Below are 40,577 nucleotides of genomic sequence, written 5' to 3'. Positions count from 1 at the left end.
CGAGCCGATGGCTCGCAAGCAGCGCCCGCTCACCCCGCCAGCGGGAGAGGGGCTTCAAAAGCAATTGCGTTCAGTCGTGGCTTTCGTCGATGAACTCGTCGTCGTCGCCCGCATCGCCCGGCCCAGCCAACACCGTGCGCAACTCGCGGTACAACTCGCGAAACGCATGCGGCGGCTTGTTGCGCTTGCGTTCTTCCAGCGTGTTGCGCACCAGTTGGCGCAGGCGTTGCCGGTCGGCGCCCGGGTATTCGTCGAGCAGTTCGGCCAGCGCCGCGTCGCCGTTGTCGAGCAGGCGTTCGCGCCAGGTCTCGATGCGGTGCATCGCGGCGATCTCGCGCCGCGCGGTCTCGCCGTTTTCGTCGAGCGCATCGCGCAGCGCGTCCATCGCCGCATCGTCCTCGCGGCGCATCTGCTTGGCCAGGAACGCCAGCTGGCGCTTGTGGGCGACATGCGCGGTGATGCGCTTGCAGTCGCGGATATGCGGCAGCAGCGCCTCGGGCACCGGCAGCTTGGCCAGCTGGGCCTCGGTCAGGGACACCAGTTTTTCGCCCAGGGCCAATGTTTCCAGCGCCTCGCGCCGGTTCTGGCTCCGGCTGGGGCTCAGGAATTCGCCGGTTTCCTCATCTCTGCCGCGCATCGCAAAACACCTCGTGTACCGTCAAACTGAACAATATCGCGTCGCAACGACGCCGCTTGCGTTTCCAGCGGCGCCTGCGCGCCACCGCCAACTCGGCGGCGCCCACGCGCCGCGGCACCAAGGATAAGCCATTGAACGTGTTAGCCCCCAGCTCCGGCATCGCGGCCGCCCCGGCCCACACCTTCGCCGACCCCGAAGCGCGCCTGGACGTGCTCGTGGATCTGTCACAGCGGCTGCTCGCCGCGGCGCGCGCGCGCGGCGCCACCCAGGCCGAAGTGTCGTGCTCGGAAGAGGCCGGCCTCAACGTCAACGTGCGCATGGGCGAGGTCGAAACGGTCGAATCCACCCGCGACCGCGGCATCGCCATGACCGTCTACTTCGGCCAGCGCAAAGGCAGCGCCAGCACCGCCGATCTGCGCGAGGAGAGCCTGGAGGCCACGGTCGAACAGGCCTGCGCGCTGGCTCGCTACACCGAGGACGACGAAGCCGCCGGCTTGGCCGACGCGGCCTTGATGGCGACTGATCTGCGCGATTTCGACACCTGGCATCCCTGGAACATCGACGCCGACCGCGCGATCGAACTGGCGCTGGCCTGCGAAAGCGCTGGCCGCGATTTCGACAAGCGCATCGAGAACAGCGATGGCGCCTCGGTCGGCACCGGCGCGAGCCTGGGCGTCTACGCCAATTCGCATGGTTTCGTCGGCCGCGAGCGCAGCACCCAGCACAGCCTCGGCGTCGCCTTGATCGGCGGCCGCGGCGACAATATGCAGCGCGATGGCTGGTACACCTCGGCGATGGCCGCCGACGAGTTGGAATCGGCCGCCAGCGTCGGCCGCAAGGCCGCCGAGCGCACGGTCGCGCGATTGGCTCCGCGGCAGATCGCGACCGGCGAATACCCGGTGCTGTACGCGGCCGAAAGCGCGCGTTCGCTGATCGGCCATCTGCTCGGCGGCATCAGCGGCGGCGCGCTGTACCGGCGCGCGAGCTTCCTGGTCGACAGCGCCGGCACCCAGTTGTTTCCGTCGTGGTTCCGCATCGACGAACAACCGTTCCTGCATCGCGGCTACCGTTCGACCTCGTACGACGCCGAAGGCGTGGCCACCCACGAATCGGCCTTGATCGACGCCGGCGTGTTGCAGCATTACGTGCTCAGCAGTTATTCGGCGCGCAAGCTGGGCCTGCAGACCACCGGCAACGCCGGCGGCGTGCACAACCTGCAGGTCGCGGCCAATGCCGGCGACTACACCTCAATGCTCAAGCAGATGGGGCGCGGCCTGGTGGTGACCGAGCTGATGGGGCAGGGCGTCAACGCGGTGACCGGCGATTACTCGCGCGGCGCGGCCGGTTTCTGGGTCGAGAACGGCGAGCTGCAGTATCCGGTCGACGGCATCACCATCGCCGGCAATCTGCGTTCGATGTTCTCGGCGATCGAAGCGGTCGGCACCGACGTCGACGAGCGCTCGCATGTGCGCACCGGTTCGATATTGATCGGGCGGATGACGGTGGCGGGCGAAAGCGCCGAGGATTGAGCCGCGGCGCGATGCGGCGGCTGATCGTTTGATTGCGCGGTCGCGTCGTCGGATTTGCGGCGCGGCGATCGCTATCGGGTCTGCTGCGGCAGGCCCGTTTGGTCCGACTCAATCCGATCGCCGCAACGCATCGACGTGGCGATCGGACGACCGGGCAACGCCGCGGAACCCGCGCGAGCGTGATCGCGGCCATGCCCGTGCACCATTCCTTGACCGCAGTTGCGAATCCGCGCATCGCCTACTGAATAGGCTCCGCGGCCTGTCAACCCGAGGCGTGGCCACCCGTTCTCTGGCGTAGTTCCCGCCCGGAGAGCCGGATGAGCGCAAGCAAGGCCACGGCCGCCAATCGTTTCGGACTCGGCGCACGCCCCGGCGAGCTCGACCGCGCCGGCGACGGCCGCCAGATTCTGCTCGTGCAATTGCGCGAGCCGCCGTCGCTGGCGGAATTCCGCGACCTGCCGGGCAGCGCCGCGACCTTGCAGCGCGAATACGAACAACAGCGCGCGAATCGCGCGAGCCGGAACGCTGAAGCGCCGGCGAAGTCGCCGCAGCCGATGATGGCTCCATCGTCCGAATCCGCATCGGAATCGACGATGACCGCGCCCGGCATGAACGCCGCATCCGCGCACCGCCGCCGCACTGTCGCCGACCGCAACAGTCCCACACCGAACGAATCCGCCGAACGCGAACCCGCCACTCCCGCCGAAGCCCTGCGCCGCGAACTGCGTCGCCAGCAACTGGCCGAGTTCGCCGCGCGCTATCGCCATGCCGCTTCCACCGAGGCGCCGTTCGTCGAACGCCTGACCCAGTTCTGGTCGAACCATTTCGCCGTTTCCATCGACAAGGGCAACGCGCGCCTGTACGCCGGATCGATGGAGCGCGAAGCGATCCGGCCGCACGTGCTCGGCCGCTTCGAGGATCTGCTGCTCGCGGTGGAAAGCCATCCGGCGATGCTGCGTTATCTCGACAACGCGGTATCGATCGGCGACGACTCGCGCGCGGCGCGGCGCGCGCAACGCATGAGCGGCGATGGCGACAAACCGCGGCGCGGGCTCAACGAAAACCTCGCGCGCGAGATCCTCGAACTGCACACCCTCGGTGTCGACGGCGGCTACCGCCAGGACGACGTGATCGAACTCGCGCGCGCGATCACCGGCTGGAGCACGCCGGGCCCGCGCGATGCGCAGGCGCTCGACGCCTCGTTCGTGTTCCGCGCCAATGCGCACGAACCCGGCGCGCGCCGCGTGCTCGGCCGCGACTACGCCGAAGGCGGGGTCGAACAGGGCCGCGCGGTGCTGGCCGATCTGGCCCGACATCCAGCCACCGCGCGCCATCTGAGTTTCAAGCTCGCGCGCCATTTCGTCGCCGACGAGCCGCCGCCGGCGTTGGTCGAACGCATGGCCCAGGCCTATCTGCATAGCGACGGCGACCTGCGGGCGCTGTACCGCAGCCTGATCGAAAGCGACGAGGCGTGGTCGCCGGCCGCGCGCAAGTTCAAGACCCCCAACGATTTCGTGATCTCGGCCTTGCGCGCGGGCGAATTGCCGGTAGGCAACGAAGCGCGCGCGCTGATCGGATTACTGGCCAGCCTCGGCCAACCGGTGTTCACGCCGCGCTCGCCGGCCGGGTTTCCCGACACCGCCGCCGACTGGAGCAATCCCGACGGCCTGTTCAAGCGCATCCAGGCCGCGCAGTTGTTCGCCGCGCGCGTCGATGCGCAGGCGTCCACGCCGTATCAGCGCGCGCTGTCGGTGCTCGGCAGCGACGCGGTCAACGGCGATTTCGCGATCGGCCTGCGCCGCGCCGGTTCGGCCAGCGAAGGCTACGCGCTGCTGTTCGCCAGCCCCGCGTTTCAGTGGAGAAGCTGAGATGGACGCGCAACGACGAGGCCTGCTCGCCGCATTCGGCGCCAGCGCGCTGCTGACCCTGTTTCCCGGCGCGACCCGCGCCGCGACCGGGCACGACACGCGTTTCCTGCTGGTGTTGCTGCGCGGCGGCCTGGACGGCTTGCATCTGTTGCCGCCGTACGCCGATCCGGCCTACGCGCGTTTGCGCGGCGAGGGCGCGGTGGACGATCCGATCCGCATCGACGCGGGCTTCGGCCTGCATTCGGCGATGCAGCACGCGGCGACGATGTACCGCGCACGCGAGCTGATGCCGATCGTGGCGATCGCGCCGCCGTATCGCGAGCGCTCGCATTTCGACGCGCAGGATTGCCTGGAAAACGGCACCGCGTCGCCGACCGGCGCGCGCGACGGCTGGCTCGGCCGCTGCGTGCAGGCGATGCCGGGCGGCGCGGGTTTCGCGGTCGCCGCGGTGATGCCGCTGGCCTTGCGCGGCAGCGAGCGCGCCAGCAACTGGTGGCCGCCGTTGCCGAAGGACGTCGATCCGCAGCTGTTGCAGCGCTTGCAGCCGCTGTATGCGGCCGATCCGCGCCTGAGCGAGACCTTCGAGCGTTCCACCCACGCCGCGACGATGACGCGCGATGGCAAGGGCGCGTTCGCGCTGCCCGAAGCGATGCGCATCGCCGCGCAGCGTATGAGCGCCCCCGATGGCCCGCGCATCGGCTTCGTCGAGGACAGCGGTTGGGACACGCACCGCAATCAGGCGCAGGTGTTGCAGCGCAAGCTGGCCGAACTCGATCAGGGCCTGGCCGCGGCGCGCGCGGGCTTCGGCGCGGCGTGGCCGCGCACGGTGATCGCGGTGGTCACCGAGTTCGGACGCACCGCGGCGATCAACGGCACCGGCGGCACCGATCACGGCACCGGCGGCATGGCCCTGCTGTGCGGCGGCGCGGTGCGCGGCGGACGCATCGGCGGCGACTGGCCGGGCCTGGCCCCGGCGCAGCTCAACCAGGGCCGCGATCTGCGCGCGACCAGCGATCTGCGCGGTCTGTTCAAGAGCGTGCTGAGCGAACACCTCGGGCTGGCCGAATCGGCGGTCGAGTCGCGGGTGTTTCCGGCCAGTCGCGCGGTCGCGCCGATGACGGGCTGGCGGGCGGCCTAGGCGGCTCCGGTTCCGGCCTCAGGGTGACGTGAATCATGTGGTTCGATGACCCGATCCCGGTGGTTCGCGCCACGACCAGGCGGGCAGTCGCGGCGTGGCCGCCGGCACCGATTTCGCGCGTTCGATCATTTTGAGCGACGGCGACCGTGACAGCCTGATTGCAACGGCATGCTCGGGCCGGCGGTCAAGGCCGTCCGAGCATGCCGGACACAGATAAAGTGCGGCAGCCATACCCTATTTACCTTGACAGCATGGACGCTCACGGCCGACAGTGACGCGGTTGGGCAGCCCGGAGCTGGCCCATCGGACTCACATCACGAACAGGAAAGGGGAACAAGGAATGAACGATTTGAACGAACAAGCGTCCGGCAGCAGCGAGGACCGCACCCTGGCGATGATCACCCACCTCTCGGCGATCGTCTTCGGCTTCATCGTCCCGTTGATCATCTGGTTGATCAACAAGGACAAGCCGGAGAAGGAATTCCTGACCGATCAGTCCAAGGAAGCGCTGAATTTCACCATCTCGCTGTTCATCGTGTACATCGTGCTGATGGTGCTGTCGTTCGTGACCTTCGGTCTGGCCGGCCTGCTGTCGCCGGTGATCTGGATCGTGTCGGTGGTGTTCTTCATCATCGCCGGCCTCAAGGCGAAGGACGGCGTGCGCTATCGCTATCCGCTGACCCTGCGCCTGATCGCCTGAGTCGGGAATAGGGATTTGAACTTGGGGCTGGCCGTTCGCGGCCGGTCAGGGGAAAACGAAAAGGGCAGACTTCGGTCTGCCCTTTTTCGTGTTCGCATCCAAGGTGTTGGTTCGAAATGCGCGTGACGCGGATACGGTCGCGATGGGTCGTCGTCGCGCTAGCGCCATGCAGTGAATGCGGGAGCGGAGCGAAAAGCGGCGGGGCTGAGCTCACCCGTAGGAACTTCGTTGAGCAGGCGGCGACGAAGATGCGGGCAATGCGGCGCCCGCGGCCAAGCCGTCGCGTCCGGTCAGCAGCCGTCCCGGTGCGCGCAAACGCTGTGCAGTGGATATCTGATCCGAGCGAACAGCGCTGGGGCCAGGGGCCCTCTCACAAGACTTCGCGGCGCCGCGAGCGGCGATGAAGGCCAGAGCGGCGACGCTCGCGCTCAACGATCGCGTTCGATCGCCAGCCGTCCCAGCGCGCGCAGCGCGTCGGCGCCGTGGCCGAACGGTTCCAGCGCGGCATCCATCGCGCGCGCCAGTTGGTCCAGGCGCGCGCGCGAGGCGTCCAGGCCGATCAGCGCGGGGAAGGTCGATTTGTCCTGGGCTGCGTCCTTGCCGGCGGTCTTGCCGAGGGTCTGGCTGTCGCCTTCGACATCGAGGATGTCGTCGCGGACCTGGAAGGCCAGTCCCAGCGCCTGCGCGTAGCGGTCCAGGGCGTCGAGCGCGGCGCCGTCGGCGTGGCCGCACAGCGCGCCCATGCGCACGCTGGCGCGGATCAGCGCGCCGGTCTTGAGCGAATGCAGATGCTCCAGCGCGGCCACGTCGAGCTGGACGCCGGTGCCGGTGGCGTCGATGTCGAGCGCCTGGCCGCCGCACATGCCGGCCACGCCCGCGGCCTGGGCCAGGGTACGCAGCAGGGCGACGCGGGTGGCATCGTCTGTATCGGTGTCGGCCAATACCGCGAACGCCAGCGATTGCAGCGCGTCGCCGGCGAGGATGGCAGTGGCCTCGTCGAAGGCCACGTGCACGGTCGGCTGGCCGCGGCGCAGGGCGTCGTCGTCCATGGCCGGCAGGTCGTCGTGGACCAGCGAATAGGCGTGGATCAGTTCGACCGCGGTGGCCGGCGCATCGAGCACCGTCGGCGCGACCTCGAACAGCGCGCCGGCGGCATGGACCAGCAGCGGGCGCATGCGCTTGCCGCCGAGCAGCACCGCATGGCGCATCGCCTGGTGCAGGCGCTGCGGCGCGGCGTCGGAGGCGGGCAGTGCGTGGGTAAGCGCGCGATCGGCACGCTCACGCCATTGACTCAGCAGGTCGTCCAGCCCGGCCGCATCACGCATCGACTTCGCTGCCCGGAGGGCCGGCATTGCCGAACGGCTCGGCGCTGGCCGGGTCCTGCGGATCGGTAAGCAGGCGCACGCGCAATTCGGCCTGTTCCAGCGCGGACTGGCAGCGGCGGTAGAGACCGACGCCGCGCTCATAGGCGGCGAGCGAATCTTCCAGGCTCATCTCGCCGTGTTCCATCTTCTCGACCAGTTGCTCCAGGGCATCGAGCGACTGCTCGAAATCGGCGACCGGCGAGGCTTCGGTGGGGGTTTTACGAGGCATACGGGAAGTGTGCGGCGGGGGCGGGGCGGGGTCAATGCGGCGTGGGGACGCAGAGGGTGTGGGCGATGGGGTTGGTGCATCTCACCAGAACGTCATTCCCGCGAAGGCGGGAATCCAGAGACTTCAGCGGCATCCCTTCAGATCGTCATTCCCGCGAACGCGGGATTTGCTTTACTGCGGCATAGCCGAATATCCAGAGACTTCAGCGCCATCCTTCCAGGCCGTCATTCCCGCGAAAGCGGGCTCTGCTTTACTTCGGCGTAGCCCAATGTCCAGAGACTTCAGCGTCATCTTTCCAGGACGTCATTCCCGCGAACGCGGGCTCTGCTTTACTTCGGCGTAGCCGAACATCCAGTGACTTTGACCTTGCAAGACTTCAAGCGGTCTCGCACGAAAGGCCCTGGATGTTCGGCTACGCCGAAGTAAAGCAGAGCCCGCCTTCGCGGGAATGACGGTCTTGGAGGATGATGACGAAACGAGAGGGCTCGGTGCCCGCAGGAATAAATAAGCGCGATACACGCAGCAGTAACGGCATCCCGATGCCCGCAGGAACAGCGGCGCGCGAAAGTGCAGAAACAACGGATGCCGGCGCACGAAGCAGGCCAAGAACACAGCGGACCACGAATACAGCGAGCCAGGAACACAGCGAGCCAAGAACACAGAGAGCCAAGAACACAGCGAACAATCCCGCCCAGCGTGGTGGATTTAACCCGCCACCAAGGTCAACCGCCCCCCACACTCCCGCAACCACGCATCCATCCGCGCCGACACCGCCACATCGCCCACCGCCAGCAGCTCGCCCTGCGCCGTGCTGAGCAGCGGCATGCGGCGCCGCTCCCACGGCGGCACGCCGAGGTCCTGCAGCACCTTGCGCAGCATGTGGCCGTGCGTGCGTCCCGGCAGCACGATGCGTTCGCCGCCGCGCCGCGCATGCGCCACGCCCGGCGTGTCGAAGGCCTCGGCGCCTTCGAGCCGCCACTCGCCGCCGTCGGGCAGGGCCAACGGCGCGCGTCCGTCCCACGGCGCCTGCCAGTCTTCGGCCAAGGCCGGCCTGTGCATCTGCGCGTGCAGCAGGTCGCGCCAGGCATGTATAACCGCGCCCTGCCAGGCGAACTCGGCTTCGGCGTCGGCGCGCGCGTCGAGCAATTGCGATTCGATCTGGAGCACGCCCTGGGTCGGCAGTGGCGGCAGACCCAGGCCGGCGATCCAGCGCCGCAGCACCCGCGCGCGCCGCGCGACCGGCAAGGTCCGCAAGGCCGCGCGCGACAGCGCCTGCGGATCGAGACTGCGCACGGCGGCAAGCGCCAGCGCGTCTTCCTCGTCGAGCAGGCGTTCGGACTCGCCGGCCAAGCGTGCGGACAGGGCGAAACTCGCATCCGCCTGCGGCCAACGCTCGCGCAGCAGCGGCATGACCCGGTTGCGCAGGAAATTGCGGTCGTAGCGATCGTCGTCGTTGCTGGGGTCGTCGATCCAGCGCAGGCCATGAGCCTGCGCGTAAGCAAGCAACGCAGCGCGCGGTACCGACAACAGCGGCCGCCACAATCGGCCTTCGCCGCAGGCGCGCCACGGCGTCATCGACGCCAGCCCGGTCGAACCGGAGCCGCGCAGCAGCCTCAGCAGCAGGGTTTCGGCCTGATCGTCACGGTGATGCGCGAGGACCAGGGCTTCGCCGATACCCAGACCGGCCTCGAACGCGGCATGACGCGCACGCCGAGCCGCCGCTTCCGGACCGTCGCCCGCGTCGCGCGCAACCGACACCCGCGAAACGGTCAATTCCAGCTCGTTCGAGCGGCAGATTTCCTGGCAATGCCGCGCCCAATCGTCGGCCTGCGCATGCAAGCCATGATGCACATGCCACGCCCGCAGGCCCTGTTGCCGCGCCCGCGGCAACGCCGCCAAGGCATGCAGCAGCACGCTCGAATCCAGCCCGCCGCTATAGCCCACGCACAGCGGCGTGGCCGGCAGTTCGCGCAGCGCGGCGGCGATCGCATCGAAGTTTGATACCAACATGCCGGCATGGTGCCACGACCGCGGGACGCAGCAACCCATGGATGATGCTGCGCACGCGCTGGGCCGCCATTACCTTGAGTTCTCCTTGGTAATGCAGAGATCGCGTCGTGTCCCGGCTTTTCGCTCCGCTGTCGCAACGCTCCTTGACCTTGCGCAACCGCCTGGTGGTTTCGCCAATGTGCCAGTACTCGGCGGTGGACGGCGTGCCGAACAACTGGCATCTGGTCCATCTGGGCAGCCGCGCGGTCGGCGGCGCCGGCCTGGTCATGACCGAGGCCTGCGCGGTCTCGCCGCAGGGGCGTATTTCCCCGGCCGACACCGGCCTGTGGAACGCCGCGCAGGCCGAGGCCTGGCATCGCATCAGCTGCTTCCTGCGTTCGCGCGAAGCCGCGGTCGGCGTGCAGCTGGCGCACGCCGGGCGCAAGGCCAGCGTCGAAGCGCCGTGGCTCGGCGGCAAGGGCGTGGCGGCCGATGCCGGCGGCTGGACCCCGGTAGCGCCGTCGGCGCTCGCGTTCCGGGAGGATTCGCCGCAACCGCGCGCGCTGGAACCGATCGACATCCGTAATGTGATCGACGATTTCGCCGCGGCCGCGCAGCGCGCGCTCGATGCGTGTTTCCAGTTGGTCGAGATCCACGCCGCGCACGGTTATCTGCTGCATCAGTTTCTGTCGCCATTGTCGAACCAACGCGACGACCGCTACGGTGGCAGCTTCGAAAACCGCACCCGCCTGCTGCGCGAAGTGCTGGTCGCGGTGCGCGAGGTGTGGCCCGAACGTCTGCCGTTGTGGCTGCGCATTTCCGCGACCGACTGGGCCGACGGCGGCTGGGATATCGAACAGAGCGTCGAACTGGCGCGGATCGTCAAGGACCTCGGCGTCGATCTGATCGACGTGTCCAGCGGTGGCCTGGTGCCGCATGTGCGCATTCCGGTCGAGCCGGGTTATCAGGTGCCGTTCTCGGCGCGCATCCGTCGCGAGGCGGGCATCGCCACCGGCGCGGTCGGCTTGATCACGCGCGCCGCGCAGGCTGAGAAGATCGTCGCCGACGGCGAGGCCGACGTGGTGCTGCTCGCGCGCGAGTTGCTGCGCGATCCGTATTTTCCGCTGCGCGCCGCGCACGAGTTGGGCGCGAACGTGCATGTGCCGGAGCAGTATCAGCGGGCTTGGTGAGCCGCGGCCGCGATGCTCGCTCAATACTTTCTTGTGCAGGCCGGACGCTTCATTCGCGTCAGGTCGGCGTCGGGGTCGCGCAGGTTGAAGGTGTAGTCGGTCTTGAGCATCAGGCGCACGTAGGCCCGACGGAAATCGTCGGGCTTGCAGGCGGGGTCGTAGTACGAGGCGCTCATCGAGATCACGAGCAGAGCGGCGGTTTCCGATGGAGTCAGCTGCGCCGCGGGCCGATCGAAGTAGAACCGCGCGGCGTGCTCCAGGCCTTTGGCTTGAAGCCCCAGACTTGCGGAGTCGAGAATCGAGTCGACGATGCGTTCGGCCGGCCATTCCTGGCTCAGACGGCTGGCGATCGACATTTCCATGAACCACCAACGATTCGAATAGCGTCTGAGCGCTTCCGCATTGCCAACGCCGTCTTTGGCGATACGGCTCGGTTCGGCGGCAGCAATCAGCGAAAACGAGATATCGCTTGCGGCAACCTTCAGCACCCGAGCATCCGGCGGATCCATGCAGGCTGCGTCATGGCCGGTATCGGCGTTGCTCATCTTCCATACAAGCAGACACCGCAAACCGTGGCCGAGGCCCGCGAGCGGCATGCCGATGCTGCTCAATCGCCTGATCCGGATCTCGCCCTGGCCACCGTGCTGCGCCCACAGCAACGCACGCGCATGGCCTGGATATTCCTGGCGCGGCCCCGGCAATGATTTGGGCAAATCGTACGCGCCGTACCAATAAGCGCCCTGAAGCAGCAGAAAGAACAGGGCGACGACGCCCGCCAGCACCGCGGCGATTCGCTTGAACAGGACATCCATGTCCGCGATTGCCCGTAAGAATCAGGCGGCTTCGTACGCGCCGTAACCGCGCAAGCGCTCATAGCGACGCTGCAGCAGTTCCTCGACCGGCACGTTCTCCAGCGCGTCGATCTCGTTGATCAACACCGCCTTCAACCGCGTCGCCATCTGCTTCGGGTTGCGATGCGCGCCGCCGATCGGCTCGCGCACGATCTTGTCGATCAGGCCCAACTCGTGCAAGCGCTTGGCGGTCAGGCCGAGCTGTTCGGCCGCGTCCTTGGCCTTTTCGGCGGTCTTCCACAGGATCGAGGCGCAGCCCTCGGGGGTGATCACCGAGTAGGTGCTGTATTCGAGCATCAAGGTGCGATCGCCGACGCCGATCGCCAGCGCGCCGCCGGAGCCGCCTTCACCGATCACGGTGCAGATCACCGGGATCTTCAGCTCGGCCATTTCCAGCAGATTGCGCGCGATCGCCTCGGACTGGCCGCGTTCCTCGGCGTCGATGCCGGGCCAGGCGCCGGCGGTGTCGATGAAGGTGATCAGCGGCAGGCCGAAGCGCTCGGCCAGCTTCATCAGGCGCAGCGCCTTGCGGTAGCCCTCCGGACGCGGCATGCCGAAGTTGCGCTTGATCTTGCTCTTGGTGTCGCGGCCCTTCTGGTGGCCGACGATGACCACGCTGCGCCCGGCGATGCGGCCCAGGCCGCCGACGATGGCCTTGTCGTCGGCGAAGGCGCGGTCGCCGGCCAGTTCCTGGAACTCGTCGCACATCACCCGGATGTAATCCAGGGTGTAGGGGCGTGCCGGATGGCGCGCCAACTGCGAAATCTGCCAGGACGAGAGGTCACGGAAAATCTGCGCGGTGCGCAGGCGCAGCTTGTCCTGCAGGGCATGGATTTCGGCGTCGATGTCGACGGCCGGGCCGCTGCTGGCGTGGCGCAGCTCCTGGATCTTGGCTTCCAGGTCGGCGATGGGCTGCTCGAAGTCGAGGTAATTCGGATTCATTCGGGGGCCGTGGGCCTTGGTCGATGGACAGTCTAGCCCAGAGGGGGGGACCGTACCGAGGGGGATGGCAGAGTCTGGAGGAGAAGCGGGTCAAGCTCCTTCTCGCGCTTGCGGGGTGAGCGGCCGCGTTTGCGAGCCATGGCTCGCGCGGCCGCGAACGCCCGAACGCATGCGTTCGGGCCGGGGAATGCACCTGGACTGTGACTACTGTTGAGTAAAAACGGAATTCCGCTGGTGATTGCCCTCACCCCCGCGCCGGGCTTGCCCTCACCCCGGCCCTCTCCCGCAGGCGGGAGAGGGAGCGAAGCAGGGCGCGCGGTGCGCCGGTGGATTCGGGTTGATCGACTCCTTCTCCCGCTTGCGGGAGAAGGTTGGGATGAGGGCGCTTTTGCTGGGTTGATGTTGAAGTCTGTCGCGGCGGGCTTGCCCTCATCCCGGCCCTCTCCCGCGCGCGGGAGAGGGAGCAAGAAGTCTCGCGGCCTCAATTCGCCCAGGGCTTGCCCAAGGTCAAGCGCACCGCCTTCACCCCAGGCTGCGAGCGCAGCAGCCCGACCAGATCCGCATCCACGCGCACCGACTGCGGACCGTTGAGGTCGAGCATGCCGGCCGCGCCTTGGCGCAGCAGGTCCAGGCGGATCGGAGTCGGGCCGGGGCGCTGTTTGGCCAGCAGCGCGTCCACGCGCTGCCAGGTGCCCGGCACCCGCAGGTCCAGGCGCAACGCCAGCCGCTGCGCGTGCTTGGCGCAGATCTGCGCGTAGTCCCAGCAGCGCGCCGCGCGCAGGGCGAAGCCGCCGCTGAAGGCGTCCTCGCGCAGGCCGCCCTGGATCACCAGCAGCCGGTCGCGCGCCAGCATCGAGGCGAATTCGCTGTAGGTCTCGGAGAAGAACGCGCACTCCAGGCGGCCGCGGCCGTCCTCGATCTGCACGAACATCTGGCTGTCGCCCTTCTTGCGGAAGCCGACGACCTGCCCGGCGACGATGATGTCCAGCTCCGGACGCCAGCCGCTGCGCGCGCTCTCCGGACGTTTTTCCCAGATCGTTTCCAGCTCGCCCAGATCGATGCCGACCAGCCCGCGCAGCTCGTCGCGATACGGATCGAAGGGATGGCCGCTGAGGTAGTGGCCCAGGGTCTCGCGTTCGCCGTGCAGGATCTGGCTCAGCGGCCACTCGTTGGCCTGCGGCAGGTCCAGGTGCAGCGCCGGCGCGGCGGTTTCGAAACCACCGAACAGCGAGACCTGGCCGGCGGCGCGCTCCTTGGCCAACTGGTCGGTGACCTTGAGCACTTCCGGCAACTGCAGCATCAAGCTGGCGCGGTTGGGGCCCAGGCCGTCGAGCGCGCCAGCGTGGGTCAGCGCTTCCATCGCCCGGCGATTGAGCTTGCCGGTGTCCACGCGCTTGCAGAAATCCAGCAGGTCCACGAACGGACCGGCGCGGCGCGCGTCGACGATCGCCTCGCACACGCCGCGGCCGACGCCCTTCACCGCGCCGATGCCGTAGCGGATCGTGTTGGCGTCGATCGCCTCGAACATGTATTCGGATTCGTTGACGTGCGGCGGCAGCACGGTGATACCCATGACCCGCGCTTCGTCGAGGAAGTTGACCACCTTGTCGGTGTTGTCCATGTCCGACGAACACGTCGCGGCCATGAACTCGGCGCCGTAATGGCGCTTGAGCCAGCCGGTCTGATACGCGACCAGCGCGTACGCGGCCGAGTGCGACTTGTTGAAGCCGTACTCGGCGAACTTCTCCATCAAGTCGAAGATCGGGCTGGCCTGCTTGGCCGGGATGTTGCGCTCGGCGCAGCCGGCCTCGAACTTGGCCCGCTCCTTGGCCATTTCCTCGGGCTTTTTCTTGCCCATCGCGCGGCGCAGCATGTCCGCGCCGCCGAGCGAATAGCCGGCCAGGACCTGGGCGATCTGCATCACCTGTTCCTGGTACACGATCACGCCGTAGGTCGGCCCCAGCACCGGCTCGAGCGAGTCGTGCGGATAGGTGACCTCGGCATTGCCGTGCTTGCGATCGACCCAGTCCTTATCCATCCCCGAGCCCAGCGGGCCGGGACGGAACAACGCGGCGAGCGCGATGATGTCTTCGAAGGTGTCGGGCTTGGCGCGCTTGAGCAGTTCGCGCATGCCGCGCGATTCGAACTGGAACACCGCGACCGTATCGCCGCGCGCGAACAGTTCGTAGGTGGGCTTGTCGGTCAGTTCCAGCGCGGTGATGTCGAGCGGTTCGTGACCTTCCTTGGCGCGGCGCTTGTTGATCGCGCGCACCGCCCAATCGATGATCGTGAGCGTGCGCAGGCCGAGGAAGTCGAACTTGACCAGGCCGACGGCTTCGACGTCGTCCTTGTCGAACTGGGTGACCGGGCTCTTGCCGCGGCCTTCGCCGTCGTGTTCGGCGAACAGCGGGCAGAAGTCCGACAGCGGGCTCGGCGCGATCACCACGCCGCCGGCGTGCTTGCCGGCGTTGCGGGTCAGGTCTTCGAGTTCGCGCGCCAGATCGAGCAGGTCGCGTACGTCGTCTTCGCTGCGATAGCGCGCGATCAGTTCGCTGGAGGCGAGTTCCGGGTTCTTGGCCGCCGCTTCGGATTCGCCCAGCGCGTCGTCGAGCGAGATGCCCAGGGTCAACGGGATCAGCTTGGCGATGCCGTCTACGAAACCGTAGGGATGGCCGAGCACGCGGCCGGCGTCGCGCACCACCGCCTTCGCCGCCATGGTGCCGTAGGTGATGATCTGCGAGACGCGGTCGCGGCCGTACTTGCGCGCGACGTAATCGATGACTTCGTCGCGGCGGTCCATGCAGAAGTCGATGTCGAAGTCGGGCATCGACACGCGTTCGGGATTGAGGAATCGCTCGAACAGCAGGTCGTACGGCAACGGATCGAGATCGGTAATGCCCAGCGCCCAGGCCACCAGCGAACCGGCGCCCGAACCGCGACCGGGACCGACCGGGATCTCGTGGTCCTTGGCCCAATTGATGAAGTCCGCGACGATCAGGAAGTAACCGGGGAACCCCATCTTGATGATGACGTCGAGTTCGGTTTCCAGGCGTTCGTCGTAGATCTGCCGGGTCTTGCCCGGCGCGATCGGATTTTTCTCCAGCCGCTTGATCAGGCCCTCGCGCGATTGCGCGCGCAGCCACGACTCGATGGTGTGCTCGGCGGGCACCGGGAAATCCGGCAGCGCGTATTCGCCGAGCTTGAGCTCGACATTGCAGCGCGTCGCCAGCGCCAGCGCGTTGTCGATCGCGTCGGGCACGTCGGCGAACAGCGCGCGCATTTCCTCGCTGGACTTGAGGTATTGCTCGGCGCTGTAGTCGCGCGGGCGCTTGGGATCGTCGAGCACGCGGCCCGAGGCGATGCACACGCGCGCCTCGTGCGCCTCGAAGCCTTCGGCGTCGAGGAAGCGCGCGTCGTTGCTGGCGATCAGCGGCAGGCCGCGCTTGCCCGCGGCCTGGATGGCGAAGGCGTTGAACAGTTCCTCGCCGTCGCGCTGGGTGCGGGTGATTTCCAGATGCAGGCGGTCGCCGAACACGCCCTGCCAGTCGACCAGCCAGGCATGGGCGAGTTCGTGGCGATTGGTCGCGGCCAGGCGTCCGCCCAGGCTGTGGCGGCCGGCGAGGCAGAACAGGCCGGCGTTGTCCTCGCGCAGCCACTCCGGCCGCAGCACCACGCCTTCGGTGCGGTGGCCTTCCATCCAGGCGCGGCTGAGCAGGCGCGACAGGGTCAGGTAGCCGCCGCGGTCGCGGCACAGCAGGGTCAGGCGCGAGGCGGTTTCGTTGCCGTCGGCCAGATGCACGTCGGCGCCGATGATCGGCTTGATCCCGGCGCCTTCGCAGGTCTTGTAGAACTTGACCGCGGCGAACAGGTTGTCGAAGTCGGTCAGCGCGACGGCCGGCTGGCCGAGCGCGACGCAGCGTTTGACCAGATCGCCGATGCGGATCGTCGAGTCGGCCAGCGAGTACTCGCTGTGCAGGTGGAGATGAACGAATGGAGCGGACATGCGTACCGGTTCTGCGGCCGTGCCGGAGGAGACTCAAGCCGTGATCGGCAAGCGGCGTGCGAGCCGGCTTGCAGGGTATCAGCCCGGCGGCCCGGGACAAGCCTTGACAGGTCGGGATTGGCGCCGGGGCGGCGATTCGGGCTCGTGGCGAAAAGCCGCGGGCTGCGTGTTTGCGCGGATTTGGGTTCGCGGACTCCGTTGCGACTGCGTGGCGAGCTGGAGCGAAGCACTCCTTCGCGATTGCGACGTCACGCCAATCCGCGGCGAATCAGTTCCCCCCTTTGTAAAAGGGGGGCTAGGGGGGATTTGCTTTTGCTCGTACTGCGCGCAGCCGAAGCAAAAGCAAATCCCCCGCGCTGCGACGACGGTTCAGACATCAAGCTGACGCCGGGCGCTGGCCCCCTTTGTCAAAGGGGGCGAATTGACGCGTTTTTGAGCGGATCGTGTTTCCGGCGCGGTCGCAATAAATCGACGCGCGACCGCGATGAGTCGACATGGGTATTCAATCCGTTCGCCTCGCCCGCACGATCGACATGTAACGCGATAGAACCGCGGCGCGACAGACCCGTGGTTCCGTCGATACGACCAGGACGGTTGTTCCCATGAACGCTGCCTCTTTTTGAAAAGAGCGCCAAGAGGATTCGCCCCCGCGTATCAAGCCACCCGAAACACCGGTTCCGGCGTGCGCCCATTGACGTAATGGCTGTCGCTGACCCGCGCCTGATGCTGCAGCAAGGCCAGCTCGGCCAACCGATCGCGCACCCAGGCCGCGCGCTGCTGCGCCGCATCGCCAACGGGATGTTCGATCCGCCGGTACGCGCAGAAATCGCGGAAATCCTCGGCTTCGGCGGCGAACGCCGGCCACGCCAGTTCGATCAGCAGCACGTCGTCGAGCAGGCCGAGCAAGGGCACGCGGTCGGGAATCAGGTCGTCGCCGTCGTCGACATAGGCGAACAGCTGATCCAGGCGCCGACGCAGGGCCGGGTCGCAATCCCAGGCCTCGTCGGCGGCCATCGCGCGCAGGTCCTGCAGGCACTGCAGGCGTTCGTCGATCGCCCGTCGCGCCTCGCTGGCGGGCAGCGCGGCGAGCCAGCCGGCCAGGCGTTGCAGGCGGGTGGCATCGACCCGCGCGGCATCCGGGTTGAGTTCGTGGACCAGGGCATCGAACGCGGCGATCGCCGCCGGGGTGATCGCCATCGCCGGCTCGAACGGCGGCAGGTGGCGCGGCAGCGCGCTGTCGCGTTCGAACGGCAGCGGTTCGGGGGTCGGGGTGGGATGAGGCATGCGCATGGAACACCTCGCGTCCGGCCGATGGATGGCGGCGGTGCGTGTCGCGGGCCGGGAGGGCGACGCGGACCGGTACGCAGTCGAGCCGCGACTGCGATGCTGCGACTGTGGGCCTGTCGAAGTGTGAGCGCGAGCGCTTGAAGTCGCTGTGACCCATGGCACGGGTGACGCGTTCAGCCGACCAAGGGTCGCGGCGAAGGGAACTCCGCGGCGGTGCGCACGGCCTGATCGGCGCGCTGAACAACGGCGGCGCGCAGGCTGCGGCCTGATCCTCAGAACAGCGGCAGATTTTCCATCGCGACCCGCACCGGGGTGAAACTGCGCCGGTGATGCACGCAGGGGCCGTGCTGGCTCAATGCCGCCAGATGGGCGGCGGTCGGGTAGCCCTTGTGCTGGTCGAAGCCGTAGTGCGGGAAGCGCTCGTGCAGGCTGCACATGGCGCGGTCGCGCGCGACCTTGGCCAGGATCGAGGCGGCCATGATCGAAGGCTCCAGCGCGTCGCCGCCGATCAGGGCTTCGCCGCGGCAGGGCAGGCCCTTGGGCAGGTGGTTGCCGTCGACCCGGACCAGATCGGCCTGCGGCGCCAGCGCCACCACCGCGCGGCACATGCCGAGCATGGTCGCCTGAAAGATATTGACCCGGTCGATCTCCTCGACTTCGACGAATTCGATCCGCCAGGCCAGCGCGCGTTCGAGGATCAGCGGGTACAGCGCCTCGCGGCGGGCGTGGCTGAGTTTCTTGGAATCGTCCAGGCCGTCGATCTTGCGGCGCGGGTTCAAGATGACCGCCGCGACCGAGACCGGGCCGGCCAACGGCCCGCGTCCGGCTTCGTCGACGCCGGCGATCAGGCGCGGCTTGGCGCGCGCCGGGCGCGCGGCGGCGTCGGCCGGTCGCTGCGGCTCGGCGGGCGGTGCATCCGGTGCTGGAAACAGGCTGTCCACGAAAGGCGGCGGCTCAATGCGACGGCGGGGCGACAGCCGCATTCTCGCCGATCAGCTCGATGATGGCGTCGGCCGCGCGCGCCGAGGCGTCGCGCTTGAGTTCCAGATGGATGCGCTGGAATTTCGGCAGCAGCGCCGCGCCCGCGGCCGGGTCGCGCAGCCAGCGCAGGCAGGCGCCGGCCAGGTTTTCCGGGGTGCAGTCGTGCTGCATCAGCTCGGGCACCAGCACCTCGCCGGCCAGCACGTTGGGCAGCGCGTAGTGATCGACCTTGAGCATGCCCATGCGCTTGGCCATGAAATAGGTCGCGCCCGACAGCTTGTAGGCGACCACCATCGGCCGCTTGGCCAGCATCGCCTCCAGCGTGGCGGTGCCCGAGGCGAGCAGGACCACGTCGCTGGCGACCATCACCGTGCGCGCGCCGCGATCGACGATGCGCAGCGCCCGGCGCAGGCGTTCGCCGTCGGGATGGGCGGCGAGAATGCGTTCGAACGCCGCGCGCGAGGCCGCGTTGGCCATCGGCGCGACCACGCCCAGGCGCGGCTCGGCCGCGACCATCAGCGCGGCGGCGGCGATGAAGTCGCCGGCCAGGCGCTCGATTTCGCCGACCCGCGAACCCGGCAGCATCGCCAGCACCGGCGCTTCGTCGTCCAGGCCGAGGTTCATGCGCGCGTCGTCGCGATCGGGATGGATCGGCATCTCGTCGGCGAGCGGATGGCCGATGAAACGCGCATCGACGTTGTGTTTGGCGTAGATCGGCGGCTCCATCGGAAACAGGCACAGCACCCGGTCCGCGCTCAGGCCGATCTTCTGCGCGCGTTTCTCGCGCCAGGCCCACACCGACGGGCTGACGTAATGCACGGTGCGCACGCCGCGCTGCTTGAGCCAGCGCTCGACCCCGAGATTGAAGTCGGGCGCGTCGATGCCGATGAAGGCGTCGGGCTTCCAGTCGAGCACGCGCTGACGCACGTCGCGGCGCAGGCGCAGCAGGCGCGGCAGGTGCTTGAGCACTTCGGCCAGGCCCATCACCGCCAGTTCGCCGGCGTCGAACCAGGTGTCCATGCCGGCCGCGCGCATCTGCTCGCCGCCGATGCCGACGAATTCCGCGCCGGGGTAGCGGTGCTTGAGTTCGGCGATCAGGCTCGCGCCGAGCAGGTCGCCGGAGGCTTCGCCGGCGATCAGGGCGAAGCGCGGCGGCGGCGGGGGTGGCGCGGGGAAAATCTCGTCGATCGGCGCGGGGGCGGGTGCGGCGGCATTCATCGGTCGAAGGGGCGTTCCGGTTTCGAACGGCGGCCGGGTCCGGGCGAACACGAACCGCGGCGGCCAGTCAGTGGAGTGGGCATGGCAGCGCATTCTCGCCCGGAAACGCTCCGGGCATGGGCCATTGTCGACCTCGGACGACACTTGTTGCCAAATGGCGTGATCGACATCAACTTTCATGGGCAATAGGCTCATCGCCGTCGCCCCCGCGATCGCCGCGGCTTCGGCGGTGACGGCGATGTGCGATGCGGGAGCCGACGGGCGGGGCGGGCACGACCAAGCCGACCTGCCCTCCGGCCTATTCGGCTCATCCGTCGCGTTGCCTGGCTCCGAGCACGCCGTTGCCAAGCCGCGGCAAGTCGAGCGGATTTGCCGCCTTCAATTCGTTGGGGAGCAAGTCCTCCGGCCAGCCCTGGAACGCGATCGGCACGAGCCGGCGGCGCATCGCGGTGATGCCGACCGATGTGCGCAGCGGGTGGGTCGTCGACGGCAACAGCCCGCTGTGCCCCAGGCTCCAGACGACCGCTACGCCGGTGGGCCAGACGTTGTAGACCACGCGCCCGGCGATCCGCGCAGTGCCTCGCGCGCGCTCGCTGTGGCCGTCGCGTCGGCGTTGGCCGCATGCACGCTCGCGCTGACGTTCCTCGATGCGACCGGGCTCAAGGTGCCGGCCGACGTGCAGGGGCGCAGCCCGCTGCCGATCCTGGGCCGCTGTCCACCCAAGGAATGGCGTACCGCCATGTACTACCGCTCCTGTTGCCGCGGCGAGCGCAACATCAGCCCGCAGTACGGCATTCGCACCGCCACGCACAAGCTGATCTATTCCTGGGCGTTGGATCAGTGGGAGTTGCACGACCTGCGCCGCGATCCGCGCGAGATGCGCGACATGATGTACAGCAAGCCTGCCGATAATGCTTCGCCGCACAAGTTCAAGCCGCACAAGACGTATCCCTGTCGCGACTTCGGCGCGAACATCGATGGGCGGCTGCGTCCGGTACCCGATCGACTGTTCAATCAACGCCGAGGCGATGAGCTTGCGGCGAGTGGAAAGCTTCGTGTCCTACGAATACCGGAAGCCGACGCCCCGCCCTGCGGTCGTCTTCGACAAGCGCAAGGCCGACGCCAAGCCGGAGACGTTCGTCACCGTGATCTATCCGTATGCGGATGTCGCGCCGGTCATCGTCGTGAAGGAGCGCGCCGGCAATGATTTGATCGGCGGGACGCGTGATCTGACGATAGCCGTCGATGCGGTCGAGCGCAGGGTCCGGGCCTCGCTTCAGCCATGATGACGCGAGGCCCTGTTCGCCAGGTGCATAGGGAGGATGCATGTTTCGGCACGTGTCGCCTTGAGCTGCAAGGTGCCCGCGATTTGTGCGTAATCAGATTCGCATTTCGGCATGCCGTTTAAGTAATGGTTGCATATTGCGAAATGCAATGAATAAAAAGTGATCGTGGTTGCGCGACGCGCAGGCGTTCGCTGAGATTCTCAGCCGCGCACCACATCCCGACATGGACCGTCGCAACGGTTGGGAGAAGTCCGGTTGTATTCGCATCGGCGCTTCTGGTGTGCTGCGATCTGATCGGAGCAAGTCGAATGAACAGTCACGTTCGGATTCTCTCGCTGTTATCGGTGATGGCTTTTTCCACGGTCGCGCAAACCGTCGCTGCGCAGGACAGCGAGGAAGGCGCGGAAGATTTCGAGGCGGTCGGGACGCCGACGGCCCAGTGCACGTACCAGATGGGTTGGATCGTCGGCAGCTACAACGCCACCCAGACCCAGGATTACGATCCCAGTTGCGTGTTCCACTTCCGCAAACCGACCCACGGTTTATCGGTCGCGCTGATCGGCAACAACCACCAGGGCAAGGCCGCCCGGACGGCGGTGTTGCCCGGGCCGGGCGAGGTCGATGTCATCGATATGTTGTTGCAGGATGCAAGCGACAACACGCTCGCCGACGGCAGGCGCGGACGTCAGGAAGTCACCGCTTGCTTTTTGACGTCCGATCAGTTCAAGGCGTTGAGCGCGCAGGAGCAGGCGTTTCGTCGCGCCGCCAACGACATCTACAAGGGCTGCGCGCCGCAGGGCCGTGAGGCGATGTTCTACAACTTCACCCTGTCGTTCGCCGGAGGAAATCCCGAGCGGATGGATGCGATTGTCATGCAGATGCACTCGGTCAACGACAAGGACAAGTACTGCGTGCCCAATCGCGCGCAAGACCGCGACATATGCACCGAAACCATCGGCAAGGTCACGACCCTGTCGCCCAGGACCGAACAGAATTATCTGCAGACCAAGAAGGCGATCGAACCGCTGGGCGGTACGTTCGAAAGCGGTGGCCATCCGCCGCTGAGTTTTCGCGTCAAGGACGGCATGTTCAGCATCGTCGCGACCAGCAGCATGACCGAGTTCACGCCGGCGAAGTCTTGCGTGCAGGCGGTCAACACGGCGGAGGTCGGTAAAACCAAAACCTGCGCCGACACCGGTAAAACCACGACGGTGTTGTTCAGGCGGAAGATGACCGAGGACTTCATGCCCGCGCAGGGCGAATTGTCGTTCGCGGTCTTCGTCGAATGGTCGAGACGGCAAGTAAACGCGGGCAAAGTCGAAGTCACGCCCGGGCAGGTGATCGTCTATTACCAGCCGCCTGGCCAGGCCAAGATGCGATTGGTCGACCAGAGGCTGATCATCGGTACCGGCGATGCGGAACCGCCCTATTTCAAGGCGGGCGTGTATCGGCAGAACGGCAATGCCGAGCCGACCTTGGTGCGGCTGAAGGATCTCGAGGCGATGCCGCTCGGCGCCCCTCCGGGGTGAAAGTGACCTGCGCGATGAGCGTGTTGGCGGCCGGACCATGCAAGGGCCTGATGCCGGCGCTAACGGGTGTTCGCGGCGGCGCTCCGCGTGTTCGCCGCGATGCGGGGTAGCGCCGAGGCCCCTCGATCGATGAGCCGAGCCGGTTGCGCCATGCGCGCGGCGTGACGCGGCTCAACGGGCGTAGTGACGTTCCAGTTCGGTTTGATATTGCGCGCGATCGAATACGAATCGCAGCGGCGCGCCCGGGGGGAAGGCGCTTTGTGCCGGATTTTCGCCCGGATGAGGGGCGAGCATGGGGCCTTGATCGTCCTCGAAGGTGATCTGCTGCCACACGACGTGATCGCCGTCGAATTCCAGCACGCAGGAAATCACCCCGCAGTAGTCGCTGCCGCAGTGGCAACGGTACAGCACGTGGCGGCCGCTGCCGTTCTGGTTGTATGACGGTTCGCGGCCGAGAAACAGCGCCAGGCCGCGCTCGCGCAACGGCGGCGATTGGCGCAGGTCGAGGTCGCTGCCGCAGTTGCCCAGGTCGCGTTCGACCCCGAGCCAGTCGGCAAGCGAACGATCGTCGACGAATATCTCGGCGACCTCGGTGCGATGCGCCACGCCGTCGATTTCGTATTCGACGACGTGGTGTCCGATGCGCAGCCGCTGGACCGACGTCATCGCGCCGAACTCAGCGCAGCAGTGGCCGCTCGCCGTTGCCGATGAAGTCCAGCAACGCGCGCACGTCCGGGCTGTCGGCGGCCAACTCTTCGAGCTTGGCGCGCGCTTCGTCGAGCGGCGCGCCGGACACGTACAAGGTGCGGTACGCGCGCTTGATCGCGCTGATGCGCTCGGCGTCGAAGCCGCGGCGCTTGAGCCCTTCGCTGTTGATCCCGCGCGGACGGCCGTAGCCGTCCTGGGCGACCATCACGAACGGCGGCACGTCGCCGTTGACCAGCGCGCCCATGCCGATGAAGGCGTGCGCGCCGATCCGGCAGAACTGATGGATGCCGGAGAAGCCGCTCATGATCACCTGGTCCTCGACCACGACGTGGCCGGCCAGGGTCGAGTTGTTGGAGAACACGCAGCCGTTGCCGACCTGGCAGTCGTGGGCGACATGGGTATACGCCAGCAGCCAGTTGCCGTTGCCGATGCGGGTGACGCCGCCGCCGTTGCCGGTGCCGCGGTTGACGGTGACGAACTCGCGGAACACGTTGTCGTCGCCGATGTGCAACGCGGTGCGTTCGCCGGCGAACTTCTTGTCCTGCGGGTCGCCGCCGATCGCGCACTGGGCGTAGAAGCGGTTGTTGCGGCCGATCGTGGTCGGGCCGTGGACCACGCAGTGCGGGCCGAACACGGTGCCGTCGCCGACTTCGACTTCCGCGCCGATGTAGACGAACGCACCGACCACGACGCCGTCGCCGAGTCTGGCGCCGGGTTCGACGAAAGCGGTGGGATGGATGCTCGCGTTCGTGTTCATCGAGTGGGCACTCATCGAATCAGTCCTTGGCCTCGGCGCACATGATGTCGGCGCAGGCGGCGACCTGGCCGTCGACGCGGGCCACGCCGGTGAACATGGCCATGTTGCGGATCATGCGCTTGAGCGTGACTTCCAGTTCCAGCCGGTCGCCGGGCACGACCATGCGCGAGAACCGCGCGCCGTCGATCTTGACCAGGTAGAACGAACGCCCGGCGGCGACGCCGCCGTGCGAAATCTGGGTCAGCAGGCCGCCGGCCTGGGCCAGCGCCTCGACCACCAGCACGCCGGGCATGACCGGATTGCCGGGGAAATGGCCATTGAAGAAGGGCTCGTTGCAGCTCACGTTCTTGTAGGCGAGCACGCGCTTGTGCGGCTCGAGCTCGACCACCCGGTCGATCAACAGGAACGGATAGCGGTGCGGCAGCAGCTTCTGGATCGCCGTCACGTCGAGCGGGAGTTGCAGGGTATGGCTCATCTTCAATTCGTCCTATGTCGCATCTGTTGCAACACCGCGTCGTGCATTGATGCCCGCGTCGGTGTGCGGCCCCATCGTCGGTTGCGCCCGCCCGGTGGAAGCGCGCGTGGCCTATTGTCCCGCAGATTCCCCGGCGGGTGGGGCGGCACCGTATGGAGCGCCGTCGCTGGTTCGTCGGCCAGCCCCTAGCCGGCGTCGCCGTCTTCGCGCGCGCGCGCGGTGCGTCGCGCGATCGCGTCGAGCTGTTTGAAACGCGCGGCGTTCTTGCGCCAGCTGCGGTTGTCCATCAGCGGCGTGCCCGAGGAATATTCGCCGGGCTCGCGGATCGAGCTGGTGACCAGGCTCATCGCGGTGATGGTGACCTTGTCGCAGATTTCCAGATGGCCGAGCACGCCGGCCGCGCCGCCGATCAGGCAATAACGGCCGATCTTGGCGCTGCCCGCGGCGGCCGAGCAGCCGGCCATGGCGCTGTGGGCGCCGATGTGGACGTTGTGGCCGATCTGGATCTGGTTATCGAGGCGCACGTCCTCCTCGAGCACGGTGTCCTCGATCGCGCCGCGGTCGATGGTGGTGTTGGCGCCGATCTCGCAATCGTCGCCGATGAGCACGCCGCCGAGCTGCGGCACCTTGAGCCAGCGGCCGGCTTCCATCGCCAGGCCGAAGCCGTCGGCGCCGAGCACCGCGCCGGGATGGATCAGCACGCGCTGGCCCAGGCGCACGCGGGTCACCAGGGTCACCCGCGCGATCAATTCGCAGCCGGCGCCGACCGTGCAGTCTTCGCCGATCACGCAGCCCGGGCCGATCATCGCGCCGGCTTCGATGCGGCTGCGCGCGCCGATGCTGACGAACGGGCCGATGTGGGCCTCTGGCGACACTTGCGCGTTGGAGTCGATCACGGCGGAAGCGTGGATGCCGGGCTCGCGCACCGGCTTGGGTTCGAACAGCGCCGAGATCTTGGCGAACGCGGCGTAGGGATCGCGCGCGATCAGCGCGGTGCCGGCATGCTCGCGGGCATCATCTTCGCGCATGACCACGATGCTCGCCTGGCTGGCGAGCAGTTGCGCGCGGTATTTGGGATTGGCCAGGAACGCGAGCTGGCCGGGGCCGGCCTTGGCCAGCGTGCCGACGCCGCTTACCCGCGCGTCGGCGTTGCCGTGCAGGCCGAGCGCATAGCGCTCGGCCAATTCGCGTGCTGAGTAACTGAGTTCGTCCACGTCGCCTTGCGGTCCGCAGACCGCGCTCAGAACGTACCGCCGAAGGTGAACTGCAGGCGCTCGAGTTCGTCGCCGCGATCGAGCTTGGTGGCGCCGTCGGCGCTGTAGATCGGACCCTGCTTCTTGAACGGGAACGCGTAGCTGATCGAAATCGGACCCATCGGCGAACGCCACATCAGCGCGACACCGGCCGAGGCGCGCAGTTCGCCCGCGTCGAAGGAGTCGTAGTCCTTGTACACGTTACCGAAGTCGACGAACGCGGACACGCGCGCGGCTGGCGTATCGAGCAGGGTCGGGAAGTACATTTCCAGCGAGCCGGTGGTCTTGAACGCGCCGCCCAGCGGCTGGGCGAAGGTGCTGCCCACGCCCGGCGATTCGCGCGGACCCAGGGTGTTGTCGGTGAAGCCGCGCACCGAACGCACGCCGCCGGCGTAGAAGTTTTCGAAGAACGGCAGGCCGGTGGCGGTGATCGTTTCCGGCGGAAGCGGGCCGTTGGGACCGTCGCGGTCGATCACGCGGCTGGTGTCGCTGCCGTAGCTGTCGCCGTAACCGAGTTCGGCGCGGGTGTTGAGCACCAGGTGGCGCGACAGCGGCCAGAACTTGGAGAAGTTGTAGTTGATCTTGTAGTACTCGACCGTCGAACCGGGCAGGGTCGCTTCCAGCCAGATGCGCTGCTGGGTGCCGGCGGTCGGGGTCAGCGCGTGGTTGAGGCTGTTGCGGCCCCAGCCGATCTGCGCGCGCCATGCGTGGAAGGTGCGGTGACCCAGCGCATCGAGGTAATCGATGATGCTGGCCGGCGCGGTGCCTTCGAAGGCGAGGATTTCGTTGCTGTCGATGCCGATCAGGCCGGTCACCGAGTCGGTCTCGGTCAGCGGAATGCCGAGCACGACCTGACCGGTGCCGCTGGTGGTCGAGTACTGCGCGGTGTTGAAGTCGGAATAATCCAGCTCACGCCACGACAGGTTGTAACCCAGCGACACGCCGTCGTCGGTGAAGTAGGGGTTGGTGTAGGAGAAGTCGTAGCGCGACTGGTAGTAGCTGCGCTGCGCCTGCACCGACACGCGGTTGCCGCTGCCGAGGAAGTTGTTCTGCGACAGCTGCACCTGGGTGGTGAGCTTGCCGAGCTGCGAATAACCCAGGCCGAACACGAAGCTGCCCGAGGTGGTTTCCTTCAGGTTGTAGACGATGTCGACCTGATCGTTGGTGCCCGGGACCGGCTTGCTCTCGACGTCGACCGTCTCGAAGTAGCCCAGGCCCTGCAGGCGGATCTTGGAACGGTCGATCGCGGCCTGCGAGTACCAGGTGCCTTCGAACTGGCGCATTTCGCGGCGCAACACTTCATCGCCGGTACGGGTGTTGCCCTTGAACACGACCCGGCGCACGTTGACGCGCGGACCGGGCACGACCTGCATGTTGATGCCGACGGTCTTGTTCTCGCGGTTCACGTCCGGAATCGGATTGACCTGCGCGAACGCGTAGCCGACGTTGCCGAGCGCGGCGGTGATCGATTCGGAACTGACCTCGAGCAGGCGACGCGAGAAAATCTGTTCGGGCTTGACGATGACCAGCTTCTCGACCTGGTCCTTCGGCAGCACCGTGTCGCCGGTGACCTGCACGCTTGCGACCTTGTACTGTTCGCCCTCGGTCACGCCGGCGGACAGGAACATGTCCTGGCGGTCCGGGCTGATCGAGACCTGGGTCGAGTCGATGCTGAAATCGACGTAGCCGCGGTCGAGGTAATAGGAGTTGAGCTTTTCCAGGTCGCCGGAGAGCTTTTCGCGCGAGTACTGATCGTCGCGGCGGTACCAGCTGAGCCAGTTGTGCTCGCGCGATTCCCAGCCGTTGACGATGTCCTTCTGCTCGAACTTGTCGTTGCCGATCAGGTTGATGTGGCGGATCTTGGCCGCCTTGCCTTCCTTGACGTTGATCGTGATGTCGACGCGGTTGCGGTCGAGGCGGTTCACCGACGGGGTGATCTCGACGTTGTACTTGCCGCGGTTGTTGTACTGGCGCGCCAGATCCTGGGTGACCTTGTCGAGCGCGAGGCGGTCGAAGGTGTCGCCTTCGGCCAGACCGATTTCCTTCAGGCCCTTGAGCAGGTCCTCGGACTTGATGTCCTTGTTGCCGGTCAGGGTCAGCTTGTTGATCGCCGGACGCTCGCTGACGGTCACCACCAGGATGTTGCCCTGGCGGTCGAGCTGCACGTCTTCGAAGAAACCGGTCTTGTACAGCGCGCGGATGGCGTCGCCGGCCTTGGCCGTGTCCATGGTGTCGCCGCGTTCGACCGGCAGGTAGGTGAACACCGTGCCGGCGGAAATGCGTTGCAGGCCGTCGATGCGGATGTCGCTGACGGTGAACGAGCCCGGGCCGGGCGCGTTCGGCGCGGTGCCCCCGAGGGAGAACGGATCGGCCGACTGGGCCAACGCGGGAATCGCCGGGGCCGAGGTCATTGCCGTGGCAAGGGCGAGGGCGAGCAGGCGGCGATTAGGAATTCGCGTCATCATTACGTCCGTTGGGGGCTGGTCTGCCAGCGTGAATGCACGCGGGCATGGGGCGAAGCGGGCCGGTTAGGCGGGGTAGATTAAGGCAGGCGTTGTAGCAAAGCGTTCGTTCGAGCGTCAGGCCGGCATCAGCGCACCAGGTTGTTCAAGATGTCGTTGTAGAACGCCAGGCCCATCAGGCTCGCGATCAACGCCAGGCCGACGAAATGTCCGGCCGCCATGACCCGTTCGCTGACCGGGCTGCCTTTGACCAGCTCGATAAGGTAATACAGCAGGTGTCCGCCGTCCAAGATCGGGATCGGCAGCAGGTTCAGGATTCCCAGGCTCAGCGACAGCATCGCCAGCAGCTGCAGGTACCAGGCCGGGCCGTTGCTGGCGTAGGCGTTGGCGGCGCGGCCGATGGTGACCGGGCCGGCGACGGTGTTCTGGATCGAGACCCGGCCGGTGAAGGCGCGGCCGATCATCGCGAACAGTTCGCGGGCCTGATGGACGCTTTCGCGGAACGCCGCCGGCACCGCGTCGATCGGGCCGTAGCGCAGGACCGCGTCGCGCTTGGGCTCGCGGATGGTGGCCGGAGGCGCCACGCCCAGGCCCCAGAATTCCTCGCCGTTGTCGCGCTTCATGCGCTTGGGCGCGATTTCCAGCGCCAGCCGGTCGCCATTGCGGGCCACTTCGATCATCGCGTTGCCGCCGCGTTCGCCCAGGCGGCCGACGGCTGGCGCGATGTCGTTCCAACTGGCGATCGGGTCGCCGTCGATGGCGGTGATGCGGTCGCCCTCGGCAAGCACGCCCCAGGCCGCTTCGCCGGGGCTGATCCGGCCGATCACCGCCGGAATCAGCTGATGGCGGCCGCTCAGGCCCATCACTTCGACCGCGCGGCGTTCGTCGAACGAAGCCGGCAGCTTGGACAGGCGCAGATGGCGGGTCAGCTGGCTGCCGTTTTCGCTGCGCACCTGCACCGCGACGTCGTCGCGGTCGAGCGCGTGCGGGATCAGCGCCATCTGCACCTCGCTCCAGGTCGGGGTGACGCGGTCGCCGATCTGCAGCACGGTATCGCCACGGCGCAGGCCCGATTCGGCGGCGATGCCGTTGACGCTGCCGACCACCGGCGCGAAGTCGGGGCGGCCGATCACGAACATGCCCCACAGGAACAGCACGCACAGGATCAGGTTGGCGGCCGGGCCGGCGGCGGTGATGGCGATGCGCTGCCACACCGACTTGCGGTTGAACGCCTGCGCCGCGAGCGTTTCGCCGACTTCGTACTCGCGCTCGTCGAGCATCTTGACGTAGCCGCCCAGCGGAATGCGGCCGATCGCATATTCGGTGCCGTCCTTGCCGACACGCATCCACAGCGGCTTGCCGAAGCCGACCGAGAAGCGCAGCACCTTGACCCCGCAGCGGCGCGCCACCCAGAAGTGGCCGAATTCGTGCAGGGTGACCAGCACGCCGAGGCTGATGATCAGCCACCACAACGAGCCCAGGATTTCGCTCATGGCTGCCTCAGGCTCTTTGACCGATCGCCTGCTCGGCGTGGCGGCGGGCCAGGGCATCGGCCTCGCGCAGCGCCGCCAGCGAACTGGCCGGGGTGGACGGGAGCGCGGCGAGGGTGTCCTCGACCAGCGCGGGTATCGCTAGGAAACCGATGCGCCGCTGAAGAAAGGCTGAAACGGCCACTTCGTTGGCGGCGTTGAGCACCGCCGGGGCGGTGCCGCCGGCGGCCAGGGCCTCGAAGGCCAGGCGCAGGCAGGGAAAGGCGTCGAGATCGGGGCGCTCGAAATCGAGTCGGCCATGGGCCAGCAGGTCGAGCCCGGCGACCCCGGATTCGATCCGCTCCGGCCAGCCGAAGCCCACCGCCAGCGCGGTGCGCATGTCGGGCAGGCCGAGCTGGGCCAGGGTCGAGCCATCGACGAATTCGACCAGCGAATGGACCAGGCTTTGCGGATGCACCAGCACTTCGATGCGATCGCCGCCGACCCCGAACAGATGGTGCGCCTCGATTACTTCCAGGCCCTTGTTCATCAAGGTGGCTGAGTCGACCGAGATCTTCGGACCCATCGACCACTTCGGGTGGGCGACCGCCTGTTCGGGCGTGACCTGGCCCAGGTCCGAACGTGTACGGCCGCGGAACGGCCCGCCCGATGCGGTCAGCAGGATCCGCTTCAGACCGGGCTGCGAAGCCGGGTGGGCGTGCTGTGCGCCGCCGGTTTGCGCGGCGCCGTGCTCGGCCACGCGCAATTGCGCCGCCGGCAGGCATTGGAAGATCGCGTTGTGTTCGCTGTCGATCGGCACGATGCAGGCGCCCGATTCGTGCGCGGTCTGCATCAGCAGTTCGCCGGCCAGGACCAGCGATTCCTTGTTGGCCAGCAGCAGGCGCTTGCCGGCGCGCGCCGCGGCCAGAGTCGAGGACAGCCCGGCCGCGCCGACGATCGCCGCGACCACGGTGTCGCAGGCGTCGGACGACACCAGTTCGACCAAGGCGTCGTCGCCGCAATGGGCCACGGTCGCCAGGCCGCGCTCACGCAGGCCGTCGCGCAAGGCGGCGTAGCCGGCCGGGTCGGCGATCACCGCGTGATCGGGGCGATGGCGTTCGCACAGCGTCAGCAGCGCATCGACCTTGCCGCCGGCGGCGAGCACGGTGGCGCGCAGGGCGTCGCCGTGGCGGGCGATCACGTCCAGCGCCGAAGTGCCGATGGAGCCGGTGGCGCCGAGGACGGCGACGTTGCGGGCGGGGGCGGTCATGCGCGGGTCTCGCAGCGGTTGCCGCGTTCGATCAGGGCTGTGTGGTTGAGAGCAAAAGCGAATCCCGCTCGGTCCCCCTTTTGCAAAGGGACGGGCCGCCGCGTATCAACGCCGCTTGGCTTATCGGAAGCGCGCGAATTATCTGCTTCGTCTGCGCGACGCAGGCTTTGCGAATACGTCCCGTCCCGTCCCTTTGCAAAAGGGGAGCAGGGGGGATTCGCTTTTTGCGCAACAGCGAGCGCAGCAGCGCTACCAGCCAGCGAAAAACCACCACCGTCGACAAGGCTCATCATCAAAACTCAAAAATCGCCTTGCCCAGCGCGAACACCGGCAACGCCGCAAGCACGCCGTCGATGCGATCCAGAATGCCGCCGTGCCCCGGAATCAGATGCCCGGAATCCTTCACCCCGACATGCCGCTTGAGCAGGCTCTCGAACAAGTCACCGACCACCGAGAACAGCATCGCCACCAGCGACACCAGCGCCACCCACGGCAGCTGCGCGGTGGTCGCGCCGGCCAGCATCGAGAACCCCACGCCGGCCGCGACGCTGGCGATGGCGCCACCGACCAGACCTTCGACGGTCTTGTTGGGGCTCACCCGCGGCGCGAGCTTGAGCATGCCGAACTTGCGTCCGGCGAAATACGCGCCCGAATCGGCCGCCCACACCACCGCCAGCGCGGTCAGCAGCCACCAATGGCCGACCGGCAGGCCGCCCAGGCCGATCGGGCCCTCGGCGTGGATCCAGGCCATCGCGCACCAGGCCGGGATCACGCTCAGCGCGGCCGCGGCGAGCTTGAACATGCGCGCGTAGGTGCGGTGATCGCTGGCGAAATTGAAGCGCTGCAGCCACAGCAGCGCCAGCAGCCACCAGACCACGCCGACCAGCGAGGCGATCTTGAACAGCACCATCGATGGCGCCTGCGCCGCGCCCAGGCCGCTGGTGCGCGAGGCCCACACGATCGCCACCATCAGCGCCATGTGCACCACCAACAGCACGGTGCGCGACAGGGTGTCCTCGATCTCGGCCAGGTCGAACCATTCCCACAGCCCGATCAGGAACAGCACCGCGGTCAGCGCGATCACCCACGGCGTCGACAACAGCAGGATCGCCGCGATCGCGACAGGCGCCATGACCAGCGCGGCAAGCAGGCGGGTTCGGGTCATTCAACAGTCTCGTTGGGCTGGGCGAGCGCGATCTGCGCCCCGGTCAGGCCGAAGCGGCGTTCGCGGCTGGCGAAGTCGTCCAGCGCGGTCTGCAGCAGGTCGGCGTCGAGTTCGGGCCACAGCGCTTCGGTGAACCAAAGTTCGGTATAGGCCAACTGCCACAGCAGGAAATTGCTGATCCGGGTGTCGCCGCCGGTACGAATGAACAGGTCCGGCGCCGGCAGCTCGGCCAGCGACATGCGCGAGGCCAGCAGGCGTTCGTCGATCGCCTCCACCGCCAGGGTGCCGGCCGCGACCTCCGAGGCCAGCGAACGCGCGGCCTGGGCGATGTCCCAGCGGCCGCCGTAACTGGCGGCGATGCTCAGGTGCAGGACGGTGTTGTTGCGGGTCTGGCGCTCGGCCGCGGCCATGCGCTCGCGGATCTTTTCGGAGAAGCGTTCGCGTTCGCCGATGAAGCGCACCCGCACCCCGCGCCGGTCGAGTTCCTCGACCTCGCGCTCGAGCGCATTGAGAAACAGTTTCATCAGCGCGCCGACTTCGTCCTCGGGCCGGCCCCAGTTTTCGCTGGAGAACGCGAACAGGGTCAGCGCCTGGACGCCGCGCGCGATGCAGAAATCGATGCAGACGTTGACCGCGCGCGCGCCGGCGCGGTGGCCGATGATGCGCGGCCGGCGCCGCCGTTCGGCCCAGCGGCCGTTGCCGTCCATGATGACGGCCAGGTGGCGCGGGATGCGTGCGGGCGCGGCGTTGGCGGGCTCGGAAGGCATGGCGCCGATGATGAAGACCTCAGGCTGCGGATGGAACGGCGGGTACGGACGGGTGGGGCGGCACAGTCTGGGGCGGGCTCGATCCAGGCAGCCCAGTGCTGGACCCGCACGCCGCGCAGAAGTTCAGTGATCCGAACTCGGCGGGCGCGGGCCCGGCGGTTCACACCGCCATCAGTTCCTGTTCCTTGGCCTTGACCACGCCGTCGACGTCCTTGATCGCGCTGTCGGTGATCTTCTGGATATCGCCTTCGAAGCTGCGCAGTTCGTCCTCGGTGACCTTCTTGTCCTTGAGCAGTTCCTTGGCCTGATGGTTGGCATCGCGGCGGATGTTGCGGATCGCGACCTTGGCGTCTTCGCTCTGGGCGTGGACGACCTTGGTCAGTTCCTTGCGGCGTTCTTCGGTCAGCGCGGGCAGGTTGATGCGGATCACGGTGCCGGCGGTGTTCGGGGTCAGGCCCAGGTCGGAGGCGAGGATGGCCTTCTCGACCGCGCCGACGATCTGCTTTTCCCACGGGGTGATGGTCAGGGTGCGCGCGTCGCTGACCTGCACGCTGGCGACCTGGCCCAGCGGCATTTCGGAACCGTGATAGTTCACTTTCAGATGATCGACCAGCGCGGTGGACGCGCGCCCGGTGCGGATCTTGGTCAGATCGTGGCGAAAGGCTTCGACACTCTTGGTCATGCGGTTCTGAGAGTCTTTCTTGATGTCGTTGAGCATCGCCGGCTCCGTTCCAGTAGCGGTAATCGCGGGATTATATGGGCTCGGGCGGGTTTTGCGGGCCACGCGGTCCCGGCGCGGACGCCCGCGCCGGCCCGGATCGGCGAAATTGACGAGCGTTCGCGGTCGTTCGAGGGGATGCGGCGATGCTCCGCGCGCAGCACGAATGCAGGCGATGCGTCGCAGGGGATCACGTTTTTGCGCGGGATTGGCGCCGTTGCGTTCAGGCCCGGCGGCGAGGGCGGCGAGGTGGCCCGGGGTTTTCGCTGCGATGCAGCATGCGGCGCTCAGGGCCGATGGCTGTGCTGGCGCGGGCGGTCGTGCGGGTGGTTTTCGTGGGTACGGTCGTCGTGAGAATGGCCGTCGTGACCATGACCGCGGTCATGGTCATGGCCAGGTGGATGACCGTGGTCATGGTCATGCCGCGGATCATGGTCATGGTCATGGTGCGCGTGGCCGTGGCCGTGATCGTGCGCACGATCCGGCGCATGCGCATCGTGCCCCTGCCCGTCGTGCTCGTGCGCCTCATGCCCATGTGCATGCGCGTGCTCGCCGTGCGGAGCGCGGTCGTGACGATCATGCTCGCAGGCGCGGCCGTGCTCGACCTGCAGGGTCGGGTGATTGATGCCGAAGCGGCGGTCGAGTTCGCGGTTGAGGCGATCGATGAAAACGTCGTGATCGTGATCGTCGGGCCGCACGATGTGCGCGGTCATGGCGATTTCGCCCGCGCCCAGCGACCAGATGTGCAGATGGTGGATCGCCTGCACCCCGGGCTGCTGGCGCAGCAGGGTTTCGACTTCGCCGCGATCGATGCCGCGCGGCACCGCGTCCATCGCCGCGTTGAAGGCTTCGCGCAGCAGGCCGAAGGCGCCTACCGCGACCACCGCGCCGATCAGCAAGGCGATCGCCGGGTCCAGCCAGGCCCAGCCGGTCAACCACATGCCGGCGCCGGCCAGCACCGCGGCCAGCGACACCGCCGCGTCGGCCATCAGGTGCAGAAACGCGCCGCGGCGGTTGAGGTCGTGATCGTGCCCGTCGCGCACCAGCCAGGCCGCGCCGAGATTGACCGCGATGCCGAGCGCGGCGACCACTATCACCGGCAGCGCGGGAATTTCCGGCGGCGCGTTGAAGCGGCGGATCGCTTCCCAGGCCAGCGCGCCGGAGAAACCCACCAGCAACAGCGAATTGGCCAGCGGCGACAGCAGGGTCGCGCGCCGCCAGCCGTAGGTGTGGCGCGCGGTCGGGGTGCGCTTGGCCAGCACCGCCGCGCCCCAGGCCAACGCCAGGCCGAGTACGTCGCCGAAGTTGTGCAGTGCGTCCGACAGCAACGCCAGCGAATTGGTCATGAAGCCGTAGCCGGCTTCCAGCGCGGTATAGGCCAGATTGATCAGGGTTACCGCGGCGAATGCGCGGGTGCCGCTGACGCCGTGATGGTGGCCGTGGTGACTGTGCGAGTGCATGGGCGAATGCTGTCACGGCCGCGCCCGCGAACACTATTACAGGCCATCGCGCCGGCGGTTTAAACCATGACCGGCGTCGGCGAATCCCATTGCCGGGTGTCGTCGCGGACGAGGGCGGCATGACTTCAGGCACGTTGACTACGTTTGTAGTCAAAGCAACTATGACTACAGCTGTAGCCATGAGGGGCGACATGAACCGCAAATCCATCGGCGACCAGGAACTGGCGCTGCTGCAATATCTGGCCGAGCAGGGCGACGCGTCGGTCGGCGAGGTCGCAAGCGGCTACGGCGAACCGCGCGGGCTGGCGCGTTCGACCGTGCTGACCATGATGGAGCGCCTGCGCGCCAAGGCCTATCTGCGCCGGCGCAAGGTCGGCGGCGTGTACCGCTATTCCACCGCGACCCAGCCCGACGACGTGATGCGTTCGGCCGTCGGCAAGTTCGTCGCCAACACGCTGCAAGGCTCGGTCTCGCCGTTCGTGGCGTGGATGTCGCAGCGCGCGCAAGTCAGCGACGACGAACTGGCCGAACTGGAAAGTCTCGTCGCCGATCTGCAATCGCGGCGCAAGGAGGATTGAGATGACTCTGGATTGGATCGGCGACATCCTGCTGCCGCGTTTGCTCGCGGCGGGATTGCAATCGTTGGTGGTGGTCGCGGCGGTGTGGCTGCTGTGCCGTTACCTGCGTCTGAGCGCGGCGCTGCGTTGCTGGTTGTGGTGGTTCGCCGCGTTCCAGTTGTTGCTCGGCGCGCTGTGGCCCACGCCGTTGAGCCTGCCGTTGTTGCCGGCGTCGTGGGATCAGGCGAGCCAGGCCGCGAACGTCGCAGCGGCGGCGCCGCAGTTATCGTCCTCGGCGCAATTGCCGTTCTTCGTGACGAAGGGCGCGACAGACGCCACGTTCGCCGCGGCAACCACGCCCAGCGCGCACTATCTGACCCCCGACTGGTTGTCGTGGCCGCTGGTGTTCGCCGCGCTGTGGCTGTCCGGGTTTCTGCTGGTCGCCTTCGCCAGCGTGCGCGGCTATGCCGCCGCGTGCCGCCGCATTGCCGCATCGCGGCCGTGCGAGCAGCCGCAAGTGCTCTCGACCTATCGCGCGCTCGGCGACAGCCTGGGCATGAATCGCCTGCCGCCGCTGCGGGTGTCGGCGCAGATCGATTCGCCGCAGCTGATCGGCCCGCCGGCGACGGTGCTGCTACCGCGCGAACGCTTGCCGCATCTGAGCGGCGACGAACTGGCGATGGCGCTGCATCACGAACTGGTCCATGTCCGCCGCCGCGATCTTTGGTGGGGCTGGGTGCCGGCGCTGGTCCAGCACCTGTTCTTCTTTCATCCACTCGCGCATGTGATCGCCCGCGAATACTCGATCGCGCGCGAAGCGGCCTGCGACGCGGCCGTGCTCGACAGCCGTCGCTATGCCGCCCACGACTACGGGCGTTTGTTGTTGCGTCTTGGCGTCGCGCCGCGTCCCGCGGCCGGTGTCGCCAGCGCGTCCCCCACCTACACGATTTTGAAGAGGAGACTCATCATGTTGCAGAACGCGACTTCGTCCTCGCACCTGGGCGGTTTGATCCTGACCGCCGCCATCGTCCTGGTCGGCCTGGTGCCGTATCGGGTGACCGCGGCGGCCGGCGATCGCGCGCCGCAATCGCAATCGCGCAGCGTGTCGATCCATTCCTCGGACAAGAGCGGCGAAACCCGCATCACCGAGCTCATCAATGGCGGCGATCCGCTGGTCTGGGCGGTCAAGGGTGATCAGTACTACAAGGTGGGCGCGGACGGCAGCTACCAGCCGGTGACTGATGCGGCGACCCGCGCGCGTCTGCGGCAACGCATGGACGAGTCGCGCCGGGCGGCGGTGGATGCGGAGAAAGCCGGTCGCGCGGCCGAGCAGGCCGGTCGCGAGGCCGAACGTGCCGGACGCGAAGCCGAGCGCAACGCGCAAGCCGCCGGCGTCGCGGCGCAGCGCGCGGCACGCGATGCCGAACGCGCCGGGCGTGACGCAGAACGCCAAGCGCAGGCGGCGAGCGTGGCGGCCGAGCGCGCGGCGCGCGACGCCGGACAGCAAGCCCGGCTCGATGGTGAGCAGGCGCGGCGCGATGCCGATCAGGCCAAGCGCGATGGCGAACAGGCGCGACGCGATGCCGCTCAGGCTCGCCGCGACGTCGAGCAGGCCCAGCGCGATGCCGAACAAGCCAGGCGCGACGCCAGCCAGCATGGGCTCGACAGCGCGCAGCATCGCCGCGATATCGAGCAGGCCCGACGCGATGCCGCCCAGGCGCGTCGCGATGCGCACCTCTCCGCGCCGGAAGCCGCGCAGATCCGTCGTATCGCCGAGCAAGCCAGGCGCGATGCCGGCCGCCATGCGATGAGCAAGGCCGAGATCGCGCGCATCTCCGAGCAAGCCCGACGCGACGCGAGCCGCTACGCAATGAGCCCGGCCGAGATCGCCCGCATCACCGATCAGGCCACGCGCGACGCGAGCCGCTACGCGATGAGCCCGGCCGAGATCGCCCGCATCACCGAGCAAGCCAAGCGCGACGCGAGCCGTTATGCGATGAGCCCGGCCGAGATCGCCCGCATCACCGAGCAGGCCAAGCGCGACGCGAGCCGTTATGCGATGAGCCCGGCCGAGATTGCGCGCATCACCGAACAGGCCAAGCGCGACGCGAGTCGCTATGCGATGAGCCCGGCCGAGATCGCGCGTATCACCGAGCAAGCCAAGCGCGACGCGAGTCGCTACGCGATGAGCCCGGAGGAGATCGCGCGCATCACCGAGCAGGCCAAGCGCGAAGCACAGGTGTGGCGCTGATGTCGCAGGACGGCCGCATGCTGGCGCGTTGAACCGGCCGGCGGCGCCTGATCGGCCGCGCATGTGAATCAGCGAGGCGACGGCGCGCGGGAAACCCGGCGCCGTACGCAAAAAGACCCGCCATCGGCGGGTCTTTTCGTTCGGGAATGAGAGCTAGGCTGCCGGCGATCGACCGCCGGTTTGCGCAGGCCGCATGGCCCGGTCGATTTGTCTTCAGCCGCGGCCCTGCACCAGCGTGCCGATGTTCTCGCCGCGCAGGATCTTCAGCAGCACGCCCGGCTGGCCCATGTCGAAGATGCGCAGCGGCAGTTCGCTGTCGCGGCACAGCGCGAACGCGGCGGTGTCCATGACCTGCAGGTCGCGGGTGATCACCTCGTCGTAGCTGAGCTTGTCGAAGCGCACCGCGTCGCTGTGCTTCTTCGGGTCCTTGTCGTACACGCCGTCGACCTTGGTCGCCTTGAGCAACAGGTCGGCGCCGATCTCGATCGCGCGCAGCGCCGCGCCCGAGTCGGTGGTGAAGAACGGGCTGCCGACGCCGGCGGCGAAGATCGCCAGACGGCCTTTTTCCAGGTGGCGGATGGCGCGGCGGCGGATGTAGTCCTCGCACACGTCGTTGATCTTGATCGCGCTCATCACCCGCACCTTGGCGCCGAGCTTTTCCAGCGAATCCTGCATCGCCAGCGCGTTGATCACGGTGGCCAGCATGCCCATCTGATCGCCGGTGACCCGGTCCATGCCGCCGGCCGCCAGGCCCGCGCCGCGGAAGATGTTGCCGCCGCCGATCACCAGCGCGATTTCCGCGCCGGCCTGCTGGACTTCGATGACTTCGCGCGCGAGCCGGCCGATCACCTTGGGGTCGATGCCGTAGTCCTCATCGCCCATCAATGCTTCGCCGGAGAGTTTCAACAGGACACGGCGATACACGAGCTGGGACATGGGCGGTCTCGGGGGAGGCGGAAAACGTGGCGAATTGTAGCTCAAGCGCCGCGCGCGCAGGCATGCGCGAACGGGCCGCTGCGCGATTGCGGGGGCGGCGCCGCACCTGTCCAGGCCGTCGCGGGCCGCGGATTCGCCGGACGAATCGGGGCGGGACGCTGCAATCATGCCGCTCGCGCCGGTTTGCGCCACGCGGCGATCGGGCGCGCGCGGCGTTCGAAAACCGTGATGTAAAAGGCGGACACGGGAGGACCGGGTATGATCCGGCCGCCGGTCCAGCCACTGGAACCGCCGCCGCGCGCGCCCACCGTGAGGCCGCCGCCGCGCATTACCCAAGGAGATGGAAAGTGTCGATCAAGAACCTCAACGAATTCGTCGAAGCGTCCAAGCAGAAGGATCTGAGCGCCGAAGCGTTCGAACTGGAAAGCTCGCACCTGCTGGAAGTGAAGCTCAACGGCCGCGTCTGGGCCAAGTCCGGCTCGATGGTCGCCTACCGCGGCGGCGTCAAGTTCGTGCGCCAGGGCATGCTCGAGCAGGGCCTGGGCAACCTGCTGAAGAAGGCGATCAGCGGCGAAGGCACCCAGCTGATGAAGATGGAAGGCCAGGGCCGGGTCTACATCGCCGACGCCGGCAAGAAGATCACCCTGCTGCGCCTCAACGGCGAGTCGATCTTCGTCAACGGCAACGACGTGCTCGCTTACGAAGACGGCGTGGCCTCGGACATCAAGATGATGCGCAAGGTCTCGGGCATGATGTCCGGCGGCCTGTTCAATATCAAACTCAGCGGCAGCGGTGTGGTCGCGATCACCTCGCACTACGAGCCGCTGACCCTGGCGGTGACCCCGGACCAGCCGGTGTTCACCGACCCGAACGCGACCGTCGCCTGGTCCGGCGGCCTGAGCCCGGACATCGTCACCGACATCTCGCTGGGCACCTTGTTCGGTCGCGGCTCGGGCGAGAGCATCCAACTCAAGTTCTCCGGCACCGGCTGGGTGGTGGTGCAGCCGTACGAAGAAGTGTATTTCCAGCAGACCAGCTGATCGCACCATGGCAAGACTCGCGCGCGCCGTTGCGACGGCGCGCGCTTTGGCCATCTGCAAGGAGGCAGTGATGAAGGCAACGATGAGCGTTTACCTTGGTGCCGCGATGGCGACCGCGTTGATGCTGCCGGCCGCGCCGATCGGGGCCGCGCCGCCACGCGCGGTACCGGTGCAGGTCGGAGGCGACGAAGTGCTGGACGCCTGCGGTTCGCTCGCGCAGGTCAGGGGCCTGAAAGCCGATGGCGATGGTTTTCTCGCGGTGCGCGCCGGGCCGGGCACCGCGTACGCGATGCTCGATAAGCTCGGTAATGGCCGCGAGGTGTACCTGTGCGACGGCAATGGCGACGGCGAATGGTTCGCCATCGTCTATCCGACCGCGCCCGGAATGAAGTGCGAGGTCGGCTCGCCGATCGCCAAGAAGCGGGTGTATCGCGGGCCGTGCAAATCCGGCTGGGTGAGGTCGGCGTGGGTTGAGGTGATGGCGGGTTGAGTCTTCAGCGCCATTTTTCTGGATCGTCGTTCTCGAAGGCGGCTGAGCTTTACTTCGG

The 40,577-nt window shown here is 67.6% G+C and carries 34 protein-coding genes; 11 read left to right on the top strand and 23 right to left on the bottom strand.

Annotation, left to right across the window (positions count from 1 at the left end):
* Positions 1–70: 70 nt before the first annotated feature.
* Positions 71–637, bottom strand: a complete 567-nt coding sequence (yjgA, locus tag ASD86_RS25850; protein WP_082578165.1) for a ribosome biogenesis factor YjgA — start codon at positions 635–637, stop codon at positions 71–73.
* Between the two features lie 158 nt (positions 638–795).
* Between yjgA and pmbA the strand changes: the two genes are divergently transcribed.
* From pmbA to ASD86_RS07545, 4 genes are all read left to right on the top strand, one after another.
* Complete coding sequence (gene pmbA, locus ASD86_RS07560; RefSeq protein WP_056109232.1) at positions 796–2,166, top strand: metalloprotease PmbA; 1,371 nt, start codon at positions 796–798, stop codon at positions 2,164–2,166.
* Between the two features lie 317 nt (positions 2,167–2,483).
* On the top strand, positions 2,484–4,034 hold the full coding sequence (locus tag ASD86_RS07555) for a DUF1800 domain-containing protein (protein ID WP_056108903.1): 1,551 nt from the start codon (positions 2,484–2,486) through the stop codon (positions 4,032–4,034).
* Position 4,035: 1 nt separating this feature from the next.
* Positions 4,036–5,172, top strand: a complete 1,137-nt coding sequence (locus tag ASD86_RS07550; protein ID WP_056108902.1) for a DUF1501 domain-containing protein — start codon at positions 4,036–4,038, stop codon at positions 5,170–5,172.
* A gap of 340 nt (positions 5,173–5,512) precedes the next feature.
* Entirely contained in the window at positions 5,513–5,872 is a 360-nt protein-coding gene (locus tag ASD86_RS07545; protein WP_056108899.1) for a DUF4870 domain-containing protein, read from the top strand.
* A gap of 428 nt (positions 5,873–6,300) precedes the next feature.
* Here ASD86_RS07545 and ispA read toward each other — a convergent pair whose 3' ends face one another.
* From ispA to tilS, 3 genes are all read right to left on the bottom strand, one after another.
* Positions 6,301–7,197 carry a (2E,6E)-farnesyl diphosphate synthase gene (gene ispA, locus ASD86_RS07540; protein ID WP_056108896.1) on the bottom strand — a complete coding sequence of 299 codons (897 nt, stop codon included), beginning with the start codon at positions 7,195–7,197 and terminating at the stop codon, positions 6,301–6,303.
* The gene (locus ASD86_RS07535) at positions 7,190–7,465 is read right to left on the bottom strand and encodes an exodeoxyribonuclease VII small subunit (protein WP_056108893.1); all 276 of its coding nucleotides are present in this window, start codon (positions 7,463–7,465) and stop codon (positions 7,190–7,192) included. The genes ispA and ASD86_RS07535 overlap by 8 nt, the downstream gene beginning before the upstream one ends.
* 705 nt (positions 7,466–8,170) lie before the next feature.
* Positions 8,171–9,475: a tRNA lysidine(34) synthetase TilS gene (gene tilS, locus ASD86_RS07530; protein WP_056108891.1), complete on the bottom strand. Its 1,305-nt coding sequence runs from the start codon at positions 9,473–9,475 to the stop codon at positions 8,171–8,173.
* 107 nt (positions 9,476–9,582) lie between these two features.
* On the opposite strand from tilS, the gene ASD86_RS07525 reads away from it, so the two are divergent.
* The gene (locus ASD86_RS07525; protein WP_056108889.1) at positions 9,583–10,644 is read left to right on the top strand and encodes an NADH:flavin oxidoreductase/NADH oxidase; all 1,062 of its coding nucleotides are present in this window, start codon (positions 9,583–9,585) and stop codon (positions 10,642–10,644) included.
* 20 nt (positions 10,645–10,664) lie between these two features.
* Here ASD86_RS07525 and ASD86_RS07520 read toward each other — a convergent pair whose 3' ends face one another.
* The 7 genes from ASD86_RS07520 to ASD86_RS07490 all read right to left on the bottom strand — a co-directional run bounded on the left by ASD86_RS07520 (position 10,665) and on the right by ASD86_RS07490 (position 20,482).
* On the bottom strand, positions 10,665–11,456 hold the full coding sequence (locus ASD86_RS07520) for a transglycosylase domain-containing protein (RefSeq protein ID WP_056108886.1): 792 nt from the start codon (positions 11,454–11,456) through the stop codon (positions 10,665–10,667).
* Between the two features lie 21 nt (positions 11,457–11,477).
* The gene (locus ASD86_RS07515) at positions 11,478–12,437 is read right to left on the bottom strand and encodes an acetyl-CoA carboxylase carboxyltransferase subunit alpha (protein ID WP_056108882.1); all 960 of its coding nucleotides are present in this window, start codon (positions 12,435–12,437) and stop codon (positions 11,478–11,480) included.
* Between the two features lie 481 nt (positions 12,438–12,918).
* Complete coding sequence (gene dnaE, locus ASD86_RS07510) at positions 12,919–16,440, bottom strand: DNA polymerase III subunit alpha (protein ID WP_056108878.1); 3,522 nt, start codon at positions 16,438–16,440, stop codon at positions 12,919–12,921.
* A gap of 654 nt (positions 16,441–17,094) precedes the next feature.
* A complete protein-coding gene (locus ASD86_RS07505; protein ID WP_157476288.1) occupies positions 17,095–17,724 on the bottom strand; it encodes a hypothetical protein in 630 nt (209 codons plus the stop codon).
* Positions 17,725–17,999: 275 nt separating this feature from the next.
* Positions 18,000–18,575, bottom strand: a complete 576-nt coding sequence (rnhB, locus tag ASD86_RS07500) for a ribonuclease HII (protein WP_235567701.1) — start codon at positions 18,573–18,575, stop codon at positions 18,000–18,002.
* 106 nt (positions 18,576–18,681) lie between these two features.
* The gene (gene lpxB, locus ASD86_RS07495; protein ID WP_082578141.1) at positions 18,682–19,926 is read right to left on the bottom strand and encodes a lipid-A-disaccharide synthase; all 1,245 of its coding nucleotides are present in this window, start codon (positions 19,924–19,926) and stop codon (positions 18,682–18,684) included.
* 307 nt (positions 19,927–20,233) lie between these two features.
* A complete protein-coding gene (locus ASD86_RS07490; RefSeq protein WP_056108873.1) occupies positions 20,234–20,482 on the bottom strand; it encodes a hypothetical protein in 249 nt (82 codons plus the stop codon).
* A 421-nt stretch (positions 20,483–20,903) separates the two neighbouring features.
* On the opposite strand from ASD86_RS07490, the gene ASD86_RS27725 reads away from it, so the two are divergent.
* Positions 20,904–21,212: a hypothetical protein gene (locus ASD86_RS27725; protein WP_056108870.1), complete on the top strand. Its 309-nt coding sequence runs from the start codon at positions 20,904–20,906 to the stop codon at positions 21,210–21,212.
* A gap of 278 nt (positions 21,213–21,490) precedes the next feature.
* Entirely contained in the window at positions 21,491–22,741 is a 1,251-nt protein-coding gene (locus ASD86_RS07480; protein WP_157476286.1) for a heparin lyase I family protein, read from the top strand.
* 171 nt (positions 22,742–22,912) lie between these two features.
* Here the strand turns inward: ASD86_RS07480 and ASD86_RS07475 are convergent, their stop codons facing one another.
* From ASD86_RS07475 to ASD86_RS07425, 11 genes are all read right to left on the bottom strand, one after another.
* Positions 22,913–23,407, bottom strand: a complete 495-nt coding sequence (locus tag ASD86_RS07475; protein ID WP_056108864.1) for a hypothetical protein — start codon at positions 23,405–23,407, stop codon at positions 22,913–22,915.
* A 10-nt stretch (positions 23,408–23,417) separates the two neighbouring features.
* Positions 23,418–24,206: an acyl-ACP--UDP-N-acetylglucosamine O-acyltransferase gene (lpxA, locus tag ASD86_RS07470; RefSeq protein WP_056108855.1), complete on the bottom strand. Its 789-nt coding sequence runs from the start codon at positions 24,204–24,206 to the stop codon at positions 23,418–23,420.
* A gap of 19 nt (positions 24,207–24,225) precedes the next feature.
* Positions 24,226–24,681, bottom strand: a complete 456-nt coding sequence (gene fabZ, locus ASD86_RS07465; protein ID WP_056108852.1) for a 3-hydroxyacyl-ACP dehydratase FabZ — start codon at positions 24,679–24,681, stop codon at positions 24,226–24,228.
* 185 nt (positions 24,682–24,866) lie between these two features.
* A complete protein-coding gene (lpxD, locus tag ASD86_RS07460; RefSeq protein ID WP_056108849.1) occupies positions 24,867–25,895 on the bottom strand; it encodes a UDP-3-O-(3-hydroxymyristoyl)glucosamine N-acyltransferase in 1,029 nt (342 codons plus the stop codon).
* A 26-nt stretch (positions 25,896–25,921) separates the two neighbouring features.
* Entirely contained in the window at positions 25,922–28,396 is a 2,475-nt protein-coding gene (gene bamA, locus ASD86_RS07455) for an outer membrane protein assembly factor BamA (RefSeq protein ID WP_056109224.1), read from the bottom strand.
* Between the two features lie 128 nt (positions 28,397–28,524).
* A complete protein-coding gene (gene rseP, locus ASD86_RS07450) occupies positions 28,525–29,889 on the bottom strand; it encodes an RIP metalloprotease RseP (RefSeq protein ID WP_056108846.1) in 1,365 nt (454 codons plus the stop codon).
* A gap of 7 nt (positions 29,890–29,896) precedes the next feature.
* A complete protein-coding gene (dxr, locus tag ASD86_RS07445; RefSeq protein ID WP_056108843.1) occupies positions 29,897–31,135 on the bottom strand; it encodes a 1-deoxy-D-xylulose-5-phosphate reductoisomerase in 1,239 nt (412 codons plus the stop codon).
* A gap of 292 nt (positions 31,136–31,427) precedes the next feature.
* Entirely contained in the window at positions 31,428–32,300 is an 873-nt protein-coding gene (locus ASD86_RS07440; RefSeq protein ID WP_056108841.1) for a phosphatidate cytidylyltransferase, read from the bottom strand.
* Positions 32,297–33,067 carry a polyprenyl diphosphate synthase gene (gene uppS, locus ASD86_RS07435; RefSeq protein WP_056108838.1) on the bottom strand — a complete coding sequence of 257 codons (771 nt, stop codon included), beginning with the start codon at positions 33,065–33,067 and terminating at the stop codon, positions 32,297–32,299. The genes ASD86_RS07440 and uppS overlap by 4 nt, the downstream gene beginning before the upstream one ends.
* Positions 33,068–33,227: 160 nt before the next feature.
* Positions 33,228–33,785 (bottom strand): ribosome recycling factor, encoded by a 558-nt coding sequence (frr, locus tag ASD86_RS07430; RefSeq protein WP_056108835.1) that lies wholly within the window; start codon positions 33,783–33,785, stop codon positions 33,228–33,230.
* A 287-nt stretch (positions 33,786–34,072) separates the two neighbouring features.
* Positions 34,073–35,245 carry a cation diffusion facilitator family transporter gene (locus ASD86_RS07425; RefSeq protein ID WP_157476284.1) on the bottom strand — a complete coding sequence of 391 codons (1,173 nt, stop codon included), beginning with the start codon at positions 35,243–35,245 and terminating at the stop codon, positions 34,073–34,075.
* 191 nt (positions 35,246–35,436) lie between these two features.
* Between ASD86_RS07425 and ASD86_RS07420 the strand changes: the two genes are divergently transcribed.
* Both ASD86_RS07420 and ASD86_RS07415 read left to right on the top strand, forming a co-directional pair.
* Complete coding sequence (locus tag ASD86_RS07420) at positions 35,437–35,823, top strand: BlaI/MecI/CopY family transcriptional regulator (protein ID WP_036113719.1); 387 nt, start codon at positions 35,437–35,439, stop codon at positions 35,821–35,823.
* Position 35,824: 1 nt separating this feature from the next.
* A complete protein-coding gene (locus ASD86_RS07415) occupies positions 35,825–38,053 on the top strand; it encodes a M56 family metallopeptidase (protein WP_056108832.1) in 2,229 nt (742 codons plus the stop codon).
* A 213-nt stretch (positions 38,054–38,266) separates the two neighbouring features.
* Here ASD86_RS07415 and pyrH read toward each other — a convergent pair whose 3' ends face one another.
* Positions 38,267–38,989 (bottom strand): UMP kinase, encoded by a 723-nt coding sequence (gene pyrH, locus ASD86_RS07410; protein WP_036113722.1) that lies wholly within the window; start codon positions 38,987–38,989, stop codon positions 38,267–38,269.
* A gap of 347 nt (positions 38,990–39,336) precedes the next feature.
* On the opposite strand from pyrH, the gene ASD86_RS07405 reads away from it, so the two are divergent.
* Both ASD86_RS07405 and ASD86_RS07400 read left to right on the top strand, forming a co-directional pair.
* Entirely contained in the window at positions 39,337–40,029 is a 693-nt protein-coding gene (locus tag ASD86_RS07405; protein WP_056108830.1) for an AIM24 family protein, read from the top strand.
* 82 nt (positions 40,030–40,111) lie between these two features.
* Positions 40,112–40,519, top strand: coding sequence for an integron (locus ASD86_RS07400; protein WP_157476280.1), 408 nt, complete (start codon positions 40,112–40,114; stop codon positions 40,517–40,519).
* Positions 40,520–40,577: the final 58 nt, after the last annotated feature.

The organism is Lysobacter sp. Root690 (assembly GCF_001427785.1).
In the GTDB taxonomy this organism is placed as follows: domain Bacteria; phylum Pseudomonadota; class Gammaproteobacteria; order Xanthomonadales; family Xanthomonadaceae; genus Lysobacter.
The sequence above is the reverse complement of the archived record's forward strand: the minus strand, read 5'-3'. Positions and strand labels throughout refer to the sequence as shown.

Bases quoted from the DNA above. Each gene is read 5' to 3' on its own strand.
- yjgA (WP_082578165.1), bottom strand. From the start codon at position 637: ATGCGCGGCAGAGATGAGGAAACCGGCGAATTCCTGAGCCCCAGCCGG.
- ASD86_RS07555 (WP_056108903.1), top strand. From the start codon at position 2,484: ATGAGCGCAAGCAAGGCCACGGCCGCCAATCGTTTCGGACTCGGCGCA.
- ASD86_RS07550 (WP_056108902.1), top strand. From the start codon at position 4,036: ATGGACGCGCAACGACGAGGCCTGCTCGCCGCATTCGGCGCCAGCGCG.
- ASD86_RS07545 (WP_056108899.1), top strand. From the start codon at position 5,513: ATGAACGATTTGAACGAACAAGCGTCCGGCAGCAGCGAGGACCGCACC.
- ispA (WP_056108896.1), bottom strand. From the start codon at position 7,197: ATGCGTGATGCGGCCGGGCTGGACGACCTGCTGAGTCAATGGCGTGAG.
- ASD86_RS07535 (WP_056108893.1), bottom strand. From the start codon at position 7,465: ATGCCTCGTAAAACCCCCACCGAAGCCTCGCCGGTCGCCGATTTCGAG.
- tilS (WP_056108891.1), bottom strand. From the start codon at position 9,475: ATGTTGGTATCAAACTTCGATGCGATCGCCGCCGCGCTGCGCGAACTG.
- ASD86_RS07520 (WP_056108886.1), bottom strand. From the start codon at position 11,456: ATGGATGTCCTGTTCAAGCGAATCGCCGCGGTGCTGGCGGGCGTCGTC.
- ASD86_RS07515 (WP_056108882.1), bottom strand. From the start codon at position 12,437: ATGAATCCGAATTACCTCGACTTCGAGCAGCCCATCGCCGACCTGGAA.
- dnaE (WP_056108878.1), bottom strand. From the start codon at position 16,440: ATGTCCGCTCCATTCGTTCATCTCCACCTGCACAGCGAGTACTCGCTG.
- ASD86_RS07505 (WP_157476288.1), bottom strand. From the start codon at position 17,724: ATGCCTCATCCCACCCCGACCCCCGAACCGCTGCCGTTCGAACGCGAC.
- lpxB (WP_082578141.1), bottom strand. From the start codon at position 19,926: ATGAATGCCGCCGCACCCGCCCCCGCGCCGATCGACGAGATTTTCCCC.
- ASD86_RS27725 (WP_056108870.1), top strand. From the start codon at position 20,904: ATGGGCGGCTGCGTCCGGTACCCGATCGACTGTTCAATCAACGCCGAG.
- ASD86_RS07475 (WP_056108864.1), bottom strand. From the start codon at position 23,407: ATGACGTCGGTCCAGCGGCTGCGCATCGGACACCACGTCGTCGAATAC.
- lpxA (WP_056108855.1), bottom strand. From the start codon at position 24,206: ATGAACACGAACGCGAGCATCCATCCCACCGCTTTCGTCGAACCCGGC.
- fabZ (WP_056108852.1), bottom strand. From the start codon at position 24,681: ATGAGCCATACCCTGCAACTCCCGCTCGACGTGACGGCGATCCAGAAG.
- bamA (WP_056109224.1), bottom strand. From the start codon at position 28,396: ATGACGCGAATTCCTAATCGCCGCCTGCTCGCCCTCGCCCTTGCCACG.
- rseP (WP_056108846.1), bottom strand. From the start codon at position 29,889: ATGAGCGAAATCCTGGGCTCGTTGTGGTGGCTGATCATCAGCCTCGGC.
- dxr (WP_056108843.1), bottom strand. From the start codon at position 31,135: ATGACCGCCCCCGCCCGCAACGTCGCCGTCCTCGGCGCCACCGGCTCC.
- ASD86_RS07440 (WP_056108841.1), bottom strand. From the start codon at position 32,300: ATGACCCGAACCCGCCTGCTTGCCGCGCTGGTCATGGCGCCTGTCGCG.
- uppS (WP_056108838.1), bottom strand. From the start codon at position 33,067: ATGCCTTCCGAGCCCGCCAACGCCGCGCCCGCACGCATCCCGCGCCAC.
- frr (WP_056108835.1), bottom strand. From the start codon at position 33,785: ATGCTCAACGACATCAAGAAAGACTCTCAGAACCGCATGACCAAGAGT.
- ASD86_RS07425 (WP_157476284.1), bottom strand. From the start codon at position 35,245: ATGCACTCGCACAGTCACCACGGCCACCATCACGGCGTCAGCGGCACC.
- ASD86_RS07420 (WP_036113719.1), top strand. From the start codon at position 35,437: ATGAACCGCAAATCCATCGGCGACCAGGAACTGGCGCTGCTGCAATAT.
- ASD86_RS07415 (WP_056108832.1), top strand. From the start codon at position 35,825: ATGACTCTGGATTGGATCGGCGACATCCTGCTGCCGCGTTTGCTCGCG.
- pyrH (WP_036113722.1), bottom strand. From the start codon at position 38,989: ATGTCCCAGCTCGTGTATCGCCGTGTCCTGTTGAAACTCTCCGGCGAA.
- ASD86_RS07400 (WP_157476280.1), top strand. From the start codon at position 40,112: ATGAGCGTTTACCTTGGTGCCGCGATGGCGACCGCGTTGATGCTGCCG.